The following is a 54,358-nucleotide window of genomic DNA, read 5'->3' as shown; positions in this document are numbered from 1 at the left end:
AGGCGCCGCCGGCGGACACCACCCCGCCCACCGCCTCGGCCAGCGTGACCGGGCAGCGGGACGACGCCGGGGCGTACGTCGGGTCGGCGACGGTGACGCTGTCGGCGACCGACGCGGGCTCGGGCGTGGACCGGATCGAGTTCTCCCTGGACGGGCAGCCGTACGCCGCCTACTCGGCGCCGGTCACCGTCAACCAGCCGGGGCAGCACACAGTGAACTACCGGGCCACGGACAGGGCGGGCAACACCTCGACGCCGCAGAGCGTGTCGTTCACCGTCGTCGAGCCACCGACGCCCGACACCACCCCGCCCACCGCCACGGCCGCCGTGACCGGCCAGCTCGACGACGACGGCGCGTACGTCGGCAGCGCCACCGTCATCCTCTCCGCCGCCGACGCCGGCTCGGGCGTGGACCGGATCGAGTACGCCCTCGACGGCGCCGCGTACGCCCGCTACACCATGCCGGTCACCGTCGACCGGCCCGGCCAGCACACGCTCAGCTACCGGGCCACCGACCGCGCCGGCAACACCTCGGGCACCGCGTCGGTCACCTTCACCGTCGTGGCCAGCGGGCCGGCGCCGGCCTGCCCGGTGCCGGACACCCGGCCGACGGTGTGGCTCGGCACGGTGGACAGCGGCGTGCCCAACCGGGTCGTCGCGGATGGCTGCACGATCAACAACGCCATCGAGGACGAGAAGCCGTGGCCCAACCACGGCCAGTTCGTCAAGCACGTCAACGAGGTGGCGGAGCACCTGCACCACCTGGGCGTGATCAGCCACGCCGAGCACGGGCGCCTGGCCAGCGCGGCCGGCCGTTCGGGCGTCGGCAAGCCCGACGAGAAGAACGGGTACCAGCCGCTGCTGGACTCCTCGGCGGCGTCGTTCCAGCGCTGGGAGCACGTCGGGGCGGGCGGCTTCACCCGCAACGCCGACGGGTCCGTCACCAGCCGCGCCGTCCCCGGCCTCGGCATGCTGTGGTTCCCCGTCAAGGAGTACGGCGACTTCTCGCTCAAGCTCCAGTGGCGCGACGACGCGCCCGGCGACGGCCGGGCCAACAGCGGCGTCTTCGTCCGCTTCCCCGACGTGCACGGGCACCCCGCCGAGCCCCGCCCCGAGTGGGTGGCCATCAAGTACGGCCACGAGCTGCAGATCTACGACCGGACCGACGGCGACCAGTACAAGAGCGGATCCGTGTACGGCTTCGACCGGGTCGACCTGGCCGGCGCGCACGTCGCGCCGAAGGGCACCTGGAACGACTACGAGATCCGGGTGGTGGGGCAGCACTACTCGGTCTTCCGCAACGGCGAGCTGATCAACGAGTACGTCAACCGGCCGGACGCGGTGTTCACGCCGCCCCGGGCGGACGACCCGGGCGGCGCCGGCCGGCAGGCCGCCCGCGGCTACGTCGGCCTGCAGAACCACGGCACGGGCGACGTCGTCAGCTTCCGCGACGTCCGCATCGCGCCGCTGTCCCCGTGCTGCCCGAACGGGACCCCGTCCGCCTCCTCCAGCAGCTGCTGCTGAAACCCCCCTGGAAAGGAACCACCACCATGGCGAAGAACAGGATCGACCGCCGGGCGCTGTTACGCGCGCTCGCCGGGTCCACCGTCGCGGTCGGCGCCGCGAGCCTCACCGGCGCGCTGCCGGCCGCGGCGGCGGGCGACTCCAACGGTCGGCTCATCCCGCGCGGGCACATGGGCATCCAGCTCTACAGCGTGCGCGACAAGATCGCGCAGCTCGGCTTCGCGCGGGTCTTCGAGGAGCTGTCCCGCATCGGCTACCGGGAGGTGGAGTTCGCCGGCTACACCCAGGGCGCCGTCGGCCCGATCACCCCGGCCGAGATCCGGCGGCTGCTCGACGACAACGGGCTGAAGGCGGCGGGCAGCCACCGCGGGCTGGGCGACTTCCGCAACAACCTGGAGTGGGAGCTGGACGTCGCCGAGACCCTCGGCATGCCGGCCCTCGGCACCGCGCAGGCCCCGACCGGCGACCGCACCATCGCCGGGTACCAGGCCGCCGCCGCGGAGTTCAACGCCTGGGGCGCCGCCGCCGCGGCCCGCGGGATCAAGCTCTACCAGCACAACCACACGATCGAGTTCAGCTTCGCGGTCGACCGGCCGGACGTGCGGCTGTACGACCTGTTCCTGGAGCTCACCGACCCCCGGTACGTGTTCCTGGAGATGGACATCCTGTGGGCGTACGGCGGGGCCCGCAAGTACCCCGGCTTCCGCCCGGTCGACTACGTCAACGCCCAGCCGCACCGCTACCCGCTGTTCCACGTCAAGGACGGCGTCCCGTTCGAGAACCCCCAGCAGGGCAACTCGTACGCCGACGTCGAGTTCGGCGCCGGGGTGATCCCGTTCGCCGAGTTCTTCACCGAGCTCGACGGCGGCGGCCGGTTCACCTACCTGTGGGAGCAGGACAGCGGGCCGAACGCCCGGCCCAACCCGCCCGGCTCGCTGGGTGCCGCCGAGCGCAGCTACCGGCGCATGGTCGACCTGCGGGGCAACCGGTGAGCGCCTGGCGGCTGCGCGAGGACGACGCGCCGGCCGAGCCGACCCCCACGGCCGGGCCCGAGCGCCGCCGGTCGGGCGCGCGCCGGCTGCTGGTGGTGGCCGCCACCGTCGCGCTGACCCTCGTCGGGGCCGGTGGGCTGGCCGCCGCGCGCACGGGCGTGTTCTCGGCGGAACGGCCGGACGGCTGCGCCAAGCCGGACCGCAGCACGCAGCTGTACGCGGTGGAGCTGCCGAAGGACGGCACGCAGATCCGCCTCGGCTACGGCACCACCCCGCAGAACGCCTCCTACCCGGGGCCCACCATCGAGATGACCGAGGGGGAGTGCCTCGCCATCACGCTGACCAACATGGTGCCCGCCGCGACCCTCGAACAGCTGCGGACCGACCCGGCGCACCCGCTGGGCGTCTCGCTGCACGTGCACGGGGTCAAGTACACCCAGCTCTCCGACGGCACCGTGCAGAGCGGGTCGTTCGTCCCGCCGGGCCAGTCGCGCACATACACCTGGTACGCGCAGCCGCGCAACAACAGGACCGGGGCGTTGGGCACCGCCGGCTACTGGTGGTACCACGACCACGTCGTCGGCGGCCCGCACGGCACGCAGGGCCTGGGCGCGGGCCTGTTCGGCGGGCTCGTGGTGCGGCGGCCCGGTGACCCGAAGCCGGACCGCACGTACACGGTGGTGTTCGGCGACCGGCAGAGCATCAACCTGCGCCGTGGCGCGGCCACCGACACGTGCGACCAGCAGAACCCGCAGCCCGGGCCGACCTGCCTGGTCGCCCGCAAGGGGGAGCAGGTGGAGTTCGTCGTCGTCGGCATCGGCAACGACATGCACACCTTCCACCTGCACGGCCACTCCTGGGCGGACACCCGCACCGGGCTGCTGGGCAAGAGCAACGGCCAGCCCTTCGTCGACGACACCAAGATCATCGACAACAAGCCGCTCGGGCCCGGCGACTCGTTCGGCTTCCAGGTGACGGCCGGCGACTCGGTCGGGCCGGGGCACTGGATGCTGCACTGCCACATGCAGTTCCACTCCGACGGCGGCATGTCGACGATGCTGCACGTCCTCGACGAGTCCGGGGCGATGCCCCCGGGCCACGACCACTCCCATCCGACGGCCGCCGGCACGGCCGGCACGGCCGGTGCCGCCGGTACCGACGGCGCGACGGCGCGACGGCGCAGCTGAGCGGGCCCCCGGGCGGGGCCGCGTCGCGACCCCGCCCACGGCCGATCCCACCACGCCGCCCCCGGGCGGCCGGCCGAACCACGCACCTCCACCACACCCACCTGTGAAGGAGTCGAGATGGCTCAACCACCTCCCATCCGGTTGGCCCGCCGGGGCCGCGCCGGGCTGCCGAGACGCGCCGGCGCCCTCGCGTCGAGCGCCGTGCTGGCGCTCGGCCTGCTGGCCATGCCCGCCCAGGCCGCAAGCCCGACGCAGGAGCGCGCCCCGTCCGCCGAGGCGGCAGCCGACGTGCGGGTCCTGGTCTTCCACGGCCCCGTCGACCAGCAGGACGACCCCGTCGCCCGGGCGGTCGCCAAGATCAGGGACTTGGGCGCCAGCAACGGATTCGCCGTCGACGCGTCCGCCGACCCGGGCGTGTTCACGTTCGGCAACCTCGCCCGCTACCGGGGCGTGGTGTTCCTCTCCGCCAACGGGGTGACGCTGGACGACGCCCAGGAGGCCGCGTTCCAGGCGTACGTCAAGGGTGGCGGCGGGTTCGTCGGCGTCCACGACGCCGCCCGCGCCCAGCCCAGTTCCGCCTGGTTCACCGGCCTGATCGGCACCCGCCCGGCGGCCGGCCTGCCGAACGCCGAGAAGCCCGTCTCGGCCGCGGCGAGCGGCGAGAACCCGCCGAACGAGACCGCCGCGAAGGCGATCGACGGGTCGACGAGCACCAAGTGGCTGACGTTCGCCCCGACCGGCTGGCTGTCGGCGCGGCTGGCCAAGCCGGTCGCGGTGCGCCAGTACGCGCTGACCTCGGCCAACGACTCTCCGGGCCGGGACCCGAAGAACTGGACCCTGCAGGGCTCCGAGGACGGCAGCACCTGGACCGACCTGGACACCCGCTCCGGGGAGACCTTCCCCCAGCGGTTCCAGACCCGGCAGTTCACCATCGACAACCCCAGGGCGTTCCAGCACTACCGGCTGAACGTCACCGCCAACAGCGGGGAGCCGCTGGTCCAGCTCGCCGAGCTGTGGCTGATCGGCCCCGACGCGGGCCCGCCGCCGGAGAACACCGTGCAGCAGGCCACGGTCGACCTCACCGACCGGCAGCACCCGGCCAACGCGGGGATGCCGCTGACCTGGACCCGCTCCGACCAGTGGATCAACTGGGACCCGAGCCCCGTCGGCCGGGTGCACACGGTGGCCCAGGTCGAGGAGCGGACGTACAACGCGGGCCTGAGCGGCAACGGGGCGTTCCACCCGGTCTCCTGGTGCCAGGACTACGACGGCGGCCGGTCGTTCTACACCGGCATGGGCCGCACCGAGGCCAGTTGGACCAGCGACACCCGGTTCCAGAGCCACCTGCTCGGCGCCATCAGGTGGGCCACCGGCATGGTGCGCGGCGACTGCCAGGCCACCATCGCCGCAAACTACCGCATCGAGCGGCTGACCGCCGCCAACCAGCCCGGCCAGCTCGACCAGATCGGCGAGCCGCACGGCCTGACCATCGCCCCCGACGGCAAGGTCTTCTACATCGGCAAGGCGGCGTGCCCGTCCGGGCCGGTCGTCAGCTGGGACGACCCGAAGGTCGGCCTCGGCTGCGGCACGATCCACCAGTGGGACCCGAAGACCAAGCAGGTCAAGCTGCTCACCACCCTCGCCGTGATGGGCAACCGGGGCAGCGGCAGCGAGCTGGTCAAGAACGAGGAGGGCCTGGTCGGCATCACCCTCGACCCGAAGTTCGCGCAGAACGGCTGGGTCTACGTCTACTGGATGCCGCACGAGTCGATCGACCGGGACCGGCGCATCGGCCGGCGGACCGTCTCCCGGTTCACCTACGACGCCGCGCGGCAGACGATCGACCAGGGCACCCGCAAGGACCTGCTGCACTGGGACACCCAGATCCACAGCTGCTGCCACGCCGGCGGCGGCATGACCTTCGACGAGTCCGGCAACCTGTACATCGGCAGCGGGGACAGCAACTCCTCCGGCGGCTCGAACGGGTACGCCGGCAACAACTGGACGCAGGACTACAAGGGCGTCTCGTTCCAGGACGCCCGGCGCACCTCCGGCAACACCAACGACCTCAACGGCAAGATCCTGCGCATCCACCCGGAGCCCGACGGCACGTACACGATCCCGCAGGGCAACCTGTTCACCGGGCGTGAGGAGGGCGGGGGCAAGACCCGCCCGGAGATCTACGTGATGGGCGTACGCAACATCGCCCGCATCGCCTGGGACCCGGTCAACGACTGGCTCACCGCCGCGTGGGTCGGCCCGGACGCCGGCGCCCCCAGCCCGGACCTCGGCCCGGCGAAGTACGAGACGGCGACGATCATCACCTCTGCCGGCAACCAGGGCTGGCCGTACTGCATGGGCAACCGGCAGCCCTACCGGGACCGCAGCAACACCGACGCCACCGTGCTCGCCGGCTGGTACGACTGCGACAACCTGAAGAACACCTCGCCGCGCAACACCGGCCTGGTGGACATCCCGCCCGCGCGGGACAACATGATCTGGTACTCGCCCCAGGGCGGCGGTCCGGTCTTCCCGAAGCGCGCCGACGGCAGCAACCTGCCGACGTACCAGCTCGGGGGCGAGACGTTCACCCAGCCGTACCTCAAGGGTGGCGGCCAGGCCATCATGGACGGCCCGACGTACCAGCGGGAGAACGTCGACGTCGACAGCGGCGTGGCGTGGCCGGAGTACTGGGACGACAAGTGGTTCATCGGTGACCAGTCCAACGCCAACAACCGCGTCGCCGTGACCGTCGACAAGAGCAGGGTCGCCGACAGCGGTCCCCCGGCCTTCGCCGAGGACCTGCGCAGCATCATCCGCTCCGGCAGCGGCGCCACCCAGCTCCAGTCGTGGATGGACGCCAAGTTCGGCCCGGACGGGGCGCTGTACCTGCTCGACTACGCCGGCGGCTTCTTCAGCCTGCACGCCAACCAGAAGCTGATCCGGGTCGCGTACATCGGCGGGCCCGCGACGCCGAACCCGAACGACGCCGCCGCCCGCGCGGTGGCGCAGAGCAGCCCGAAGAGCATCGCGTTCTCCAGCGCGAAGGCCGGCGGCGTGGCGTGGGAGTGGAACTTCGGCGACGGCAGCGCGCCGTCGCGGGAGGCCAACCCCACCCACACGTACGCCGACTACGGCACCTACCAGGCGACGGTGAAGGTCACCTACGCCGACGGCGAGGTCGCCACGGGCAAGGTGCAGGTCGTCGTCGGGTGCGCCGCGCCGGACAGCCGGCAGACGGTGCGGCTGCTCGACACCGACACGGGCGTGGCCAACCACGTCGCCGGCGGAAACTGCACGATCAACGACCTGATCGACGACGAGCGCTCGTGGTCCAACCACGGCCAGTTCGTCAGCCACGTCGCGCAGGTGGTGACCGAACTGCGGGCTGACGGCGTGGTCGACAGGGGCGAGGCGCAGACGCTGCAGAAGGCGGCGGCCCAGTCGGAGATCGGCAAGGTCGCCGGCTACCGGGCCATCTTCGACGGGACGGCCGGTTCGCTCGCCGACTGGCGGCAGGCGCCGGGCGGCTCGTTCGCGCTGCGGTCCGACGGGTCGATGCGCACCTCGGGCGGGCTGGGCATGCTCTGGTACGCCAAGGACGAGTTCGCGGACTTCTCCCTGCGGCTGCAGTTCCGCGACGTCTCGCCGGAGGGCACCTACGCCAACAGCGGCGCGTTCATCCGGTTCCCCGACCCGCGTACGCCGCTGGACGACCGGCCGGCCGGCAGCTGCGGGACGGTCGGGTCGGCGCGCAGCTCGCAGGCGTGGGTGGCGATCTACTGCGGCCACGAGATCCAGCTCTACGACGGCCCCACGGGCGAGCCGCAGAAGACCGGCTCGGTCTACAACTTCGACCCGAACTCACTGGACCAGGCCGGGGTGACCCCGAAGGGCCGGTGGAACGACTACGAGATCCGCGCCGTCGGGCAGCACTACACGATCATCCGCAACGGTGTGGTGATCAACGAGTTCGACAACACCCCGGGCAAGTCGTCGTCCCGCGCGGGCGACCCGCCCACGGACCTGCGCCAGTTCCTCAGCGGGTTCATCGGGTTGCAGAACCACGGCACCAACGACCTGATGGAGTTCCGTAACGTTCGGGTCCGGAGCCTCTAGTGACTAGCACCACCACCGGACGCCGGGTACGTGGGCGCGGCCCGCGTACCCGGCACGTCCGTGCCACCGGGTCGTCAGGCCTTGCGGGCCGTGCGCCGGTTGCCGAACGACTCCATGGTCGTCGCCTTCCTCGCCGGGGCCGGGGCCGCCGACGTGGTGCGGGCCCGGGCGGGGGCGGCCTTCTTCGCGGTCGCCTTCCGCACGCCGGCCCGCGTGGCCGTCGGGGGCTTCGGCGGGGCGTTCTTGGCGGCGGCCGCCTTCGCCGTCGGCCTGCGGGTGGGCGTCGCGGTGGTGCCGGCGGTGTCCTTCTTCCGGGCGACGCGGGCGGTGGTCGCCGTCGGCTTCTCACCGGAGGCCTTGGCCAGGCTCGCACCGGTCGCCCGCTTCGTGGCCGCCGCGACCTTCTTCGCCGCCGCAGTCCGGTTCGTCGGGGCCTTCCTCGCCCCGGTGGCCTTCCGGGCCCCGGTCGACCTGCTGCCTGCGGTCATCCTGTTCCTCCTCGCGCCGAACCCGTCCGCCGCGTCTTCCCCGGGCCCGGGGGGGCCAAACCCGTCCGCCGGAGCGACCACCCGCGCCGGTCAACGCCGATCGTGCCCGACCGTGGGGAACCAGGCACGTTGCGTCAGCTCTGGCGCGGCCGTAGCTTTGAGGGCCACGGCCTCCCCGACACTCCGACGAAGCCGCCTGTGCGCTGTTCTCGGCGGTTCGTCGCCCTGTCGACGGGGGCCCGGCGTAGCGCCCGGACGCTACCCTTCCGTACGCACTGGCTACCGACACCGGAGGCGCTTCGTGGACGATGGCACCGTCCTCATGGATGAGTACGGCGTTTCGCTCTCAACGGCGATCGAACTGCTGCGATCAGAGTTGCAGGAAGCGTTGGCTGACGGCGTCGACTCCCAGATTCGGTTCACGGTCGATTCGATCGAGCTGGAACTGGAACTGGTGGTGGATGCCTCGCGCGACGCATCGGGCAAGCTGAGCCTGTGGCGGGTGCTGTCGGTCGGCGGTGAGCGAAAGAACAACAACTCGGCGACCCATCGGATGACTCTCACCCTCAAGCCGAGGGACATGTCGCTACCGGTTTCGACAGAAACGCTCATCGGCGACGACTATTGAGCCGGCCGGAGGAGCTGGCATGCACCCGGTCGCTCCCCACATCTCCCGCCTGGCCGAGATCCGGGGTTCCCGCCGGGGGTCCGGGTACGCGGTAGGGAAGGCCCTCGTGCTCACCGCCGGCCATGTCGTCGGCCCGTTGGGCGCATCGTGCCGGGTACGACCGTTCGGGGCCGACGAACGCGACGGCGTGGTCGTGTGGCGGGCGGACCACCTGGGGCTGGATGCCGCGCTCGTGCAGATCCGGGTCGACTGGCCCGCGAGCACGCTTGCCACGGAGTACGCGGAACTCCATGGCGCGGACCCGGTCACCTGTCTCACGGTCGGCTACCCCCTGTCCAACGTGGACGCTACGGGAGAAAGCGCCGTCGAGGAGCACGCCTGGCTGGTGGCGCCCGGGACCGGAATCGAGCGGGGGCGCTACGCGCTCAACAGCCGGCTCACCCCGCCGCGGAGCGTGCTGTCGACGCCCTCCGGGCCGCGTTCGGGGTGGGCCGGCCAGTCGGGTGCCGCGCTGCTCAGCAGCGACGGGCGGTACGTGCTCGGCGTGGTGATCGCCGAACCGGGGAAGTTCGAAGCGGGACGTCTCGAGGCGGTGCGGGTCAGTTCCCTCGTCAAGGACGGGTTGTTCCTGAGCTGGGTGGGGGCTGACCCGGAACGCATCGTGCGGCTCGGCGCGAAGGGTCAGGTCGATGATCTCCGGTTGCCGCCAGGGATCGTCCCGCACGGCGACGAGGTGGCCGGCCTGGACGGACTCATGCGCAACCTGCGGGAGGAGTGCCTGCCCTTCGTGCCGCCGGATGCGGAGGCACCCGCCCATCCCGACCAGCTGCTCGCGCGGCTGACCGAGTCGGCCGGCCGGTCGGGCGTGCTCCTGGTCGGGCCCGCCGGCGCGGGGAAGACCCGGACCTGTTTCGAGGTCGGCGCCCGGGCGATCCGCGACAACTGGACCGTCCTGCACGTCAAGGGCGGTGAGCCGCTGGTGACCAACGCGGACGTGGCGGAGGCACTGCGCTCCTTCGGCACGGAGCAAACCCTGTTGATCCTCGACTACCTCAACGAGTGTCGGGGCCTCGACCTGTCCGGGCTGCGCCAACAGGTGTTGCCGGAGGCCAGGCGCAACGGAGTGCGGGTGGCCCTGCTGGCCTCCGCCCGGCCTGGTTGGGAGCTGCAGACGGAAGTCCCGCTCAGACCGTTGTTGGACACTGTCCGACTCGCGCCCGACGACGAGCAGGCGAGCCGGATCCGCCGCCAGGTGGTGACCTCGCTGGCGCCGACCGCACTCCACCTCGTCGGCGAGCAGCGTCTGCTCGAGCTGTGCGGTACCCGCGCGATCATCGCGATGCTCGTCGCGCTGGAGGCAGAGGCGCGTGCCAAAGCTGGCACCCTGAGCCGTGCCCTTCCCAGTATCCGTTCAGGTGAGCTTGCCGACTGGCTGAACAAGCGCCTGCGTGAGGACGACCTGTTGCCGCCGGCGGGGAGCCTCATCAATGACCCGGAGCCGAGCGTCAAGCTGCAGGCGTGCGCCGCCATGCTGGCCGCCAGCCCGCAGGAGCGAACGAGCCTCGTAGCGTGCGGGGGACGTGTCTCGGGTGGGGACACGGAGTTGGCCGACCATCTGTTCGGCATTCTGCTCGCCATGGGCTGGGTCGTAGCCAGTTCGGGCGGTTACGTGGCAGTGCACGACATCGTCACCGACCAGTTGATCGATCGCACCCTCCATCGGCCGGGCAGCGGAAAGGTGCGCTCCCTGGCCGCCGGGCGGATACTGTCCGGATGCCTGACCAGGGGTCGGACGATCGGCAGGTACGCCATGAACCTGGGCCGACTGATGCGCGACCTCGTGCTGGAGGAGCGGACCGGTCCCCTGCAGGAGTACTGCCGGTGCTGGCTGGCGGAGCACGCGCAGGAGGTGGGCGGCCTGCTCGCCGAGCAACAGGACGAGGGCGCGTACGCACTTGGCGCTGTCATGGAGAACCCCTCGTGGTCGTCCGTCGCGGTCGAGCAGTGGGACACCGTCGTGGCGCCCTGGCTGTCGGCACACGGACGTTCGATGCCTGCCCGTCATCTGCTTTACAAGGGCCTGAAGGAAGCGACGCGGGACGACCGTCTGGTCCAGAGTTCGATGGACTGGCTCGCAATCCATCATCGCCGGGTAGAGGCCAGCTACGTGCTGCGCTCGCTGTTGCAGCATCCGCTGCCGCAGGGCTTGAGCACCACCGTGAAACAGTATGCGCTGATCTGGCTCATCTACCACCGCACCACCACGGTGGCGCAGTTCGTACTGCAGCCGCTCCTCTATGGTGAACTACCTGGGGAGCAGGCCTTCACCGTGACCCGACATGCGCTGGCTTGGCTGTCGAGCCACGGCTCGTCCATCGAGGCCCGGTTCATACTGCGGCCGCTGTTGGGGCGTGAGTTGTCGGCGGAGCACGCCGGTGCGGCGGTCCGGCATGCGCTCGCCTGGCTCGCAGATCATGCCGTGCTCACGGACACACAGTTTGTGCTGCGGTCGTTGTTGGAGCGTGAGTTGTCGGCGGAGGAGGCCGATGCGGCGGTGCGGCTGGCGTTGGCCTGGCTTGCTGACCACTCCGCCGTCCCGGACGCGCAGTTCGTGCTGCGGCCGCTGTTGCGCGATCGGCGGTTGCCTGGGGACAGCGCCGCCGCGGTGGTGCGGCTGGCACTGGCGTGGCTCGCGGATCATGCCGCGGTCCCGGACGCGGGGTTCGTGCTGCGGTCGTTGTTGGAGCGTGAGTTGTCGGCGGGGGAGGCCGGCGCGGCGGTGCGGCTGGCACTGGCGTGGCTCGCGGATCATGCCGCGGTCCCGGACGCGGGGTTCGTGCTGCGGTCGTTGTTGGAGCGTGAGTTGTCGGCGGAGGAGGCCGATGCGGCGGTGCGGCTGGCGTTGGCCTGGCTTGCTGACCACTCCGCCGTCCCGGACGGCCAGTTCGTGCTGCGGCCGCTGTTGCGCGATCGGCGGTTGCCTGGGGACAGCGCCGCCGCGGTGGTGCGGCTGGCACTGGCCTGGCTCGCGGATCATGCCGCGCTTGCCGACGCGCAGTTTGTGCTGCGGCCGTTGTTGGAGCGTGAGTTGTCGGCGGGGGAGGCCGGCGCGGCGGTCCGGCACGCGTTGGCCTGGCTTGGCGAGCACGCCGTGATCCCGGACGCGGGGTTCGTGCTGCGGCCGTTGTTGGAGCGTGAGTTGTCGGCGGGGGAGGCCGGCGCGGCGGTGCGGCATGCGTTGGCCTGGCTTGGCGAGCACGCCACGATCCTGGACGCGGGGTTCGTGCTGCGGTCGTTGTTGGAGCGTGAGTTGTCGGCGGGGGAGGCCGGCGCGGCGGTGCGGCATGCGTTGGCCTGGCTTGGCGAGCACGCCGTGATCCCGGACGCGGGGTTCGTGCTGCGGCCGTTGCTCCGCGACTGGCGGTTGCCTGCGGAGAGCGCCGCCGCGGTGGTGCGGCTGGCACTGGCCTGGCTTGCGGATCATGCCGCGCTTGCCGACGCGCAGTTTGTGCTGCGGCCGTTGTTGGAGCGTGAGTTGTCGGCGGGGGAGGCCGGCGCGGCGGTCCGGCACGCGTTGGCCTGGCTTGGCGAGCACGCCACGATCCTGGACGCGGGGTTCGTGCTGCAGCCGTTGTTGGAGCGTGATTTGTCGGCGGAGGAGGCCGGCGCGGCGGTGCGGCATGCGTTGGCCTGGCTCGCGGATCATGCCGAGGTCGCGGACGCGAGCTTCGTGCTGCGGCCGTTGCTCCGCAGCCGGCAGCCGACCGCGGAGCAGGCTCACGCGGTGGTGCTGCACACGTTGGCCTGGCTTGGCGAACACTCCGCCACTCGTAGCGCGGGATTTGTGCTGCAGCCGTTGTTGAAGTGCGAGTTGTCGGCGGTGCAAGCCGACGGGGTTGTGCGGCATGCGCTGGCCTGGCTCGCGGACCATGCTGAGGTCTCGGAGGCAAGGTTCGTGCTCCAGCCCCTGTTGAAAAGTGACTTGCCGGTCGAGCGATCCGACGCGGCAGCGCGGTACGCGCTGGCCTGGCTCGCTCGACACACCACCAGCCCCGGCATGGGCCTCGTGCTGCAGCCCCTGTTGGAGCGTGAGTTGGCGGGGCAGGCCAGTGGGGTCGTGCCGTACGTCCTGGACTGGCTTGCGGAGTGTGCTACCGGTCCCGCGGCCCGGTTCGTGCTCCGGGCGTTGTTGCACCACCGGCGTCTGCCCGCGGAGCAGGCGGATGCGGTCGTTCTGCACGCGCTGGCCTGGCTTGGCGAGCACGCCGCCACCCCCGAGGCGGCGTTTGTGCTGTCGCCACTGTTGGAGCGTGAGTTGCCGGCGGAGCAGGCCGGGCTGGCGGTACGGCACGCGCTGGCCTGGCTTGGCGAGCACGCCGCCACCCCCGAGGCGACGCTTGTGCTGTCGCCACTGTTGGAGCGTGAGTTGCCGGCGGAGCAGGCCGGGCTGGCGGTACGGTACACGCTGGCCTGGCTTGCTGAACACCGCACCGTCCGCGAGGCTCGATATGTGCTGCGGGCGCTCCTACGCCACCGGCAGTTGGCCACGGAGCAAGCTCGCGTCGCCGTGCCGCACGCGCTCGCGTGGCTCTCTGAACACGTCGCCACCGCCAACGCTCGGCTTGTGCTACGTCCGTTGCTGGCCAGGCGGGAGCTGCCCGCCGAACAGGCTCGCCTCGTCGTCCGGTACGCGCTGTCCTGGCTGGCCAAGCACCCCACCGGCGCCAGGACTCCGTTCGTGCTGACACCGCTGCTGATGCGGGAGCTGCCCGCCGAACAGGCGCGCCCCGCCGTGCGGCACACCCTGATCTGGCTGGCGAAGTATCCCACCACCGCCAACGCTCGGTTCGTGCTGAGGCCGCTGCTGATGCGGGAGTTGCCCGCCGAGCAGGCGGCCTCCGCCGTGGAGTGCGCCCTCGCCTGGCTTGGCAAACACGCCGCCGCCCTCAACGCGGGCTCGGTCCTGGAGCCGCTGCTGATGCGGGAGCTGCCCGACGAGCAGATGAGGACGGTCGTCCAGCATGCCGTTGCCTGGCTCAGTGATCATGCCGATGTCGAGTCTGCGGACGCACTGCGCGCCGTGCTGAGTCGTCGGCTGTACTAGCCGACGTGCCGCCGCCTCGGCGGACCTGCGGCGTCCGCGGTCAGCCCTTGCGCCACTTCTGGTTCGCCGTGCCGGCGCAGTCCCACAGCTGCAGCCGCGCGCCGTCGCCGCCGTTCCAGTCCTTGATGTCCACGCACTTGTTGGCCTGGAGGTTGACCAGGTCGCCGGTGGCGTTGAGGGTGAACTGCTGCGCGCCCGTGCCGTTGCAGGTGTAGAGCTGCACCACCGCGCCGTTGGCGGTCGACCCGCCGTCGACGTCCATGCACTTGTTGTTCTGGCTCTGCAGGGCCGTGCCGATGAACGTCCACTTCTGCGCGTTGGTGCCGTTGCAGGTCCACATCTGCAGCTGGGCGCGGTCGACGAAGTTGGAGCTCGGCACGCCGATGCACTTGTTGTTCCAGTTGCTCACCACCGGCACCGCGCCGCCCGGGTTCGGCGAGCCGCCGCCGAACGGGCTCAGCACCAGGCCCGCGGCGCGCGGGTCGCCGTCGTGGACCAGCGACTCGAAGGCCCCGACGTCGTCGAAGGCGAACGCGTACGCCTTGCCGTCGACCATGTTGGCGTCCTCGTCGTGTACGCGTTCCACGCCGACGCGATGTAGGAGTCCAGGTAGGTGGGGCTGAACAGGCCCGCGCCGGCCGCCTTGCCCGGCGCCAGCACGCGCAGCACCGTCCCGTCCGACCGGGTGTACACCGTGTTCGCCGAGCCGGGCTGCGAGCGGATGCCCTCGATGATGGCGTTGCGGCCGCCCGCCACGACGTCGCCGGTGCGCCTGGTGACGCCGCTGGCGCCGGTCACGGTCACCGCGTGCGGCACCGCGAACATGTCGACCTGTGAGCTGTTCAGCCACAGCCCGGCGTCGTTGTAGGTGAACTCGCTCCAGTCGAACAGGATGTCGCGGTTGGCGTGCCGCCGGCCCAGGGCGCGGGCTGCACCAGGCCGTCCGGGGTCAGGAAGAACCTGAGCTTGTCGCCGAACGAGTAGTAGACGCGGCCGGAGAAGCCGCGGGGGAAGCGGATGGTCGTGCTGCCGCCGTTGCCGGAGCCCGGGATCGAGGCGTCCGGCGCGGGCGCCGGCGGGATCTGCCCGCCCGACCACGGGACGAACGTGCCGTCCTGCCTGACGTAGCCGAGGTGGCCGGTGGACAGCTGCACGTCGATCACGTAGAGGTGGACGGCCTCGCCGCGGCCGGTGCTGTTGGTGACCGTGACGGGCAGCAGCGTCGGGCCGACGGCCTGGGCGGGGGAGGCGACGACGGCCACCGGTACGGCGGCGAGCAGGGCCGCGACGGCGGTGAAGATCTTTCTGCGGATACCCACGGGAACTCCTCGAATAGTGGGGAAACGGTGGAGAGAGCGCTCTCCGAGCGTCCGACTTGTTACCGGCGTGTGTCAATGTCGATGGATGTCGACCCGCCAGCGGCCGCACCGCCGCAGGTGCCGCGCGCGCCCGTTTGCCCGTCCGGGCACCGGGAAGGCGATCGGTACCAGCGAGGCGCCGCCAGGAAAGGCGCCGCGAAGGAGGCCGCATCCATGGCTGACAAGCAGCAGCCGCTGAACGGCAAGAAGGTCGCGTTCCTCGCCGCCGACGGCGTGGAGGACATCGAGTACACCCAGTCCCGGGCCGCCGCGGAGCAGGCGGGGGCGCAGTGCCACCTGATCTCCATCAGGCCAGGTGAGATCCAGTCCATGAACCACGACATCACCCCGGCCAACCGCCACCGGGTGGACCGGACGGTCGACCAGGCGAACCCGGCCGACTACGACGCCCTGGTGCTGCCCGGCGGGACGGTGAACCCGGACCGGCTGCGGATGAACGCCGAGGCGATGGACTTCGTCAAGGCGTTCTTCCAGCAACAGAAGCCGGTGGCGGCGATCTGCCACGGCCCCTGGTCCCTGGTGGAGACCGGGATGGTCAAGGGGCGCACGGTCACCTCGTACCCCAGCCTGCGCACCGACATCCGCAACGCCGGCGGGAACTGGGTCGACCAGCAGGTCCAGGTCGACCAGGGGCTGGTCACCAGCCGTGCCCCGAGTGACCTGCCGGCGTTCTGCGCGAAGCTGGTCGAGGAGATCGCCGAGGGCAGGCACGCCCGCCAGGTGGCCCCGGCCTGACCGCGCGTCACGTCCGGGCCGGGTCCCGCCCGGCCCGGACATGACGCGGCTTCCGGGCCGGCCGGGTTCAGCGGGCGGTCAGCGTGGCCAGCATTCCCTCGCAGCTGCGCACCACCACCCGGGCGGCCCGGCGCTGCGGCAGCCGCAGCCGCGGGTCCTCGGCCCGACCCTGCCACCGCCGCAGCGCCTCGACGGCGAGTCGCCACAGCTGGTCCGAGGTGGTGTCGTGCTCCACGCCCAGCCGGGCCGCCAGCGCCGTGCCGTTGCCGCCGAGCAGCCGCTGCGCCTCCGGCAGCAGCTCGGCGTCGACCTCGCCCCCGGCCTCCTGCAGCGACGCCAGCAGCCGCAGCTCCCGGAAGTCGTGCGTGCTGGTCAGGATCCGCTCGATCCGGGCGAGCAGCTCGGCGCCGCCGGGCCGAGACTCGGCCCGCAGCAGGGCCTCCAGGGCCGCCAGCGCCGAGCGGGCCTTGAGCACGTCGCACCGGTCCACGAAGCACCGGTTCATCGACTCCCGCAGCTCGGTGAAGCCGCTGCGGCGGATCAGCTCGGCGGAGAGCCGCACCCGGCTGTCGCAGCCGGTCCGGATCAGGGTGGTGGCCAGCCGTATCCCGAACAGGCCGAACCGGTCCAGCAGCGCCGCGCGGGTCGCGGCGTCGAGCTGTACCGGCGGGGCGGTGGTGAGGAAGCGCTCCGCCGACAGCAGCGACTGCTCCAGCTCGCCGCGGGGCGCGCCGGCCAGCGCCGCCAGGGCGGCGAAGTCCGACTCGGCCATCATCCGTCCGGCCAGGCTCACCAGGCCGCTCAGCGCGACCACGTTGACGCAGAGCGCGTCGACCCGGGGATCCCGGCGCAGCCGGCGGGCGAGCTGACGGGCGGTCAGCAGCGCGTCGACCCGGCCGCCGCCCACCTCGTCGGCCCGGGAGAGCACCAGGATCACGTTGACCGGCGCGGCCTGGTCCACCACGCCCGTCCGGGTGGCCTGCAGGATCTGCAGGTCGCTGTCGCGCGCGTCGCGGGTCAGGTACAGCACCGCGTCCGCGTCCCGCAGGATCCGGTCCATCACCGGCGTCCGGCCGCCCTCGCCGGCCGGCGCGACGGCGGGCGTGTCGATCAGGGTCGCCTGCCGCAGCGCCCGGGTCGGCCACCGCACGACGATGTCGTCGACCTCGCCCGGGCGCAACCCGACGAGGTCGACCCGCATCCCCGTGGGCGACTTGGTGACGGCCAGCTCCTGAGGCGGTCCCACGGACGAGTACGCCGTGGCGCGGGGGTGCGGCGCGTCCTCGTACCAGGTGAGGACGCAGCCGCCCGCGGGCACCTCGACCGGCGCGACCTCCTCGCCCATGATCGCGTTGAGCGCGGTCGACTTGCCCGACTGCCAGGGGCCGGCGATGGCGATGTGCAGCGGCGCCTCCAGCCGGTCGAGTTGGTGCCGCAGGTGGCCGACGGCTCGGGGATCGTCCCGGAGCCGGTCCAGGGCGTCGTGCAGCAGGTCGTAGACCGTCTCGTCGAGCCGCCCGCCGCCGCTCACGGTGCCTCCTCGGTTTCGCGACTGCGGGGCTCGCAAACCCGGCTCGCTCCTCGCGCTCACGGTGCCTCCTCGGTTTCGCGACTGCGGGGCTCGCAAACCCGGCTCGCTCCTCGCGCTCACGGTCGGGGCTCCAGCGAGACCGCCGCCGGCCGCGCCGAGGTGAGCCCCTGCGCCTGCTCGTAGAGGGCGGACAGCCGCCGTATCCGCTGCTGGATCTCGCGTCGCCGCTGCTCGCGTACGGCCGCGTCGGCGTCCGCCGCCTGCTTGGCGCTGCGGAACGACTGCACGATCGCCTCCTGCAGCTCCTCGGTGAGCACCGTGAAGTGGTCCCGGATCACCCGCTGCACCTGCCGTGCGGTGTCCCGGCAGTCCTTGGTCATCCGGATGAAGAAGTCGTCGACGTGCCGCTGGACGGCCGACTTGACCGTCGCCTGGCGCCGCCGCAGCAGCGACTTGCCCTCGTCCCGGATGCTCTTGCCGCCGAACAGCACGCCGGCCCCGATCGACACGGGATTGATCATCGGCATCCCGGCCAGGGTCATCGCCAGGCCGAACATGAGCAGCCCCCCGTACGAGCCGCGCATGCCGCTGACCAGCTTCTGGCTTGCCGTGAAGCGGTCGGCGTCGGGGCGTTCCAGGACCGGCAGCCGGTCGACCACGTCGTCCGGCTCCGGCACCTGCCAGCGGGGCGGGATGTCGTAGCCGTACCGCGTGAAGTGGCCCGCCACCTGCGCCGCGACCCACTCGCACCGCTGGCCGAGCCACCGGTGGTTCGCCTCGGCCGCCTCGACGAGGCTGCCGTCCAACCACTCCTGGAACGTCTCCCAGCCCACCAGCGGGTCGGCCCGGTCGAACGCCTCGTCGACCTCGCGCAGGATCGTCCGGGTCCGGTCGCGCAGGTCGTACTCGAGGTCGGACAGCAGGTGCGCCATCTCGTCGGAGAGCGTGTTCTGCCACCGGGTGGTGCAGCGGCGCAACTCGTCGACCTCGCGCTGCGCGGCGTGCAGCCGCGAGATCGGCCCGGTCTGCTCCGCCGCGTCCTGACCGGACAGTTCGGCGCGCAGCGGGGCGGCCAGCTGTTCGAGCACCGTCCGTGCGATCAGGCCCACCGACGTACGCGCGAGCCGGTCGGCCTTGTCGCCGTGGTCGCGCATGATCCGCGCGATCAGCGGCGGGAAGCCGGACTCGTCGTTGAGCGCCCGGTCGTCGCCGGCGGCGGCCCGCAGCCGCAGCAGCGCCGAGACCGGGATCAGCGGCGCCGGAATCCCGGCCCCGGCCAGGTGCTGCCGGTTGCGGTCGGCCACCGTCCGCCAGTTCGCCACCAGGTCGGTCTTGGTCTGCACGACGGCCACGTTCGCGTGCGACCGCGCGACGTGCAGCAGGATGTTCAGCTCGGCGACGGAGAGCTCCCGGGTCGAGTCCGACACCATCAGCACCGTGTCGGCCCGGGCGAGTGCGGCCGACGCGGCCGGTCCGCGGATCCCGTCCAGCTCGTCGATGCCCGGCGTGTCGACCAGCACGATCCCGGCGCCGAGCAGGCCCCGGGGCAGTCCGATCTCGACGTGCACCGCCTCGACGGCGGGGTGGCGCGGCGCCCGTCCGGCGATCTCGGCCGCGACCCGGGCGATCGGCAGCGGGGTCCGGTCGGCGGCCGGCGCGGCCGGGCCGGCGGGCCGGCCGGCGGCCGGCAGGGGCGTCCGGATCAGGGCGGCGGTCGGGGTCTCGGCGTGCTGGACGACGGTCGGCAGCACCGTGGTGCGGCCGTCGCCGACCGGGCAGGCGGGCGCGTTGACGAGGGCGTTGACGAGCTGGCTCTTGCCCTGCTTCGGCTCCCCGACGACCAGGACCCGCAGGGTGGGATCGAGGAGTTGGGCGCGCCGCTGACGCAGCCAGGTAAGCAGGTCGTCGCGACCGTGCGCCACGCACGTCCGGGCGATCTCGTCAAGCACGTCCAGCCACATCGGCGCAATCACCGCACCAAGTGTGCGGATTTCGGCTCAATTATCAAGAGGGGAACGGATGTGCACGCGCGACGGGCCGGACCGTACGACGTACGGTCCGGCCCGCGTGCCGCGGCGGCACCCCTCTTCTCAGAGCAGCCCGTCCGTGAAGCCGAGCAGTCCGCCCCCGGTGGAGGCCTGTGCGCCGCCGTGGACCTCGGCGTCGCCGCCCACACTGCCGCTCACGCTGCCGCTCGTACCGCCGCTGACACCCCCGGTGATGTCCGTTCCGGTCACTCCACCGAGCACACCGTCGACCTGGTCCGTGACGCCGCCCACCGTGCCCGGCACGTCCGGCGCGATCCCCGATCCGCCGAGCGAGTCGCCGACGCCGCCCAACTGGTCGCCGAGACCGCCGACCGCGCCCAGCGGGTCGTCGGCCCCGACGGAGCCGACCAGGCCGCCCGTGATGCCGAGGGCCGGGTCGAGGACGCCGGTGACCGGGTCGAGGCCGCCCCCGAGCACCCCGTCGACCGCGCCGTCGACCGGGACGACCACCGGGTCCGTGACGCCGGGGCCGACGAGACCGTCCACCGCGGAGCCGTCGACGAGGCCCGCGTCCAGGGTGTGCGCCACGTCGTACCCCGCCGACAGGTCCGCGCCGACGACCGTCGGGCTGGCGCCCACGGCGACACCGAACGGCAGCGCCGCCGCGGCGCCGAGCCCGGTCGGGTCGACGCTGATGGCGCCGAGCACGCCCGCGTTGACGTCCACGTTCGTGGTCGCCGTGGGGAGGGTGATCTGCTGCGCGACGCTCTGCAGCTGGCCGATGACGTCGGTCGGGTCGACCGCGGGCACGGTCGAGCCGAGCTGGTCGCCCAGCGGCGCCAGCGAGGTGACGCCCTGGACCGGCGCGTAGTCCACCACGAGCGGAACCACGTCCTGCACGTCCGCGGCCGTGATGTCCGTGAGGCCGGCCGCGCGCAGCGCACCCTCCGGATCCAGGTCGAACGCCGACCGGGCGTCGGGGTCGGTGAGCAGGTTGAGCACGAAGTCGTGCAGGGTCTGGCTGTCGTGCATCGACGGGTTCTCCTCGGACCTATTGCGTGGCTCGTCTGACACGATCGACAGTAGGCGCGGCCGTACGAACCGGACATCGGGGACGGGCCCCGTATCCGGCGGGGCCGGTCACTAGGGTCATGGCCCATCCTTCGTTAGGGGATTAGGGACGCCTGATCGGCTTGGTTAGGGAGCCGATAATGTACGAGCCCTGGTACGAACAGCGGCCGGTTCCGGTCCGACAGGGTGGGTTGCCGTTCGATGCCGGCGTGTTCGACACCGGCGTGCCACGTCACGGCGGAGGTGGGAGCGCATGCCGTACGTCCTCGGGATCGACCTCGGTCGCACCAGCACCGTCGCCGCCCTCGCCCGGCGACAGGGTGCCACCTGGGCGCGGCCCGAGGTGCAGCGGCTGCACGGGCAGTCGGCGGCCGTGCCGTCCGTGCTGCGGCTCGCCCCGGACGGGTCGTTCACCGTCGGCGAACCCGCGGGGCCGCCCGACGGCGCCGAGAACGGCCGCACCGCCCGGGACTTCGTCGCCCGCGTCGGCGACGACGTGCCGCTGATCGTGGGCGGCGAGACGTGCACGGCGCAGGCACTCGCCGCGGTGCTGGTCGCCTGGGTGGTCGAACAGGTGACCACGCGGGAACGGGCGCGCCCGGAGTCCGTCGTGCTCAGCCACCCGGCCGGCTGGGGGCCGTACCGCAGGGACCTGCTGCACCGGGCGCTGTGGGAGATCGGCCTGGCCGACGTGACCCTGCTGCCCCAGCCGATCACCGCCGCCGAGGCCCACGCCGCGCGCGGCTTCACGGGCGCCACGGCGGCCGTCTACTGCCTCGGCGGCACCGGATTCGAGGCCGGGCTGGTGCGTCGGGCCCCGCACGGCGGCTTCGAGGTGCTCGGCGTGCCGGCCGCCCTCGAACCGCTCGGCGGCGCGGACTTCGACGAGGCCCTGGCCGAGCACGTCCGGGACGCCCTCGGCCGGCCGGCCGCCGCCCGCGACCGGCGCCACGGGTTCGCGCCCGCGGACCTGCTCGTCCGCTGCGCGCGGGCCAGGCACGACCTGACCGTGGCGACGGACACGGACGTCGCCCTGCGGCTGCCGCACGGGCCGATCCGCGTCCCCGTGAGCCGTGCCGAGTTCGAGGAGCTGATCCGGCCGGCCGTGCGGACGACGGTGGAGCTGACCGCGCAGGCGATCCGGTCCGCCGGCCGGACGGCCGCCGACCTCGACGGCATCCTGCTGACCGGGGGCTGCGCGCGGATCCCGCTGGTCGCCGAGCTGCTCGCCGCCCGGTTCGCCCGCCCCGTGGAGGTGGAGGCCGACCCGCAGGCCACCTCCGCCGTCGGGGCGGCGCTGGCGGCCGGCCACGTCGTCGCGCCGCGTCCGATCAGGCCGCAGCCGCGACCCGGGCGCGACCGGGACGCCCGGGCCGGCCGCGCCGAGCCGGCCCGCCGCGCCGACCGGGCGCCGCAGCGGTACGCCGACGACCGGCCGGAGCCGCCGCCGCGGCCTCCCGTTCGGGTCGCGCCCCTGGAGCTGCCGAGCGCCTCCCGGCTGGCCGTCCTGCGCGGCCGGGGACGGGGCCGCCGATGACGACCGCGGCCGTCCTGCGCGCCCCGCACGACCTGCCTCTGCTGCTCGACGGGCCGAGCCGCGCGCTGCTCGCCGCGGTGGCCGCCGATCCGGACGCGCCGCTGGCCGTGGCGCTGGTCGGGCCCGGCGGCCACGGCAAGAGCACCCTCCTGCGGGAGCTGGCTCGCGCCTACGAGGCCGCGGGCGCGCGCGTGCTGCCGGTCGGGCCGGACACGGCGTCGCTCGACCCGGACGGCGTGCTCCTCGTCGACGACGCGCAGGCGCTCGACGGGGCGCGCCTGCGCGAGCTGCGCGCCCTGGTCGACACACGCCGCTGCCGGGTAGTGGCCGCCTACCGGCCCTGGCCCCGCCCGGCCGGGCTGGCCGAGCTGGCCGACGCGCTGGGCCGCAACGGGCGGTCGCTGCCGCTGTGCCCGTTCACCCGGCAGCAGACGGCCGCTCTCCTCACCCGCGTACCCGGGCTGCCCGCGCAGCCCGCGCTGGCGGACTTCGTGCAGGCGCAGACCGGCGGGGTGCCCCGCGACGTCGACCGCCTGGTCCGCGCACTGCGCGACCTGGCCGCCGCCGCGCCGGACGGCCCGCTGCGGCTGGAGGTGCCCGAGGCGGTCGTGCTGGGGTACGGCCCGGACCTGGCGGGCCTGGACCCCGACGTAAGGCAGCTGCTGCTGGCCGTGGCCGGCGGCGTGCCGCTGCCGGCGGACCTGCTCGGCGTCCTGTTGCGCCGTTCCCCGGACGCCGTCGACGAGCTGTCCGACCGGGCCAGGGCGGCGGGGCTGCTGGGCCCGGAGGACCGGCTCGCGCCGGTCGTGCGGCGCGCGGTCGCCGCCCTGAGCCCGGCCGCCCAGCGGGGCGAGGTCTGGCAGCGGCTGACCGAACTGCAACTGGCGCGCGGTGGGCCGCTGCTGCCGTTGGTGCGCTCGCTGCGCGGCGCCGGCGTGACCGGCGGCTGCCCGGCCGGCGCCGCCGAGGCGGCGGCCGAGGAGGCGCTGCCCGACGAGCCGGGCCTGGCGGCCGAGCTGTTCGCCGTGGCCGCCGCCGCCGGACGGCCGGTGACCGGCCGGCAGGCGCGGGCCGTCGCGCTCGCCGGTGACCTCGGCTCCGCCCTCCGGCTGGCGGACCGGCTGGTCGCCGTCGCCGACGCGGACCCCGCGGACCGGGCCGAGGCGGCGGCCGTGGCGGCGACCGCCCTGGTCCACTGCGGGCACCTCGGCCGCGCCGTGGAGCTGTACCGCTGGTCGGGCACGGCCTCGTCGGCGGCGTTCGCGGAGATCGGCGCCGTGGGCGTCGGGCAGCCGGTCGCGCCGGCCGCGCCGCCGGACGGTCCGCCCACCCTGCTCGCCAGCGCCGCGCTGTTGATGGCCCGCGGGACCAGGGAGAGCCTCACCGCCCCGGCCGCCGCGCTCTCCACGTTCGTGCAGGCGTCCGCCCTGCTGGAGCCGGCGGGCCGGGCGGTGCTGCTGCCGGACAGCCCGGCCGCCCTCGCGGCCCTGGTCGCGCTCGGCGGCGGCGAGCTGGACATCGGGGAACGGGTGCTGGAGCGGGCCGTGGCCCACCGGGTCGGCGGCCACCTGCTGGCCCGGCGGCACCGGCTGCTGCTGGCCTGGATCCTGATGGTGCGCGGCCGCACGGCGGCGGCGGCCGAGGCGCTGGCGGCGGCCGGCGGCGGCCCCATGGAGTTGCGGGACCTGCTCTTCGCCACCGCCCTGGAGGTCGGCATCGCGCGGCGGGAGAGCGACCTGCCGGCCCTGCGGCGCAGGTGGGAGCGCGCCGTCGAGGTGATTGTCCGGCACGCCGTGGACCTGTTCACGCTCCTGCCGCTGGGCGAGTTCGCCGTCGCGGCGGCGCGGCTGGGCGATCTGGACCGGCTCAACCCGTACCTGTCCGAGGCGCGCCTGCTGCTGGACCGGCTCGGCAACCCGGCGCTGTGGGCCGCGCCGCTGCACTGGAGCGGGCTGCACGCCGCGATCCTCGCCGAGGAGGCGGAGACCGCCGACGCCCACGTCGCGGCGCTGGCCCGGATGGCCGAGCGGAGCCGGTACGCCGCCGTCGTGTCGGCGGCCGCCGGATGCTGGGTGGAGGTGCTGCGCGGCGTCGTGGACCGGGAACGGGTGGAGGCCGCCGCCCGGGGCCTGCACGGCGCCGGGCTCTGCTGGGACGCGGCCAGGCTCGCCGGGCAGGCCGCGATCCGGACCGCCGACCGGCGGGCGATGACGGCGTTGCTGGACTGCGCGCGGATGCTGCAGGGCCGGTCGGCGGGGCCGGCCGGCGGCGGCCCGGGCCGGGGGGCCGCCGCGGAGGCGGTCGGCGGGGCCGACGAGGGCCGGCTCAGCGGGCGCGAGCAGGAGGTGGCGGAGCTGGTGCTCGCCGGCCTGACCTACAAGCAGATCGGCGACCGGCTGTTCATCTCGGCGAAGACGGTCGAGCACCACGTGGCCCGCATGCGCGCCCGGCTGAACTGCGCGAGCCGCGGCGAGCTGCTGGCGAGGCTGCGGGCCATCGTGCCCGACCGGGGTGCGGGCGGACCGGGCCGGGGCTGAGCCGGGCCGGGCCGGGGCTGAGCCGGGCCGGGGCTGGGACCCCGGCCCGGCTCAGGCGGTGCGGTGGCGGTTCAGCAGCGCGGCACGCCCGGGATGAAGCCGCTGTACCCGGTGTTGACGTACGCGTCGGAGACGTAGCGGTTGGTGCCGATCCGGTTCCAGATGCTCGTGGTGCCGTACGGGCCGGTGACGCTGGTGCCGGTGGCCTGGCAGTAGATGCTGACCGCGGCGCCCCCGTTCAGGGAGCCGACGACCGAGTAGCTGGTGCCCGGGCCGGAGCGCACGTTGAGGCTGGTGGTCCCGCTGTCGACCGTGCCGGAGCCGATGCCGGTGACGCCGTTGACCAGCTGCATGTAGTAGGTCCAGTTCCAGTACGGGCCGGGGTCGGTGTGGGTCGCCCCGGGCACCTCCTTGTGACCGATGATGTGGGCTCGATCCTTAGGGATGCCGTACTTGTTGGCGAGGTTGCGGGTCAGCGCGGCGGACGCCCGGTACATCGCGTCGGTGTACCAGGCCGGGTTGTCGACGTAGCCCTCGTGCTCGATGCCGATCGACTGGGTGTTGTACGTCCAGTTGCCGGCGTGCCAGGCGATGTCCTTCTCACGGACGGACTGGGTGACCGCCCCGTCGGAGGAGCGGAACGTGTAGTGCGCGCTGACCTGGGCCGCCGGGTTCTGGAACCAGCTGATGGAGCCGGCGTAGGAGCCCTGCGTGATGTGGATGACCACGTAGTTGATCCGGTGGCTGCTCGGCCGGCTGGCCACGGTGTAGTTGCTGGTGCTGGCCGGGGCCCACGCCGCCGGCCCGTAGTCGGTGCTCAGCGTGCCCACGCCGCCGGGCTGCTGGCGTACGCCGGCGTCCGCCGCGCTCACCGCGTCGGGCGAGACACCGGGGCCGGCGGGGGTGGCGGCGGCCGGCGTGGCGGCGCCGAGGGCGACGGCCAGGGCCAGCGGGGCAACCGCCCATCGTGTGACTCGCATCGATCATCGCCTCCATGCATAGATCTCGATGTAAGGCGAGACGATAGGCCCCCGAAGGAAAGATGTCTACGGTCCCGAGCGGGATGATCGAAGGAATGTTGCGTGGGCGCGCGGACCGCGCCATCGTGATGTCACAAACTTCGATCTGTCAATGACCCGCCCGGGCGTGCCGACCGGCCCGCCTGCGGCACCCTCCGGGCAGACGCCCGTCGGCGCCGCCGCAGAGTGCGTGACGGGCGCGGTCGACCGACCCGACCCTGTCAGTCGAGCAGGCCGCCGCTGGGCAGCGGCAGGCCGGGCAGCCCGGGCAGCGACGGAAGGAGCGGTGACGTCGGGAGCAGCCCGGGCAGCAACGGCAGGGGCGAGGGCCCGGAGGTGGCCGAGGGCGCCGGGGCCGGGGTCGCCGACGGCCGCGGCAGGGGCGCCGTCGCGCCCGGCGACGCTTCGTGGCTGGCGCCGCCCGGGCCGCCGGTCGTCGGGGCGGCGGGCACCGGCGCGGGGCCCGCCGGCGAAGGCTGCGCCGGGGCGGCCGCGTCGAGGTCGCGCAGCACGCTGTCCAGTTCCGCCCGCAGCCGGGCCGCGACGGCCGGATCGGTCACGCGGGCCAGGTCCCGCCGGGCCCGCCCGACCAGCTCCCGGGCCGCGTCGAGCCGCCCCGCCGCGAGGGCCTCGCGGGCCCGTCCGATGGTGTGCTCGACGGCGCGGACCTCGGCCTGCTCGGGGTACAGGACCTTGGTCAGCGACCACAGCGGACTGCTCGGCCCGGACTGCCGGCTGGCGGCCCCGAGCCCTGCGGCCAGCACGAGCGCGGCGGCCGCGGCGGCGGCGAGCCGCACGCCCCACCGCCCGGGCCGTCGTGACCGGGCTGGCCGGGACGCCCGCCGTCGCCCGCCGGCGACCGTCGGGCCGCCGCCGCTGGCGGGCGTGGCGTCAGCGCCGGGCCCGAACATGTCCTCGTGGGGAAGGCCGGCCCCGTCGGCGGCGGGCTCGAACAGGTCCGCGTCGGGAAGGTCGGCTCCGTCGGCGAGGAGGTCGGCGCGCCAGGCGGCCAGCATCGCGGCGAGCGCGTCGCCGTCGGTCGGCTCCTCGCCCCGGCCGAGCGCGTCGAGAAGCAGGTCGTCGCGGGCGACCGTGGCCAGTTCCGGCTGCCCACCGCCGTCCGACCCATGCTCCGTCATGCCGCCACCTCGCCCAACCGCTCGCCGGCAAGCGTACGGAGCCGGGCGAGGGCCCGGGACTGGGCCACCCGGACGGCCGCCGCGGACATGCCGAGAATCGTGCCGACCTCCTCCGCGGTGAGGCCGACCGCCACGCGGAGGGTGACGATCTCCCGTTGGGTGGCGGGGAGGCGGTCCAGCAGCACCGAGATGCGGCGGGCCAGGTCCGTGGCGAGGGCCTGCTGCTCGGGCCCGGGCGCCGCGTCCGGCCGGTCCGGCAGGGCGTCGGTGGCGGTGACGGCGGAGTCGCGCACCGCCGCCCGCTGCGCGTCGGCCACCTTGTGCGCGGCGACGGCGAAGACGAACGCGGCGAACGGCTTGCCCTGCTCCCGGTAACGGGGCAGGGCCCGCATCACCGCCAGGCACACCTCCTGGGCGATGTCGTCGGCCGTGGTGTACGCCCCGCCGACGCGCCCGAGCCGGGCCCGGCAGTAGCGCACCACGCGGGGGTGGAACTCCGCGAGCAGGTCACCCATCGCTGCCCGGTCGCCCTCGGCGGCCCGACGGACGAGCGCTGGCTCGATGGTTGTGGTCATTGGGTGCGAGACACTTTCGTTGCCGACCGGTCAACGGCACCGTATCGATACCGTGAGCGATTTGCATAGCCGCGAAGAATTCTGTTACACGCCATCGGCCCGGCGCGATGTCCCAGGTGTCGGAAGGGGGAGGACGCATGGGCGTCGAGGTGGCCGTGCAGGGGCTGACCAAGTCCTTCGGTGGCCAGCCGGTCTGGTCGGACATCAGCCTCACCCTGCCCGCCGGGGAGATCTCGGTGCTGCTGGGCCCGTCCGGCACCGGCAAGTCCGTGTTCCTGAAGACCCTGGTGGGGCTGCTGCGGCCCGACCGGGGCTCGATCTGGATCGAGGGCAGGGACCTGCCCCGGCTCGCCGAGCGCGAGCTGTACGAGGTGCGCAAGCTGTTCGGCGTGCTGTTCCAGGACGGCGCCCTGTTCGGCTCGATGAACATCTACGACAACGTGGCCTTTCCCCTGCGTGAGCACACCCGCAAATCGGAGTCCCAGGTCCGCGCCGTCGTCGCGGAGAAGCTGGAGATGGTCGGCCTGACGGGCGCGGAGAAGAAGCTGCCCGGCGAGATCTCCGGCGGGATGCGCAAGCGGGCGGGCCTGGCCCGGGCGCTCGTGCTCGACCCCCGCATCATCCTGTTCGACGAGCCGGACTCCGGCCTGGACCCGGTGCGCACCGCGTACCTGAACCAGCTCATCATCGACCTCAACCAGCAGACCGGGGCGACGTTCCTGATCGTCACGCACGACATCAACACGGCCCGCACGGTCCCGGACAACATCGGGCTGATCTACCACGGGCACCTGGCCATGTTCGGGCCGCGCGAGATGCTGCTGTCCAGCACCGAGCCGGTGGTGCGGCAGTTCCTCAACGCCCAGCGCATCGGCCCGATCGGGATGGCCGAGGAGAAGGACGCCGACGAGCTGCGCGCCGAGGCCGACTCGGGGGTGGAGCTGCCGCCGCTGCCGCCCATCCCACCGCAGCTGCCGCCATCGAACGGCCTGCCCCGCCGGGCCGAGCGGCCACCGGGGCAGTGGTGCCGGGACAACGGCGTCACCCCACCGCCGGGCTCGTTCGCCGACGCGGGGAACGCCGCCGGGCCGGGCCGGCACCGCGGCGAGCTGGGGCAGGTGGCCGGATGAGCCGCCCCACCGCCACCCTGCGCCGTTCCGGCGAGTTCTTCGCGTTCTGCCTGGACGCGCTGCGCGGCCTGTTCCGCCGGCCGGTGCAGGTGCGCGAGTTCGTCCAGCAGGCGTGGTTCATCAGCTCGGTGTCGATCCTGCCGGCCGCGCTCGTCTCCATCCCCTTCGGCGCGGTCATCGCCCTGCAGCTCGGCTCGCTGGTCCGCCAGCTCGGGGCGCAGTCGTTCACCGGGGCCGCCTCCGTGCTCGCGGTGGTCCGCGAGGCCGGCCCGATCGTCACCGCGCTGATCATCGCCGGCGCGGGCGGCTCGGCGATCTGCGCCGACCTCGGCTCCCGCAAGATCCGCGAGGAGTTGGACGCGATGCAGGTGCTGGGCATCGACCCGATCCAGCGCCTCGTGGTGCCCCGGGTGCTCGCCTCGATGCTGGTGGCCGTGCTGCTCAACGGGCTGGTCAGCGTGGTCGGCGTCAGCGGCGGCTACCTGTTCAACGTGGTCCTGCAGGGCGGCACGCCCGGGGCGTACCTGGCCAGCTTCCAGGCCCTGGGGCAGCTGCCCGACCTGCTCGTCGGCGAGGTCAAGGCGCTGCTGTTCGGCGCCGCCGCCGCGCTGGTCGCCTGCTACAAGGGGATGACCGCGCGCGGCGGCCCGAAGGGCGTCGGCGACGCCGTCAACCAGAGCGTGGTGATCACCTTCATGCTGCTGTTCGCGCTGAACTTCGTCGTCACGGCCGCGTACTTCCAGCTCGTGCCGCAGAAGGGGAGCTGACGTGCTGCGTGTCCTCGACGACCTGGGCGGCCAGCTCGCCTTCTACCTGCGGGCGTTCGCCTGGGCGCCGCGCACCGTGCGGCGGTACAAGCGCGAGGTGATCCGGCTGCTGGCCGAGGTGAGCTTCGGCACCGGCGCGCTCGCCGTGCTCGGCGGCACCGTCGGCGTCATCTGCTTCCTGACGTTCTTCACCGGCACCGAGGTGGGACTGCAGGGCTACCAGGCCCTCAACCAGATCGGCAGCAGCGCCTTCACCGGCTTCGTCTCGGCGTACTTCAACACCCGGGAGATCTCCCCGCTGGTGGCGGCGCTGGCGCTGTCGGCCACCGTCGGCTGCGGGTTCACCGCCCAGCTCGGCGCGATGCGGATCTCCGAGGAGGTGGACGCCCTCGAGGTGATGGGCGTGCCGTCGCTGCCGTTCCTCGTCACCACCCGCATGATCGCCGGGTTCGTCGCGGTCGTCCCGCTGTACGTGATCGGGCTGCTCTCCAGCTACCTGGCCACCCGCACCATCGCGGTCTTCTACTTCGACCAGTCCGCCGGCACCTACGACTACTACTTCCACCTGTTCCTGCCCCCCGGCGACGTGCTCTGGTCCTTCGCCAAGGTGCTGGTGTTCAGCGTGATCGTGGTGCTGGTGCACTGCTACTACGGCTACACCGCCAGCGGCGGCCCCGCCGGCGTCGGCGTCGCGGTCGGCCGGGCCGTCCGGCTGGCGATCGTGGCGGTCAACATTGTGGACTTCTTCCTGTCGCTGGCCATCTGGGGCGCGACCACCACCGTCCGGATCGCGGGGTGACCATGAAGGATCGCATCCTCGGCATCGTCTTCGTCGCCGTCCTGGTCGCGGCGCTCAGCGCGTCCGTGCTGCACTACAACAAGGCGTTCACCCCCGTCGACCGGGTCACCCTGCGCGCCGACCGGGCCGGCCTGCAGCTGAGCGAGGGCGCCGACGTCAAGCTGCGCGGCGTCGTCGTCGGCGAGGTGCGCTCGGTCGGCAGCGACGGCGCCGGCGCCACCATCGGGCTGGCCCTGGACCCGGCCGCCACGCCCCGGATCCCCGCCGCCGTCACCGCGCGGCTGCTGCCCAAGACGCTCTTCGGCGAGCGGTACGTCGAGCTGGTCCCGCCCGCCGGCGACGCCGGCCCGGCCATCGCCGCCGGCGCGGTCATTCCCCAGGACCGCAGCCGTACCGCCGTGGAGCTGGAACGCGTCATCGACGAGGCGCTGCCCCTGCTCCAGGCGATCCGGCCCGACCAGCTCGCGGCGACCCTCGGCGCCATCGCCACCGCCCTGGAGGGCCGCGGCGAGCAGCTCGGCGCGAACATCGCCCGGCTCGACGCCTACCTGCGGCAGCTCAACCCGGCGATGCCGGTCATCGCCGAGGACGTCCGCAAGCTCGCGGCCGTGCTGGACAGCTACGACGCGGCGCTGCCCGACCTGCTCGCCCTGCTGCGCGACGTGACCGTCACCGCCCGCACCGTCAGCGACCAGCGCGACGAGCTGGCGGCGTTCCTGGCCGACGCCACCGGCACCGCCGACGTGGCCCGCGGGTTCCTCGACCGGCACGACGGCCAGCTCATCGCCCTCGGCCGGGTGAGCCGGCCGGTGCTGGAACTGCTCGCCACGTACGCCCCCGAGTACCCGTGCCTGATGGACGGCCTGGTCGCCCTGCAACCCCGCGTCGAGGAGGTCTTCGCGAACGGCCGGATGCACATCACGCTGGAGGTCACCCGCGACGGCGGCCGGTACGAGAAGGGCCGCGACGAGCCGGTCTACGGCGCCCGCAACGGCCCGCAGTGCCACGGGCTGCCCCGGCCGAAGCAGCCCGCACCCGAGGTGCCGATCAACGACGGCTACGACTACGGCCCCCGCAAGCCTTCGCTCCTCCCCGTCGGCCCGCTGCCCGGCCTGTCCACCCCCGCGAAGCCGGCCACCCCGCCCGCCGCCGGCTCGCCCGAGATGGGCCAGGCCGGCACCGAGGAGGAGCGCGCCCTGGTCAAGCCCCTCGTCGGGGCCGTCACCGGCACCCTGCCGGCGGAGGTCCCGGACATCGCGGTCCTGCTGTGGGGGCCGCTGCTGCGCGGAGCGGTGGTGAACGCCCGATGACCTCGAAGACGACCGCGCCGCTGGTGAAGCTGCTGGTCTTCGCCGCGGTGACGGTGCTGCTGACCGCGCTGCTCGCCCAGACCCTCGGCGCGTTCCCGAACTCCGGCGTCACCTACCGGGCCCGGTTCACCGACGTCACCGGCCTGCTGGCCGGCGACGACGTGCGCATCGCCGGGGTCAGGGTCGGCCGGGTCAGCGGGATCCGGGTGGTCGAGGACACCGTCGCCGAGGTGGCCTTCACCGTCGAGCGGGACATTCCCCTCGCCACCAGCGTCCGCGCCAAGATCCGCTACCGCAACCTGGTGGGCCAGCGGTACGTCGCGCTGAGCGAGGGGGCCGGGGACGGCCGGCCGCTGCGACCGGACGGGCTCATCCCGCTCGCCCAGACGTCCCCGGCGCTGGACCTGACCGCGCTGTTCAACGGCTTCCGGCCCCTGTTCACCGCCCTGAACCCCGACGACGTCAACAAGCTCGCGTACGAGATCATCCAGGTGCTCCAGGGCGAGGGCGGCACCGTGTCCAGCCTGCTGCGGCACGTCGCGTCGCTGACCAACACCCTCGCCGACCGGGACGCCGTCATCGGGCGGGTCGTCACCAACCTCAACAGCGTGCTCACCACGCTGGCCCGCCGGGACCGCGACCTCGACCAGACCATCGGCCAGCTCCAGCAGTTCGTCTCCGGGCTCGCCGCCGACCGCAGGGCCATCGGCGAGTCGCTGGTCAGCATCGGTGAGCTGACCACCGTCACCGCCGACCTGCTCGACGACGTACGACCGCCGCTCGCCGCCGACGTCCGGCACCTCGGCGAGCTCGCCGACACGCTCGACCGCAACGCCGCCGTCATCGAGGGCACCCTCGGGCGGCTGCCCGACCGGTACCGGTCGCTGACCCGCGTCGCCTCCTACGGCTCCTGGTTCAACTTCTACCTCTGCGACTTCGACGGCACCGTCGCGGTCGCCGGCCGTTCGCCGCTGGACGTGCCGACCCTCAGCGCCCCCGCCGCCCGCTGCAGCACCGGAGGCAGCCGGTGACACCGTTCCGGGAACGCAACCCCGTCGTGGTCGGCGCGGGCGGGCTGACCCTGCTCCTCGCCGTCCTGCTCGGCGCGTTCCAGCTCGACCGGCTGGCCGCGCTGACCGGCCGCGACTACCAGGCGGCCTTCCGCGACGCCAGCGGCCTCGCCGCCGGCAACGAGGTACGCGTCGCCGGTGTCCGGGTCGGCGAGGTGACGGCCGTGGAGCTGGCCCGCGACGCCGGCCTCTACGTCCGGGTCCGGTTCCGGGTGGACGACGACAGCGTCCACTTCGGCGCGCAGACCGGCGCCACGATCCGGATCAAGACGGTGCTCGGCCAGAAGTACCTCGCCCTGTCCCCGGCCGGGCCGGGCGAACTGCCCGAGGGCGCGCGGATCCCGCTGGCCCGCACCGCCGCCCCGTTCGACGTGGTGCAGGCCGTCACCGGGCTCGCCGACACCCTCGACCGGGTCGACACCGACCAGCTCGCCGCCGCCTTCGCCACCCTGTCCGAGACGTTCGCCGACACCCCCGCCAGCGTCGACGCCTCGCTGGTGGGGCTGTCCCGGCTCTCCCGCACCGTCGCCAGCCGCGACGCCGAGCTGCGCTCCCTGCTGGCCCGCGCCCGGGAGGTCACCGCCGTGCTCGCCACCCGCGACGAGGAGTTCCGCCGGCTCGTCGCCGACGGCGAGGCGCTGCTGACCGAGGTGAGCCGCCGGCGCGACGCCATCCACAAGCTGCTCGTCGGCACCGACGAGCTCGCCACCCAGCTCTCCGGGCTGGTCCGCGACAACCGCACCCAGCTCGAACCGGCGCTGCGCAAGCTGCGCGAGGTGGTCGCCGTCCTGGAACGCAACCGGGACGACCTGGAGCGGACCATCCGGAGCATGGCCCCGTTCGTCACCGCCTTCGCCAACGTGGTCGGCAACGGCCGCTGGTTCGACTCGTACGTGGCGGGGCTGGTCCAGGTGTACCAACCGACGGGAGGCCGATGATGTCCCGATCCCCGCGGCGCTGGCGGCCCGTCGCCGCCGCCACCGTCCTGCTGGTCGCCGTCGCCGCCGGGTACGTCGTGCTGCGTCAGGGCCCGCCGCCGAAGCGCGTGGTCGCGTACTTCACCCGCGCCGTCGGCGTGTACCCCGGCTCGGACGTGCGGGTGCTGGGCGTACGCGTCGGCGAGGTGGTCGCCGTGACCCCGCAGGGCCGCACGGTCAAGGTGACGATGGAGTACGACCCGGAGTTCGACGTCCCCGCCGACGCGCAGGCGGTCATCGTGCCGCCCAGCGTCGTCAGCGACCGGTACGTGCAGCTCACCCCCGCGTACGCCGGCGGCGCCGCGCTGCCCGACGGGGCCGAGATCACCGTCGACCGGACCGCCGCGCCGATGGAGATCGACGACATCTACCAGGCCCTCGACGAGTTCAACCGGGCGCTGGGCCCCGAGGGCGCCAACCGCGACGGCGCCCTGTCCGACCTGCTCGCCACCGGCCGCGCCAACCTGGAGGGCAACGGACAGGACCTGCACGACACCCTCGACGGGCTGTCCAGGGCCCTGACGACCCTCGCCGACGGCCGGCAGGACCTGTTCGGTTCCGTCGCGAATCTGCAACGGTTCACCACCGCGCTGGCCCGCAGCGACCAGCAGGTGCGCGCGTTCAACCAGCAGTTGGCCGACGTCGCCGAGCAGCTGTCCGGGGAGCGCGAGGAGTTGGCCGCCGCGCTGCGCAACCTCGCCACCGCGCTCGCCGACGTCACCGCGTTCGTCAAGCAGAACCGGTCCGCCCTGACCTCCAACGTCGAGGGGCTGGCCAACGTCACCGGCGCGCTGGTGCGCCAGCAGCGGGCGGTCATCGAGATCCTCGACGTCGCGCCGCTGGCCATGAACAACCTGGCCCTGGCCTACAACCCGCGCTCCGGCACCCTGGACACCCGCGACAACGTGACCGGCCCGTACGACCCCGTCGGGTTCGTCTGCTCGCTGATCGCCGACCAGCTCCCGGCCGCCCAGGTCCCCCAGAAGTGCCTGGCGCTGGCGCGGACCCTGCACTCACTGGGACTGCCCATGACCGACCAGCTGCGCAAGCTCGCCAAGCTGCCGGCCGCGCCCCCGGCCGCCGACGCCCCGAAGCCGGGCGGCGAGCCGCCGGCCGCGCCCGCGGCCCCGGCCCCCGACCCGCTCCCGGCCGACACCGGCGGCAGCGACCCCACCCTCGGCGGCATCCTGCGGGGGCTGTCGTGACCGCCCGGGCCGCGCGCGCCCTGGCCTGCGCCCTCGCGGTGGCCCTGCTCCCGGCCGGCTGCGGCCTGCCGGACCTGGCCGACGTGCCGCTGCCCGGCGGCGCCCCGAAGGGCGACGGATACTCGGTAACCGCCGAGTTCAGCGACGTGCTCGACCTGGTCCCGCAGGCCGCCGTCAAGGTCGACGACGTGACCGTCGGCAGCGTCGAGCGGATCTCCCTGTCCGGCTGGACCGCCCGGGTCACCCTGCGCCTCGGCAGGGACGTGCGCCTGCCCGCGAACGCCACCGCCGCCGTGCGGCAGAGCAGCCTGCTGGGGGAGAAGTACGTGGCCGTGGCGGCGCCGTCCGGCGGGGCGGCCACCGCCCGGCTCGCCGACGGGGACGTCATCCCGCTGTCGCGCACCAGCCGGGGCACCGAGGTGGAGGAGGTCCTCGCGGCGCTCGGCCTGCTGCTCAACGGCGGCGGCCTGGCCCAGCTGCGGACCATCAACCGGGAACTCGCCGCCGCCCTCGACGGCCGCGAGCCCGCCGTCCGGGACGCGCTCGGCCAGCTCGACACGTTCATCGGCGGGTTGGAGAAGCAGAAGGCCGATCTGGTCCGCGCCATCGACGCGCTGGACCGGCTCACCGGCCGGCTCGACCGGCAGAAGCAGGTGCTCGGCGACGCGGTGGACTCCCTGGCGCCCGGCCTGACCGTCCTGGCCCGCCAGCGCGCCCAGCTGACCGACGCGCTGACCGCCCTCGGCGAGCTGGGCGAGGTCGGCACCCGGGTCGTCAACCGCAGCCGCGACGACACCCTGGCCAGCGTCAAGGCGCTGCAGCCGATCCTGGAGCAGCTGGTCCGCGCCGGGGACGACCTGCCGAAGTCCATGGAGTTCATGCTGTCGTTCCCGTTCCCGCCGAACGTCGACGGCGCGATCGTCGGCGACTTCGTCAACCTGTCGATCACCGCCGACCTCGACGCGTCCTCGATCCTGGCCAACCTGCTCGCCGCGGCGCCCCCGCCCGCGGCGGCGGGGAATCCGTCGACCGGCGCCGGCCCGCCCCGACCCCCGGCGGCCGGCGGTGGCGCCACGCCCGCGCCGAGCCGTCCCGGGGACAAGCCGGGCAAACCAGGCTCCGGCTCCGACCTGCCCATCCTCGACTGCCTGCCCGACCTGGACGACTTCCCGTCGGTGTGGACGCCGCCGGAGGACTGCCTGTTCCCGGAGGGCTGCGTCCTGCTCAAGCCCGGCTCGAAGATCCCGCTCGGCGGGCTGATCCTGCCGAAGGGACTGGTGCCGCTGGGCACGGTCTTCCCGGTCGGCACCGAACTGCCGGCGGGGACGATCATGTCGGCCCAGTGCGTGCTGCCGGTCACCGGCGCGATCGACGGGGTGATCGGCGGCCTGACGGACGTCCTGGGGGGAGGGCTGCTGCCGTGATCAGACGCACCGCGAAGCTGCAGGTCCTGGCGTTCGTCCTGGTGAGCCTGCTCGGCATCGGCTACGTCGGGGTCCGCTACGTCGGGCTCGGCGACCGGCTGCTCGGCGGGGCGTACGTCGTCCACGTCGACCTCGCCCGCGCCGGCGGCATCTTCCCCAACGCCCCCGTCACCTACCGGGGGGTGCCCGTCGGCCGGGTCACCGCGGTCAACCTGCACGGCGCCGGCGTGCGCGCCGACCTTCGGCTGCGCCGCGACGTCCAGGTGCCGGACGACCTGCGTGCCGTGGTGACCCAGCGCTCCGCCGTCGGCGAGCAGTACGTGGACCTGCGGCCCGAGCGCGACACCGGCCCCTATCTCGCCGACGGGGCGGTGATCCCCGCCGACCGCACCGGCGTTCCGCTCGCCCCGGAGACGCTGCTGGCCAACCTCGACGCCCTGGTGCGCTCCGTCGACCCGGACGACCTCGGCGTGCTGATCACCGAGCTGGGCACCGCGTTCGAGGGCAACGAGGCGGCGCTGGCCCGGATCCTCGACGCCGGGGACGCGCTGCTCACCGACGCGACCGACCGGCTGCCGGAGACGCTCGCGTTGATCCACGACGGGCGTACGGTGCTGACCACCCAGGCGGAGTCGTCCGAGGCGCTGCGCCGCTGGGCGAAGGGCCTGGCCGAGCTGGCCGCGACCGTCCGGGCGAGCGACCCGGATCTGCGTCGACTGCTCGCCGCCGGCCCGCCGGCCGGGGCCGAACTGGTCGCGCTGCTGCGCGGGCTCGAACCGACCGTCGGCACCCTGCTCGGGAACCTGGTGACTGTCAACGGCATCGCCGTCCGGCGACTGCCCGGCATCGAGCAGCTCCTGGTGGCGTACCCGATCGCGGTCGCCGGCGGCTTCACGGTCACCCCCGGCGACGGCACCGCCCACCTCGGCCTGGTCGTGAACCTCAACCACCCGCCGTCCTGCGTGTACCGCGGCGGCGGCACGCGGTGCTCCGCCGCCGACCAGGCGGCCGGTGCCAGCGTCCGGGGCGCCGACAACGCGCCTCGGCCGGGCGGCCGGGAGCCGACCTCCGCGTCGCCCGCCCCGCCGCCCGCCGCTGGACCCGGCGGGTACGACCCCGGCACCGGCCTGGTAATCGGCGCGGACGGCCGGCCGCTGCAGCTCGGCGGGACCGGCGGGCAGGCCCGCGTGACGGGGGACCAGTCGTGGAAACAGTTGCTGCTGGCGGGGGTGACGCCGTGACCGGAAACGAGGAGGCGAGGGCATCGATGCAGGGCCCCAAGGACCGCCCGCTGCGGGTCATCAAGGGTGCCAAGCCCGCCACGCCCGGCCGGGCCTCGCCGCGCCGGCTGGTCGCCCGGCGGGTGCCCCGGCAGGCGGGGCCGATCGAGGAGATCCTGGAGCGGCTCGACCGGGAACCCGTCGAGGACCCGGCCGGGGCGGGCGACCTCACGCCCGACGGTGAGCCGGCGCCGGCCGGGAAGCTCACGCTGGCCGAGGCCCCGACGCCGGACGCGGACCGGGCCGACGGGGACGACCGGGCCGACCGGGCCGACGGGGAGGCGGGCGCCGACGACGCCCCGCAGCGGGCGCACCGGGGCCGCGACGTCGCCCGCCCCGCGCCGGTCCTGCCGCCGCGACCCGGCCGGCTGCGCGTCGGCCTGCTGCTGGTGCTGCTGGCCGCCGCCCTCGCCGGGGCCGGCGTGACGGGCCACCGGTGGTACGTCGACCGGGCGACCGACCAGGCCCGGCAGGGCGCCCTCGCCGCCGCCAAGCAGGCCAGCGTCAACTTCGTCTCGGTCAGCGCGGCCAGCGTCGACCGGGATCTGCAACGGGTCACGGCCGGGGCGACCGGCGAGTTCAAGGAGGAGTTCACCCGGGGGCAGGCGCAGGTCCGCGCCGCCGTGGTGGAGAACCGGGTGGACTCGCGGGGCTCGGTGCTGCGGGCCGGCCTGGTCTCCGGGGACCGCAGGCGAGCTGTCGTGCTGGTGGCGGTCGACGCCACCGTGAAGAACGTCAAGGCGCCCGAGGGGCGGCCGTCGCACTACCGGATCCAGCTGGACATGGTCCGCGACGCCGACTCCGGCCGCTGGCTCGTGGCCCGCCTGCAGTTCGTGGGTTGACATCCCCGGCCCTGATGGGTCGGGATTCCCCCGGTTGCCCGTGGGGTTTCCTGCTTCGTCACCGACTGCCCGCCCGGAGGAACTCCGTTGAGGTCTTACACCAGCTCCACAGGCGTTTTACCTGTCCGCCAGCCCGGCGGCCAGAAGGTTTCTCGCTGCGTTGACGTCCCGGTCATGGGTCGCACCGCACGGGCATTCCCACGATCGGATGTGCAACGGCAGGGATTCGATCAGTCGCCCGCAGTCGGAGCACAGCTTGGACGACGGGAACCAGCGGCCCACCGCCACCAGGGTGCGCCCGTACCAGGCGGCCTTGTACTCCAACATGGCCCGCAGTTCCGACCAGGCCGCGTCCGAGATGGCGCGGGCCAGCCGATGGTTGCGCAGCATGTTGCGCACCGTCAGGTCCTCGACCACGACCGTTTGGTTCTCACGGACGAGTCGAGTCGACAGCTTGTGCAGGTGGTCCCGCCGCCGGTCGGCGATGCGGGCGTGAATCCTGGCAACCCTCACGCGGGCTTTGGCGCCGTTGCGGGAGCCTTTCTCCTTGCGGGCCAAGTCCCGCTGGGCCCTGGAGAGTTTCCGCCGGTCGGCCTGCTCGTGTCGAGGGTTGGTAATCTTCTCCCCGGTGGACAGGGTCACCAGACTGGTCAGTCCCGCGTCGACGCCGACCGCCGCGTCAACCGGCGGGAGTGGTTGGACGGTCGGGTCCTCGACGAGCAGCGACACGAACCAGCGGCCGGCCGCGTCCAGGGACACGGTGACCGTAGATGGTGCCGCGCCGTCGGGCAGCGGACGCGACCACACAATGCGCAGCGGCCGCGCCTGCTTGGCCAGAGTAAGACGCCCGTTACGCCACGCGAATGCCGACCGGGTGTACTCGGCGCTGGCCCGGGACTTCCTCTTGGACTTGAACCGGGGGTATCGGGCGCGCTTGGCGTAGAACGCCGTGTAGGCGGCGTGCAGATGCCGCAACGCTTGTTGCAGCGGAACGCTGGACACCTCGTTGAGGAATGCCAACTCCTCCGTGCGTTTCCATTCGGTCAGGGCCGCCGACGATTCCGCGTAGCTGATCGTACGGCGTTAGCGGCGTTTCCTTCCGGCCCTGAACGGCCGGGTTTCCACGCCGCAACTCCGATGAGAAGGGGGAGACTCGTGCGTACCCTGGTCGAGTTCGCGCGGCGGCTGCGCGTGCCGCGGCGCCGCTTCCGCCGGATCGGCGCCGTCCCCGCGCTGGTCGCCGCGACGGTCCTCGCGGCCGCCGTCGCCGGCCTCGCCTGGTGGGGTCACCACCGCACCGAGCAGCGGGACGCGGCGGTACGGCAGGCGCTGGCCACCGCCCCGGCCGCCGCCAAGGCGATCTTCTCCTACGACTACCGGACGTTCGACGACAGCATCGCCAACGGCCGGACCTTCGCCACCGGCGCGTTCGCGCAGGAGTACGCGCAGACGACGGCGGCGCTGAAGGAGACGGCCGCCAAGCAGCAGGCGGTGGTGGCCGCCGAGGTGTCCGCGACGGGCGTGGTGACCGCCAGCGCCGACCGGGTGGAGCTGCTGGTGTACCTGAACCAGTACCGGCGCAACGTGAACACCGCGGGGGAGAAGGTCGACCAGAACCGGGTGGTGCTCACCCTGGTCCCGATCGACGGTGAGTGGAAGGTCTCCCGGGCGACGGCGATCTGACGATCACCCCGTGGTTGCCCCGCCGGCCTGCCGAGTCCTTGCCCCCGACGTGCCGCTCGCCGTCACGCTTCGTAGATCTCCGGTTGGCAGGCTGGCGTACGCATGGGCTCCTTTGCTCTGCACCCACCGACGCGACGGTAACCCAGGGCCACCGCCTCCTGCGTGGGTCGGGCCGGTGCGGTGGCCGTACGCCCTGCTCAAGCGGGTGCTGCGGATGCGGGTGCAGAGCAAAGGGCGGACGGGGTCGGGTCGGGGTCGGGTTGGTCGTCACGTACCGTGTCCGTGACGCGAGGCGTGACGACGCGTGATCGGCGACGGGACGTCAGGCCCGGCCGGCGCGGCGCGTCGGTCACCCGGCGTCGGTCTGCTCCCACATGGACTTCATCTCGTCGAACGCCTGTTCCATGATGCGCACCATGGCCTCGCGGGCCCGTTCCCCGTCGCGGCGCTGGATCGCCTGCGCCACGTCGGCGTGCAGCTGGAGGGCCTGCTCGTCGGGGTAGTGCGGCATGAGGTGGTAGTGGTGCCGGCCGGTGAGCACCTCGGCGACCAGCTCCTGCAGCTTGACGAACATCTCGTTGCCGGACGCGGCCAGCACCCGCCGGTGGAACTCGATGTCCAGGCTGAGGAAGCGCTCCTCGTCGCCGGCCTTGCCGGCGGCCCACATCTTCGCCGCGAGCCCGACCAGGTCGCTCGCCTCGTCGTGGTCGACCCGGCCGGCGGCCAGCCAGGCGGCGTGCGGCTCGACGGCGGTACGCAGTTCGGTGATCGAGCGCAGCTGCGCCATCCGGCCGGCGGAGGCGAGCCGCCAGCGGATCACCTGCGGATCGAAGACGTTCCACGCCTCCCGCGGCCGGATCATGACGCCGACCCGGCGCCGGGTCTCGACGAAGCCCATCGAGGCGAGCACCCGCAGGACCTCCCGGACGACCGACCGGGAGACCGCGTACCGGTCGACCAGGTCGTCGATGTTCAGGACGGCCCCGGCGGGCACCTCGCCGCCGCAGATGGCGGTGCCGAGGTGGTCGAGCACGCGGGCGTGCAGCCCGACGTCGGCGGGGGCGTGCTGGGCGGGCGCGACGCCTGGGGAGGGCTGACTCACGCGTTGGAGCATATCAGTTGGAGATCACCCCTTGAATAAGTCAGCTTTTTCGGCCTAGCATCCGGTCGTTAAGCAGACGTTACGACGAGGTGGCGCTCTCTCCCCAGGACAGGTGGCCACGACAGAAGGAGTGAGACGTGCGGCGTAGATCCCTGATCGGTACCTCTCTGGCCGTGGTGGCCGCCATGGGCCTGTCCGCCTGCGGCGGCGGTGGCGACGACAGCGGCTCGTCCAAGACCGTCCGCGTCACGCTGGCGAACCACGTCTGGACGGAGAACATCAAGAACGCCCTGCCCGAGTTCGAGAAGCAGACCGGGCTCAAGGTCGAGATCACCCAGCTCGGCGAGGACCAGCTCTCCGACCAGTACAACGTCAAGCTGAACGCCGGCTCGTCCGACATCGACGTGATGATGTACCGGCCCCTGCAGGAGGGGAAGCTCTTCGCCAAGAACAAGTACCTCGCCGACCTGTCGGACCAGGTCAAGTCCAGCAAGGACTGGGACTTCAGCGACTTCCAGGCCGGCCCGGTGGAGGCCACCTCGTACGAGGGCAAGCCGGTCGGCGTCCCGATCATCACCGAGCAGGAGGTCCTCTACTACCGCAAGGACCTGCTCGCCATGGCCGGACTGAGCGCCCCGCCGAAGACCCTCGACGAGCTCAAGGCCGCCGCAGCCAAGATCAAGGCCGCCGAGCCGGGCGTGGCCGGCTTCGTCGCCCGCACCGGCAAGTCGCCGGCGGTCACCCAGTTCTCCAGCTTCCTCTACAGCTTCGGCGGTGACTTCGTCGACGGCAGCGGCAAGGCGACCGTCAACACCGACGCCGCCAAGCAGGCGTACGCCTTCTACGGCGGGCTGATCAAGGACTCCGGCCCGGCCAACGTCAGCACCGACATGAGCTGGCCCGAGGCGATGGCCATCTTCACCCAGGGCAAGGCCGCCTTCTACACCGAGGCCAACTCGCTCTACAAGAACGCCACCGACCCGGCCAAGTCCAAGGTCGCCGACACCGTCGGCTTCGCGCCGTTCCCGGCCGGCCCGGCCGGTTCGAAGCCGTACAACATCCCGTCCTGGGCGCTGGGCATCAACGACAGCTCGGAGAACAAGAGCAACGCCTGGAAGTTCATCGAGTGGGCCACCGGCAAGGAGCAGACGCTCGCCCAGCAGAAGTCCGGCGTGCCGAGCGCCCGTACCTCCGTCTGGGCCAACCCGGAGGGCACCGCGAGCTACCCGAAGGACCTGGTCGAGGCCATCGCCGCGAGCACCACGAACGGCGTGGGCCACGACCGGCCGCTGGTCGTGAAGGTCGCCGAGGCCCGCGAGATCGTCGGCCAGCCGATCGTCGACGCGATCGCCGGCAAGGACGCCGCCGCGGCGGCGGACGCGGCCAACGGCGCGTTCCAGAAGTTCCTGGACGACGAGGCCAGGTAAGCCGCGCGCGGGTGGTGGGGTCGGCCGGCCCCACCACCCGCGTCCCCCGCAGGCCCGCCCACCCCCGGAGATCCCCATGGCAACAGTCACCACCCCCGCCCGAGCGCCCGGCGGCGCCAGGGCCATGCCCGACACGCCCGCCTGGGCGCGCTGGGCCAACGACCACCGCAAGTGGCTCTTCGCCGCCCCGGCGATGGCCTTCGTCGCGGCGCTGATCGTCTTCCCGCTGGCCTGGACCGGCTACCTCAGCCTCACCGACGCCGAGGGGTCGGTCCGCGCCGAGAGCGAGTTCGTGGGCTTCCGCAACTACGTGGACGTGCTCACCGACACCGACCGCTTCTGGCCCGCCGTGGGGCGGACCGCCGCCTTCACCGTCGCGGCGCTGCTGTTCGAGGTGGTCCTCGGCATGGCGATCGCGCTGCTGCTGTGGCGGCCGTTCCGGGGCCAGAAGTGGGTCCGCGTCGCCATCCTGATGCCGCTGGTCGCCACCCCGGTCGCCGTCGGCATGATGTGGCGGCTCATCTTCGACCCGAACATCGGCCTGGCCAACCAGGCGCTCGGCTGGGTCGGCATCGGCCCGCAGCCGTGGCTCGCCGGCCAGCACTCCGCGCTGCCCACCACGATCTTCATCGACGTGTGGCAGTGGACGCCGATGGTCGTGCTGATCCTGCTCGCCGGGCTCACCGCGCTGTCGGAGGAGCCGCAGGAGGCGGCGCGGATCGACGGCGCCAGCGGCTGGCAGCGCTTCCGGCACGTCACCCTGCCGCTGCTGATGCCCACGGTCATCGTGGCGATCCTGCTGCGCGGCATCGACGCGCTCAAGACGTTCGACATCCTGTACGCCACCAAGGGGCGCGGCGGGGGCTCGTTCCACGAGGTGGAGACGCTCAACGTGTACGCCTACGGGCTGAGCTTCGACTACAACGAGTACGGCGTCTCCTCGACCGTCCTCATCATCTTCTTCCTGATCATCATCGGGTCGATGTGGGCCCTGACCGCGCGGCGCAAGGAGGCCAAGCGATGAAGCCCCGTCCCGCGTACCGGGTGTTCCGGGTGGTGGCCCTGGCCGTCGTGGTGCTGGCGCTGATCGCGCCGCTGCTGTGGATGGTCGCCGCGTCGCTGAAGACCAACGTCGACATCTACGACACCGACAAGGCGCTGGTCTTCTCGCCCACCCTGGACAACTACGCCACCGTGCTCCAGCAGGCGAACTACGTCCAGTTCATCGGCAACAGCCTCTGGGTGGCGTTCGCAGCCACCGTGGCGTCGCTGATCCTCGGGGTGCCGGCCGCGTACTCGATGAGCCGGTTCAACATGAAGAAGTCGGCCCTGGTGGTGCTGATGGCCCGGGTCATCCCCGGCGTCTCGCTGCTGGTGCCCTGGTACTACGTCTTCTCGAACCTGAAGATGGTCGGCGGGTTCGGCGTGCTGATCCTCAGCCACATGTTCGTCTCGCTGCCGCTCGTCGTCTACATCATGATGGGCTACTTCGACGGCCTGCCGGAGGAGCTGGAGGAGGCGGCGCTGGTCGACGGGCTGACCCACATCGGCGCGTTCCGGCGGATCACCCTGCCGCTGTCGGTGCCGGGCATCGCCACCGCCGGCATCCTGTCGTTCATCTTCTCCTGGAACAACTTCATGTTCGCCCTGGTGCTCTCCGGGGCCGACACCAAGACCCTGCCCGTGGCGATCTTCGACTTCGTCGGCTACGCGAGCATCGACTGGGGCGGCCTGATGGCGGCGGCCACCGTGGTCACCCTGCCGATCATGCTGATCGCCCTGTTCGTGCAGAAGTACGTGGTCTCCGGACTCACCGCCGGCGCGACGAAGGGCTGAACCATGACGACCATCGCACGCATCGAAACCTTCCTCGTCGCCCCCCGGTGGCTCTTCGTCCGGGTGGAGACCGACAGCGGCATCGTCGGCTGGGGCGAGGCCACCTGCGAGGGACGCTCCGAGACCGTCCGCACCGCCGTCGAGCAGCTCGCCGAGCTGCTCGTCGGGCGGGACGCGCTGCGGATCGAGGACCACTGGCAGGTCATGACCAAGGGCGCGTTCTACCGGGGCGGCCCGATCCTCGCCAGCGCCGTGGCCGGGCTCGACCAGGCGCTGTGGGACATCGCCGGCAAGCACTACGGCGCCCCGGTGCACCAGCTGCTCGGCGGCCCGGTCCGGGACCGGATCCGGGTCTACGGCTGGGTCGGCGGCGACGAGCCCAGCGAGGTCCGCGACCACATCGCCGCCCAGGTCGAGGCCGGCCTGACCGCCGTCAAGATGAACGCCTCCGGGCGGATGAGCCCGATCGCCTCCGTCGCGGAACTCGACGGCGTCGTGGCCCGGGTCGCCGCCGCCCGCGAGGTGCTCGGCGAGCACCGGGACGTGGCCGTGGACTTCCACGGCCGGTTCACCCTGGCCAACGCCCGCCGGGTGGCACCGCTGCTGGAGCCGTACCGGCCGCTGTTCCTGGAGGAGCCGGTCGTGCCGGAGAACTCCCACCTCATCGGCGAGTTCGTCCGGTCCACGACCACGCCGGTGTCCACCGGGGAGCGGCTCTACAGCCGGCAGGAGTTCCTGCCCGTCCTGCAGGCCGGCATCGCGGTCGCCCAGCCGGACCTCTCGCACGCCGGCGGCATCACCGAGGTACGCAGGATCGCCGCGCTCGCCGAGGTGTACGACGTGCAGCTCGCCCCGCACTGCCCGCTCGGCCCGATCGCCCTCGCGGCCTGCCTCCAGGTCGGCTTCGCCACGCCGAACTACCTGATCCAGGAGCAGAGCATCGGCATCCACTACAACCTCGGCGCCGAGGTGCTGGACTACTGCCTCGACAAGGCCCCGCTGACCTTCGTCGACGGGTACGTGGAGCGGCTCACCGCTCCCGGCCTCGGCATCGAGATCGACGAGCAGGCCGTCCGGTCGGCCGACAAGAGCGGCCACGCCTGGCGCAGCCCGATGTTCCGGCACCCCGACGGCTCCTACGCGGAATGGTGACCATGACCCTCGACCTCACCGCCGACCTCACCGCCGCCCGCCTGCTGGCGGTCATCCGCGGCACCGACACCGCCGCCGCCGTCGCCGCCGGCACCGCCCTGCTGGCCGAGGGCGTACGCGTGGTGGAGGTGGCCCTGACCACGCCCGGCGCGTGCGACGCCATCGCCGCGATCCGGGCCGTCGCGCCGCCCGGGTCGCTGGTCGGCGCGGGCACGGTGCTCACCCCGGCCGCGGTCGCCGACGTGGCCGCGGCGGGCGCGCAGTTCGTCGTCACCCCGGCCGTCGTCGACTCCATCGGCGCGGCGGTCAGCCGGGGCCTGCCGGTGGCCGCCGGGGCGTTCACCCCGACGGAGGCGTACGCCGCCGTCCGGGCCGGCGCCGCCGCCGTGAAGCTGTTCCCGGCGTCGGCGGGCGGCCCGGCGTACCTGAAGGCGCTGCGCGACCCGTTCCCGGACATCCCGTTCGTGGCGGTCGGCGGGGTCGGCCTGGCCGACCTGCCCGGCTACCTCGGCGCCGGCGCGATCGCCGTCGGCGTGGGCGGCCCGCTGGTCGGCGACGCCGCCTCCGGCGGCGACCTCGACGCGCTGCGCGCCCGGGCCCGCGACTACCTGGCCGCGCTTCGGGCCGTGGCGCCGTGACCGCGTACGACCTGCTCACCTTCGGCGAGGCCCTGGTCTCGCTGCGCGCGGCCGGCCCCCTCGCGGCCGGCGGGCCGCTCACCATGCACCTGGCCGGCGCCGAGTCCAACGTGGCGATCGCGGCGGCCCGGCTCGGCCACCGCGCCGCGTGGGCCGGCCGGGTCAGCGACGACGAGCTGGGCGGGTTCCTGCTGCGCCAACTGCGCGCCGAGGGCGTCGCCGTCGAGCACGTCACCCGGGACCCCGGGCGGCCCGCCGGGCTGATGTTCCTGGAGCGGCGCACCGCCGACCTGACCCGCGTGACCTACCAGCGGGCCGGTTCGGCCGGCTCCGCGCTGGGCGTCGACGACCTGCGCCCGGCGCTCGCCGCCGGCGCCCGCGTGCTGCACCTGACCGGCATCACCCCGGCGCTGTCCGACCGCGCCCGCGCGGCCGCCGCCTGGGCCGCCGAGGCGGCGTCCCGGGCCGGGGCGCTGGTCTGCCTCGACGTCAACCACCGCGCCCGGCTGTGGAGCCGGGACGCCGCCCGCGCCGCGCTCACCCCGCTGGCCGGGCACGCCTCGGTCGTCGTCGCCTCCGCCGACGAGCTGGACCTCGTCGGCGAGCCGGGCGCCGGCGAGGAGACCCTGGTCGCCGGCCTGCTCGACCGGGGCGTGTCGACCGTGCTGGTGAAGCTCGGCGCGGACGGCGCCCGGGCGTACACCCGCGACGGCGTCCGGCACGCGGCGGCGCTGCCCGTCACCGCCGTGGACACCGTCGGCGCCGGCGACGCCTTCACCGCCGGCTACCTCTCCGGCCACCTGGACGGGCTCGACCTGGCCGGGCGGCTGCGCCGCGCGGTCACCCTCGGGGCCTTCGCCGTCGCCGGCCACGGCGACTGGGAGGCCCTGCCGCGCCGCGACGAGCTGTCCCTCCTGGACGACCTGCAGCCCGGCAGCACCCTGCGCTGAGCACCATCCCGCAAGAGAGAAAGGCACCTCGTGTGAAGATCGTCGCCGCCGACGTGATCGTCTCCAGCCCCGACCGCAACTTCGTCACCTTGAAGATCACCACGGACGAGGGGATCACCGGGCTCGGCGACGGCACCCTCAACGGCCGGGAGCTGTCCGTCGCCTCCTACCTGGCCGACCACGTCGTCCCCCTGCTGATCGGGCGGGACCCGCACCGCATCGAGGACACCTGGCAGTTCCTCTACCGGTCGGCGTACTGGCGGCGTGGGCCGGTGACCATGGCCGCCATCGCGGCCGTGGACGTGGCCCTGTGGGACATCAAGGCCAAGGCGGCCGGGATGCCCCTGTACCAGCTGCTCGGCGGCGCGTCCCGCACCGGGATCATGGCGTACGGGCACGCCTCCGGGCGGGACGTGCCGGAGCTGTTCGACTCGATCCGCCGGCACCTGGAGCTCGGCTACCGGTCGATCCGGGTGCAGACCTCGGTGCCCGGCATCAACGCCGTGTACGGCGTCGCCGCCCAGCCCAGCGTCGACGGCAAACGGTACGACTACGAGCCGGCCCAGCGCACCGCGCTGCCCGCCGAGGAGGACTGGGACACCCGCGCCTACCTGCGCCACCTGCCCGGCGTCTTCGAGGCGGTGCGCAACGAGTTCGGCCCGGAGCTGCCCCTGCTGCACGACGGGCACCACCGGATGACCCCCATCCAGGCGGCCAGGCTCGGCAAGGCCCTGGAGCCGTACGACCTGTTCTGGCTGGAGGACTGCACCCCCGCGGAGAACCAGGACGCGCTGCGCCTGGTCCGCCAGCACACCACCACGCCGCTGGCCATCGGCGAGGTCTTCAACACCGTCTGGGACTACCAGACCCTCATCCGGGAACAGCTGATCGACTACGTCCGGTCCGCCGTCACCCACACCGGCGGCATCACGGCCATGCGCAAGCTGCTCGACTACGCCGCGCAGTACCAGATCAAGTCCGGCATCCACGGCCCCACCGACATCTCGCCGGTCGGCATGGCCGCCGCGCTGCACCTCGACCTGGCCATCCACAACTTCGGCATCCAGGAGTACATGCAGCACGGGCCGCTGACCAACGAGGTGTTCCGGCAGTCGTTCACCTTCACCGACGGCTACCTGCACCCCGGCGAGCAGCCGGGCCTCGGGGTCGAGCTGGACGAGGGGGCGGCCGCGCGGTTCCCGTACCAGCCGGCGTACCTGCCGTTCAACCGCCTCAAGGACGGAACGGTCCATGACTGGTGAACGCCCGACCCGGCACGTCGTGGTCATGGGCGTCTCCGGCGCCGGCAAGACGACGGTCGCCCGGGAGATCAGCGAGCTGACCGGGATGACGTTCGCCGACGCGGACGCCTTCCACACCGAGGAGCACGTGGCGCTGATGCGGGCCGGCATCCCACTGGACGACGAGGCCCGCTGGCCGTGGTTGCGTAGGCTGTCCGCCTGGATGGCCGACCGCTGCGCGGAGGGGGTGTCGACGGTGCTGGCCTGCTCGGCGCTGAAACGGTCGTACCGGGACGTGCTGCGCCAGGGGCCCCCGTCGCTGGACTTCGTGCACCTCGACGGGCCGGTGGAGGTCATCCGGGAGCGGATGGCCGCCCGCGCCGGGCACTACATGCCGGCGAGCCTGCTGGAGTCGCAGCTCGCGACGCTGGAGCCGCACGGGCCGGACGAGTCGGTGGTGGTGCTCGGCGTCTCGGGTACCCCCGGCGAGCTCGCGGCGGCGGCCGTCGCCCGGCTCGGCCTGCGCCCGGCGATGTCGCGGCCGCCCGGGTCGACGCGACCGTGACCGCGGAGGCCGGGACCGGCGTCCGGGGCGGGTCGGCGGGCCCGCCCGCGCGGCGGCGACGGGGCGAGGGCCCGCCGCCCCGGCGGGTCGAGGCCGCCGCCACTCTCACCCTCGCGGCCGTCGCGTTCGTGATCGTCACCGGCGAGATCCTGCCGGTCGGGCTGCTCGGCGACATCGCGCGCGGCGTGGGCGCCACCGAGGGCCAGGTCGGCCTCACGGTCAGCTGGTACGCCCTCATCGCCGCCGGCACGGCGGTGCCGCTCACCCGGTGGTCGGCGCGGCTTGACCGCCGGCACGTGCTGCTGGCCAGCGCGGCGGTGTTCGGCGCCGGGCACCTGCTCGCGGCGCTGGCGCCGAACGTCGCCGTCCTCGGGGCCGGCCGCGGCCTCGCCGCGCTCGGCCACGGCGTGTTCTTCGCCGTCGCCGCGCCCACCGCCGTCCGGCTCGCCGTGGGCAGCCCGAACCGCGCCGGCGGCCGGGTGATGGTCGGCGGGGCGATGGCCCTGGTCGTCGGGGCGCCCGTGGCGACCTTCCTCGGCCAGGCGGCGGGCTGGCGGGCGGGGATGCTCGCCGTGACGGCCGTCGCCCTGCTCCTCACCCTCGCGGTCGCCCGGCTCGTGCCATCCCTGCCCGGCCTCGCCCCGCGGGCCGGGGAGCCCGGCCACGGCCTGCTCGACACGCTGCGCACGCCGCGGCTCGGCACCGTCATGGTCGTGACGCTCCTGCTGGTCGCCGGGCACTTCGCGATGTTCACCTACGTCGCGCCGTACGCCGACGAGCGCCTCGGCCTGCGGGGTGCGGCGTTCACGGCCGTCCTGCTGGCCTACGGGTGCGCCGCCGTCGTCGGCAGCAACCTGGGCGGCCGCCTGGCGGACCGGCGACCCGTCGGGGGCGTACGGGCCGCCGCGGCGACCTTCGCGGCGGCCCTGCTCGGCGTGGGGCTGGCCGGGTGGTTGCGGCTGCCCGTCGCGGCGGTGCCGCTGCTGCTCGTGTGGGGCGGCGCGTTCTCCGTGCTCGTCGTGTCGTTCGCGCTGGCGGTGCTGCGCAGGGCGCCCGGCCCGCGGGCGGAGACCGCCAACGCCGCGCACGGCATCGTGTTCCAGGTCGGCATCGTCACCGGCTCCGCGCTGGGCACCGCCTGGTACGAGGCCGGGGCGCTGCCGGCCCTGCCCCTGTTCGCGGCGGCGGCGGGCCTCGCCGGCTTCGCCCTGACCGTCCGCTCCGGCGCGGCGTTCGCGGGGGAGCGGGCCGGCTGAGCCCGCCGTACCGGCCGCCGGAGCACCCGGTACGGGGCAAAGCATCCGGTCCGGCGGCGAAATGTCGATAACCTGCCGTGGTGACGAGGTTGCGGCCAGGGGTTCTGCTGGGGGTTGCCCTGCTTGCCGTGACCGCCTGCACGGCCACCGAGGCGGACCGGCGGCGCCCCGAGGCCGCGCCGTCGCCGCGCGTGTCGTCCGGGTCGCCGTTCGGCCCGCTGGTCGCCGGGATGCCGGGGTACCCGAGGGCCGGCGACGTCTACGCGGCGGCGGGGGCGAACATGCTCGCCGAGGCGGTACGGGCGGACAGGTCACTGGTCTACGTGCCCAACACGAAGAGCAACGACGTGTCGGTGATCGACCCGGCGACGTACCAGGTCGTCGACACCTTCCCCGGCGGCCCCGAGCCGCAGCACGTCGTGCCCTCGTACGACCTGCGGACGCTGTACGTGGCCTCCAGCAAGATCCCCGACGGCGGGCTGGTGCCCGTCGACCCGCGCACCGGCGAGCCGGGCGCGTTCCGCAAGCTGGAGGACGTCTACAACCTCTACTTCACCCCCGACGGCAAACAGGCGATCGTGGTCGCCGAGGCGTACCAGCGGCTCGACTTCTACGACGTGGGCACCGGGCGGCGGGTACGTTCCGTGCGCTTCCCCTCCTGCGGCGGCATCAACCACATGGACTACTCCGCCGACGGCAGGATCATGCTGTTCAGCTGCGAGTTCGCCAACCGGATGCTCGTCCTGGACACCGTCACCCTCGACAAGCTGCGGGAGTTCACGCTGACCGAGACACCCGACGGGATGCCCCAGGACACCCGGCTCACCCCCGACGGGCGGCACTTCCTGGTCGCGGACATGCGCGCCCACGGCGTGTACGTCTTCGACGCGCAGGCCACCCGGCAGGAACGGTTCATCCCCACCGGCCGGGGCGCGCACGGCATCTACTTCAGCCGCGACAGCCGGCTCGCCTACGTCACCAACCGCGACGCCGGCAGCGTCACCGTGCTCGACCTGGCCACCCTGAAGCCCGCCACCACCTGGAAGCTCCCCGGCGGGGGCAGCCCCGACATGGGCGGCCTGTCCGCCGACGGCAGCACCCTGTGGCTGTCCGGCCGCTACCACGACGAGGTCTACGTCATCCGCACCAGCGACGGCAAGCTGCTCAAGCGCATCCCGGTCGGCACCGGTCCGCACGGCCTGACCATCTGGCCCCAGCCCGGCCGCTACTCCCTGGGCCACACCGGCAACATCCGCTGACGTGTCCTGCGGACGTGGTCGGTCAAGACCCTTGTCACCCGTCCCCCCGAACTGGTCCCTGACAACCGTGATCACCCGGCCGCTGCCGGCGGTTCGCCATGTCACACTCAACGTCCACATGAGACGAGAGGTTGGCTGCGGTGGCCAGGTTGGGAGGGCACTGGAGGATCGTTGTCGCGGTCAGCGGCGCGCAATTCTCGGAGCTGCCGTTCAGGAGTTGCTCGACACCAGCCTGCGGATGGCGGCGGCAATTGTCGTCGTTGTCGGCCTGGGGGCGGTCGCATCGTTCGCCGCGCTCGCGGCGATCGTCGAGGCGAGGAACGCCGCGGACGCGGAGCTGCTGACCGAGGTGCGCGCCGGGACCGCCCATCAGCAGAGCCTGGCCCGGTCGCTGGCAAACGAGGTCCACGTGTTGTCGCAACACATCGGGCAGTGGCCTGGCGAAGCCATGCCAGAAACGCATCAGAACAACGCGTTCGACGAGGACGGTCACCGCTGCCGACCTGCCCCCGATGGGGCGTGCCGTAACAGGGACCTCACCGGACGCTGTTGATCCTCGTTCGCCGGCTCCCGATCGCAGTGACCGTCTTGAAGGCGCTGCCTGACGCCGCCGCCCCGTGGCCGGCCAGCGCCGCCTGTGGCGACCGCCGGCCGGCCCCGAGCCTTACAGGCCGTCGCACGGATTGCCGTCCACCGTGCAGCTCTCGGGCGCCTTGGTGCGCGGGGCGGCGTCGCGTACCTCGAACTCGAACGTCCGCGACCGCCCGGCCGGTAGGGGCGGCCCGGTGAAGGTGACGGTTTCCCCGTCCTGCCGCCACTCGGCCCCGCTCACGTCGGCGAGCGTGCTGCCCGGGGCCAGCGTCACCACCACCGTCCAGTCCTGCGCCACGCCGGCCGGGTTGTCGACCACCACCGCGCCGGTGTACCGGAGCAGGCGCGTCGACACGTTCGTGTAGCGGGCGGTCAGGGGCGGGACCGCCGACGGGGTGGGGGCGGGGGTGCCGCGCGAGGGGGCGGTGGTGGGGGTCCGGCTCGGGGAGGCGGAGCTCGCGCTGGGGGTCGCCGTGGGCCGGGCGGCGGTCCCCCGGGGCGCGCGGCTCGTGGCGGCGGCGGGATCCGCGGTGGCGGTCGGCGACGCCGCCGGCACCGGGCCGGCGGCGGGTTCCGGCTCGGCCGGCAGCATCGTCCACGCCAGCAGCCCGGCGACCAGCAGGACGCCGGCCAGCGCCGCGACGAGCGCGAGCCGGCGTCGGCCGGCCGCCCGTCCGCCGTCGCCCGTGACCACCGGCAGGACGGCCGTCGCGTCGGCGTCGCCGCGTCGCAGGTCGACCTCCTGGAACGCCAGCCAGTCCAGGATGGCCGGCAGCCGTCCGGTGAGCGCCTGCTCGTAGCTGTCCTGGCGGCGGCCGCGGTCCTCGTCCGGCCAGTCGCCGTCCTCCAGGGACTCCCGCAGCGCCAGCCGGCAGCCCTCGGTGATGGGGGTGACGGTGCAGGTCAGCAGGGTGCGTCGGTCCACCTCGACGCACCGCAGCACGAGCAGTTCCGGTGCCCGCAGCTCCGTCACCTGCGCGTCGACCGTGGCGTCGAAGCCGGGCATTCCGACCGTGTGCAGCAGCAGCCGTCCAGAGGCGCCCGCCACCACGTCGACGTCGGTGAACCACCGGGCGAGCAGCCCGGGATCTGTCAATGCGTGCCAGACCCGGTCGGAAGGGTGGGCCAGGTCGACCTGAGTGACGATCTCGATCACGGCGAGACTCTACGGCTGCCGCGCCTCGCGCGCACCCGGCACCCGTCCCGTCGGCACGGGTGCGGGCCGCTCACGGGGCGAATCGGGAGAGGTTTCCCGTCCGGGCTCGGCCCGCAGGCCGCGGATCGCCGGCAGCGCCAGGACCACCGAGTTCGCGACGATCTGCCACCCCACGCCGACGGCGAGCACGGCGGAGATGCTCGTGGCGTCCGAGAGGGGACCGGCGAGCGCCAGGCCGACCGGGCCGATCGAGAAGGCGCCGAACGCGATGTACGACATGACCCGGGAGAGCGCGTCGGCCGGAACGTGCTGTTGCACCGTGGTCATCCAGACGGTGCCGAAGACCGAACTGGAGATCCCCGCGGCCAGGGCGCCGAGGCACACCAGAGCGAGTGGCGCGCGCAGCGCCAGGGCCGCCGACGGCGCTGCCCAGGCGAACGTCACCAGGGTGGTGAGCACGAGCGGCCGCCGCGGCCGGCGTCCCATGATGAGCAGTCCGCCCAGTACCGATCCGCCGCCGTAGCCGGCCACGACCAGGCCCCAGGCGCTCGCGCCGCCGTAGAACCGGTCCGCGGACGCCGGGCCGAGCACCAGGTACGGCGCCCAGACCAGCAGGTTGAAGAAGGTGAACTGCAGCGTCACGGTCCACACCCAGGGATAGGACCAGAAGATCCGCCAGCCCGAGCGCAGGTCGGCCAGGACCGAGGAGCCGCGCTGGGCCGGGGAGTCGGCGACGCGCAGGAGGAACAGCACCAGGATGCTCGGCAGGAAGGTGATCGCGTCGATGAGCAGGATCATTGCCGGCGAGAGGAAGACCACGAGAACGCCGGCGAGGGCGGGCCCCCCCACCGCGGCGGCGGACTGGGCCATGCCGAGGACCGCGTTGGCCTCGGCCAGGCGGGACGGCGGCACCAGGGAGGGTGCCAGAGCGTCGAACGACGGGCGGAAGACGGCCTCGCCGAGCCCGCTGAGCGCGGCGAGGGCCAGAATCAGCCACAGGTCGGGCGTGCCGAGCAGGATGTTCCGCACCGGGTTTGATGGAGACATCGAAACCTGGGAGGAACACCAGCGATGCCCGCACCGAAGAAGTACAACGATGAGCTGCGTGAGCGTGCGACCCGGTTGGCCGTGGAGGCCCGCCGGGAT

General features: G+C 73.3%; 42 protein-coding genes and 1 pseudogene. 31 read left to right on the top strand and 12 right to left on the bottom strand.

Going from position 1 to position 54,358, the window contains the following annotated elements; genetic code table 11:
- The 4 genes from ABGB16_RS21760 to ABGB16_RS21745 all read left to right on the top strand — a co-directional run.
- Positions 1-1,523 (top strand): family 16 glycoside hydrolase (locus ABGB16_RS21760; RefSeq protein WP_347669937.1); only part of this gene is annotated, 1,523 nt, incomplete at its 5' end.
- A 26-nt stretch (positions 1,524-1,549) separates the two neighbouring features.
- The gene (locus tag ABGB16_RS21755; RefSeq protein WP_347669936.1) at positions 1,550-2,515 is read left to right on the top strand and encodes a sugar phosphate isomerase/epimerase; all 966 of its coding nucleotides are present in this window, start codon (positions 1,550-1,552) and stop codon (positions 2,513-2,515) included.
- Complete coding sequence (locus tag ABGB16_RS21750) at positions 2,512-3,702, top strand: multicopper oxidase domain-containing protein (RefSeq protein WP_347669935.1); 1,191 nt, start codon at positions 2,512-2,514, stop codon at positions 3,700-3,702. The genes ABGB16_RS21755 and ABGB16_RS21750 overlap by 4 nt, the downstream gene beginning before the upstream one ends.
- Positions 3,703-3,819: 117 nt before the next feature.
- On the top strand, positions 3,820-7,821 hold the full coding sequence (locus tag ABGB16_RS21745) for a ThuA domain-containing protein (protein WP_347669934.1): 4,002 nt from the start codon (positions 3,820-3,822) through the stop codon (positions 7,819-7,821).
- Between the two features lie 74 nt (positions 7,822-7,895).
- On the opposite strand, the gene ABGB16_RS21740 is transcribed toward ABGB16_RS21745, so the two are convergent.
- The gene (locus ABGB16_RS21740; protein ID WP_347669933.1) at positions 7,896-8,309 is read right to left on the bottom strand and encodes a hypothetical protein; all 414 of its coding nucleotides are present in this window, start codon (positions 8,307-8,309) and stop codon (positions 7,896-7,898) included.
- 301 nt (positions 8,310-8,610) lie between these two features.
- On the opposite strand from ABGB16_RS21740, the gene ABGB16_RS21735 reads away from it, so the two are divergent.
- The gene (locus ABGB16_RS21735; RefSeq protein WP_347669932.1) at positions 8,611-8,937 is read left to right on the top strand and encodes a trypco2 family protein; all 327 of its coding nucleotides are present in this window, start codon (positions 8,611-8,613) and stop codon (positions 8,935-8,937) included.
- Between the two features lie 19 nt (positions 8,938-8,956).
- Positions 8,957-14,041, top strand: coding sequence for a serine protease (locus ABGB16_RS21730; RefSeq protein ID WP_347669931.1), 5,085 nt, complete (start codon positions 8,957-8,959; stop codon positions 14,039-14,041).
- 40 nt (positions 14,042-14,081) lie between these two features.
- Here the strand turns inward: ABGB16_RS21730 and ABGB16_RS21725 are convergent.
- Positions 14,082-15,360, bottom strand: a pseudogene (locus ABGB16_RS21725) (beta-1,3-glucanase family protein).
- A gap of 213 nt (positions 15,361-15,573) precedes the next feature.
- Between ABGB16_RS21725 and ABGB16_RS21720 the strand changes: the two are divergent.
- Positions 15,574-16,155, top strand: coding sequence for a type 1 glutamine amidotransferase domain-containing protein (locus tag ABGB16_RS21720; RefSeq protein ID WP_347669930.1), 582 nt, complete (start codon positions 15,574-15,576; stop codon positions 16,153-16,155).
- A gap of 67 nt (positions 16,156-16,222) precedes the next feature.
- Here the strand turns inward: ABGB16_RS21720 and ABGB16_RS21715 are convergent, their stop codons facing one another.
- The 3 genes from ABGB16_RS21715 to ABGB16_RS21705 form a co-directional block, all read right to left on the bottom strand.
- A complete protein-coding gene (locus ABGB16_RS21715; protein WP_347669929.1) occupies positions 16,223-17,686 on the bottom strand; it encodes a hypothetical protein in 1,464 nt (487 codons plus the stop codon).
- A gap of 116 nt (positions 17,687-17,802) precedes the next feature.
- The gene (locus ABGB16_RS21710; protein ID WP_347669928.1) at positions 17,803-19,659 is read right to left on the bottom strand and encodes a dynamin family protein; all 1,857 of its coding nucleotides are present in this window, start codon (positions 19,657-19,659) and stop codon (positions 17,803-17,805) included.
- A 117-nt stretch (positions 19,660-19,776) separates the two neighbouring features.
- Positions 19,777-20,706, bottom strand: coding sequence for an IniB N-terminal domain-containing protein (locus tag ABGB16_RS21705; protein WP_347669927.1), 930 nt, complete (start codon positions 20,704-20,706; stop codon positions 19,777-19,779).
- A 292-nt stretch (positions 20,707-20,998) separates the two neighbouring features.
- Between ABGB16_RS21705 and ABGB16_RS21700 the strand changes: the two genes are divergently transcribed.
- Both ABGB16_RS21700 and ABGB16_RS21695 read left to right on the top strand, forming a co-directional pair.
- Entirely contained in the window at positions 20,999-22,282 is a 1,284-nt protein-coding gene (locus ABGB16_RS21700; RefSeq protein ID WP_347669926.1) for an Hsp70 family protein, read from the top strand.
- Positions 22,279-24,819, top strand: a complete 2,541-nt coding sequence (locus tag ABGB16_RS21695) for a LuxR C-terminal-related transcriptional regulator (RefSeq protein ID WP_347669925.1) — start codon at positions 22,279-22,281, stop codon at positions 24,817-24,819. The genes ABGB16_RS21700 and ABGB16_RS21695 overlap by 4 nt, the downstream gene beginning before the upstream one ends.
- A 71-nt stretch (positions 24,820-24,890) precedes the next feature.
- On the opposite strand, the gene ABGB16_RS21690 is transcribed toward ABGB16_RS21695, so the two are convergent.
- The 3 genes from ABGB16_RS21690 to shbA all read right to left on the bottom strand — a co-directional run bounded on the left by ABGB16_RS21690 (position 24,891) and on the right by shbA (position 27,552).
- Complete coding sequence (locus tag ABGB16_RS21690; RefSeq protein ID WP_347669924.1) at positions 24,891-25,799, bottom strand: N-acetylmuramoyl-L-alanine amidase; 909 nt, start codon at positions 25,797-25,799, stop codon at positions 24,891-24,893.
- A gap of 260 nt (positions 25,800-26,059) precedes the next feature.
- Positions 26,060-26,977 (bottom strand): anti-sigma-D factor RsdA, encoded by a 918-nt coding sequence (locus ABGB16_RS21685; RefSeq protein ID WP_347669923.1) that lies wholly within the window; start codon positions 26,975-26,977, stop codon positions 26,060-26,062.
- Positions 26,974-27,552, bottom strand: a complete 579-nt coding sequence (gene shbA / locus ABGB16_RS21680; protein ID WP_347669922.1) for an RNA polymerase sigma factor ShbA — start codon at positions 27,550-27,552, stop codon at positions 26,974-26,976. Before shbA ends, ABGB16_RS21685 begins: the two co-directional genes overlap by 4 nt.
- A 137-nt stretch (positions 27,553-27,689) precedes the next feature.
- Here shbA and ABGB16_RS21675 point away from each other — a divergent pair, with 137 nt between their 5' ends.
- The 10 genes from ABGB16_RS21675 to ABGB16_RS21630 are packed head-to-tail and all read left to right on the top strand — an operon-like array spanning position 27,690 to position 38,356.
- On the top strand, positions 27,690-28,682 hold the full coding sequence (locus ABGB16_RS21675) for an ABC transporter ATP-binding protein (protein ID WP_347669921.1): 993 nt from the start codon (positions 27,690-27,692) through the stop codon (positions 28,680-28,682).
- Entirely contained in the window at positions 28,679-29,449 is a 771-nt protein-coding gene (locus tag ABGB16_RS21670) for an ABC transporter permease (protein WP_347669920.1), read from the top strand. Before ABGB16_RS21675 ends, ABGB16_RS21670 begins: the two co-directional genes overlap by 4 nt.
- 1 nt (position 29,450) lies before the next feature.
- Positions 29,451-30,248, top strand: a complete 798-nt coding sequence (locus ABGB16_RS21665) for an ABC transporter permease (protein ID WP_347669919.1) — start codon at positions 29,451-29,453, stop codon at positions 30,246-30,248.
- A 2-nt stretch (positions 30,249-30,250) separates the two neighbouring features.
- Positions 30,251-31,558, top strand: coding sequence for an MCE family protein (locus ABGB16_RS21660; RefSeq protein ID WP_347669918.1), 1,308 nt, complete (start codon positions 30,251-30,253; stop codon positions 31,556-31,558).
- Positions 31,555-32,589 (top strand): MCE family protein, encoded by a 1,035-nt coding sequence (locus ABGB16_RS21655; RefSeq protein WP_347669917.1) that lies wholly within the window; start codon positions 31,555-31,557, stop codon positions 32,587-32,589. Before ABGB16_RS21660 ends, ABGB16_RS21655 begins: the two co-directional genes overlap by 4 nt.
- A complete protein-coding gene (locus tag ABGB16_RS21650; protein ID WP_347669916.1) occupies positions 32,586-33,566 on the top strand; it encodes an MCE family protein in 981 nt (326 codons plus the stop codon). Before ABGB16_RS21655 ends, ABGB16_RS21650 begins: the two co-directional genes overlap by 4 nt.
- Positions 33,563-34,810, top strand: a complete 1,248-nt coding sequence (locus tag ABGB16_RS21645; RefSeq protein ID WP_347669915.1) for an MCE family protein — start codon at positions 33,563-33,565, stop codon at positions 34,808-34,810. Before ABGB16_RS21650 ends, ABGB16_RS21645 begins: the two co-directional genes overlap by 4 nt.
- A complete protein-coding gene (locus ABGB16_RS21640) occupies positions 34,807-36,234 on the top strand; it encodes an MCE family protein (protein ID WP_347669914.1) in 1,428 nt (475 codons plus the stop codon). Before ABGB16_RS21645 ends, ABGB16_RS21640 begins: the two co-directional genes overlap by 4 nt.
- Positions 36,231-37,475 (top strand): MCE family protein, encoded by a 1,245-nt coding sequence (locus ABGB16_RS21635; protein ID WP_347669913.1) that lies wholly within the window; start codon positions 36,231-36,233, stop codon positions 37,473-37,475. The genes ABGB16_RS21640 and ABGB16_RS21635 overlap by 4 nt, the downstream gene beginning before the upstream one ends.
- Positions 37,472-38,356, top strand: coding sequence for a hypothetical protein (locus ABGB16_RS21630; protein ID WP_347669912.1), 885 nt, complete (start codon positions 37,472-37,474; stop codon positions 38,354-38,356). Before ABGB16_RS21635 ends, ABGB16_RS21630 begins: the two co-directional genes overlap by 4 nt.
- Before the next feature lie 117 nt (positions 38,357-38,473).
- Here the strand turns inward: ABGB16_RS21630 and ABGB16_RS21625 are convergent, their stop codons facing one another.
- On the bottom strand, positions 38,474-39,430 hold the full coding sequence (locus ABGB16_RS21625) for an RNA-guided endonuclease TnpB family protein (RefSeq protein WP_347669938.1): 957 nt from the start codon (positions 39,428-39,430) through the stop codon (positions 38,474-38,476).
- Between the two features lie 81 nt (positions 39,431-39,511).
- On the opposite strand from ABGB16_RS21625, the gene ABGB16_RS21620 reads away from it, so the two are divergent.
- Complete coding sequence (locus ABGB16_RS21620; RefSeq protein ID WP_347669911.1) at positions 39,512-40,039, top strand: hypothetical protein; 528 nt, start codon at positions 39,512-39,514, stop codon at positions 40,037-40,039.
- Positions 40,040-40,388: 349 nt separating this feature from the next.
- Here ABGB16_RS21620 and ABGB16_RS21615 read toward each other — a convergent pair whose 3' ends face one another.
- On the bottom strand, positions 40,389-41,141 hold the full coding sequence (locus ABGB16_RS21615; RefSeq protein WP_347669910.1) for a FadR/GntR family transcriptional regulator: 753 nt from the start codon (positions 41,139-41,141) through the stop codon (positions 40,389-40,391).
- A 137-nt stretch (positions 41,142-41,278) separates the two neighbouring features.
- Here ABGB16_RS21615 and ABGB16_RS21610 point away from each other — a divergent pair, with 137 nt between their 5' ends.
- The 11 genes from ABGB16_RS21610 to ABGB16_RS21560 all read left to right on the top strand — a co-directional run bounded on the left by ABGB16_RS21610 (position 41,279) and on the right by ABGB16_RS21560 (position 52,018).
- A complete protein-coding gene (locus ABGB16_RS21610) occupies positions 41,279-42,568 on the top strand; it encodes a sugar ABC transporter substrate-binding protein (RefSeq protein WP_347669909.1) in 1,290 nt (429 codons plus the stop codon).
- Between the two features lie 76 nt (positions 42,569-42,644).
- A complete protein-coding gene (locus tag ABGB16_RS21605) occupies positions 42,645-43,592 on the top strand; it encodes a sugar ABC transporter permease (protein WP_347669908.1) in 948 nt (315 codons plus the stop codon).
- On the top strand, positions 43,589-44,404 hold the full coding sequence (locus ABGB16_RS21600; protein ID WP_347669907.1) for a carbohydrate ABC transporter permease: 816 nt from the start codon (positions 43,589-43,591) through the stop codon (positions 44,402-44,404). Before ABGB16_RS21605 ends, ABGB16_RS21600 begins: the two co-directional genes overlap by 4 nt.
- 3 nt (positions 44,405-44,407) lie before the next feature.
- Positions 44,408-45,556: a galactonate dehydratase gene (gene dgoD / locus ABGB16_RS21595; protein WP_347669906.1), complete on the top strand. Its 1,149-nt coding sequence runs from the start codon at positions 44,408-44,410 to the stop codon at positions 45,554-45,556.
- Between the two features lie 2 nt (positions 45,557-45,558).
- Complete coding sequence (locus ABGB16_RS21590; RefSeq protein ID WP_347669905.1) at positions 45,559-46,194, top strand: bifunctional 4-hydroxy-2-oxoglutarate aldolase/2-dehydro-3-deoxy-phosphogluconate aldolase; 636 nt, start codon at positions 45,559-45,561, stop codon at positions 46,192-46,194.
- Positions 46,191-47,144, top strand: coding sequence for a sugar kinase (locus ABGB16_RS21585; RefSeq protein WP_347669904.1), 954 nt, complete (start codon positions 46,191-46,193; stop codon positions 47,142-47,144). The genes ABGB16_RS21590 and ABGB16_RS21585 overlap by 4 nt, the downstream gene beginning before the upstream one ends.
- 32 nt (positions 47,145-47,176) lie before the next feature.
- Positions 47,177-48,406 (top strand): D-mannonate dehydratase ManD, encoded by a 1,230-nt coding sequence (manD, locus tag ABGB16_RS21580; protein ID WP_347669903.1) that lies wholly within the window; start codon positions 47,177-47,179, stop codon positions 48,404-48,406.
- The gene (locus tag ABGB16_RS21575; protein WP_347669902.1) at positions 48,396-48,950 is read left to right on the top strand and encodes a gluconokinase; all 555 of its coding nucleotides are present in this window, start codon (positions 48,396-48,398) and stop codon (positions 48,948-48,950) included. Before manD ends, ABGB16_RS21575 begins: the two co-directional genes overlap by 11 nt.
- Positions 48,947-50,206: an MFS transporter gene (locus ABGB16_RS21570; RefSeq protein WP_347669901.1), complete on the top strand. Its 1,260-nt coding sequence runs from the start codon at positions 48,947-48,949 to the stop codon at positions 50,204-50,206. Before ABGB16_RS21575 ends, ABGB16_RS21570 begins: the two co-directional genes overlap by 4 nt.
- A gap of 128 nt (positions 50,207-50,334) precedes the next feature.
- Positions 50,335-51,465 carry a beta-propeller fold lactonase family protein gene (locus tag ABGB16_RS21565; RefSeq protein WP_347669900.1) on the top strand — a complete coding sequence of 377 codons (1,131 nt, stop codon included), beginning with the start codon at positions 50,335-50,337 and terminating at the stop codon, positions 51,463-51,465.
- A gap of 217 nt (positions 51,466-51,682) precedes the next feature.
- Positions 51,683-52,018, top strand: coding sequence for a hypothetical protein (locus tag ABGB16_RS21560; protein WP_347669899.1), 336 nt, complete (start codon positions 51,683-51,685; stop codon positions 52,016-52,018).
- A gap of 111 nt (positions 52,019-52,129) precedes the next feature.
- On the opposite strand, the gene ABGB16_RS21555 is transcribed toward ABGB16_RS21560, so the two are convergent.
- Both ABGB16_RS21555 and ABGB16_RS21550 read right to left on the bottom strand, forming a co-directional pair.
- On the bottom strand, positions 52,130-53,212 hold the full coding sequence (locus ABGB16_RS21555; protein WP_347669898.1) for an SRPBCC family protein: 1,083 nt from the start codon (positions 53,210-53,212) through the stop codon (positions 52,130-52,132).
- Positions 53,213-53,221: 9 nt separating this feature from the next.
- Positions 53,222-54,241 carry an MFS transporter gene (locus ABGB16_RS21550; RefSeq protein ID WP_347669897.1) on the bottom strand — a complete coding sequence of 340 codons (1,020 nt, stop codon included), beginning with the start codon at positions 54,239-54,241 and terminating at the stop codon, positions 53,222-53,224.
- Positions 54,242-54,358 lie beyond the last annotated feature (117 nt).

The sequence above is a fragment of the Micromonospora sp. B11E3 genome (genome assembly GCF_039871625.1).
Taxonomy (GTDB): domain Bacteria; phylum Actinomycetota; class Actinomycetes; order Mycobacteriales; family Micromonosporaceae; genus Micromonospora.
Note: the sequence above shows the minus strand (reverse complement) of the source record. Positions and strands in the feature narration are given on the sequence as shown.

Excerpts from the sequence above, each read along its gene's own strand:
- ABGB16_RS21755 (WP_347669936.1), top strand. The coding sequence starts at position 1,550 with ATGGCGAAGAACAGGATCGACCGCCGGGCGCTGTTACGCGCGCTCGCC.
- ABGB16_RS21745 (WP_347669934.1), top strand. The coding sequence starts at position 3,820 with ATGGCTCAACCACCTCCCATCCGGTTGGCCCGCCGGGGCCGCGCCGGG.
- ABGB16_RS21740 (WP_347669933.1), bottom strand. The coding sequence starts at position 8,309 with ATGACCGCAGGCAGCAGGTCGACCGGGGCCCGGAAGGCCACCGGGGCG.
- ABGB16_RS21730 (WP_347669931.1), top strand. The coding sequence starts at position 8,957 with ATGCACCCGGTCGCTCCCCACATCTCCCGCCTGGCCGAGATCCGGGGT.
- ABGB16_RS21720 (WP_347669930.1), top strand. The coding sequence starts at position 15,574 with ATGGCTGACAAGCAGCAGCCGCTGAACGGCAAGAAGGTCGCGTTCCTC.
- ABGB16_RS21705 (WP_347669927.1), bottom strand. The coding sequence starts at position 20,706 with ATGCACGACAGCCAGACCCTGCACGACTTCGTGCTCAACCTGCTCACC.
- ABGB16_RS21700 (WP_347669926.1), top strand. The coding sequence starts at position 20,999 with ATGCCGTACGTCCTCGGGATCGACCTCGGTCGCACCAGCACCGTCGCC.
- ABGB16_RS21695 (WP_347669925.1), top strand. The coding sequence starts at position 22,279 with ATGACGACCGCGGCCGTCCTGCGCGCCCCGCACGACCTGCCTCTGCTG.
- ABGB16_RS21690 (WP_347669924.1), bottom strand. The coding sequence starts at position 25,799 with ATGCGAGTCACACGATGGGCGGTTGCCCCGCTGGCCCTGGCCGTCGCC.
- ABGB16_RS21685 (WP_347669923.1), bottom strand. The coding sequence starts at position 26,977 with ATGACGGAGCATGGGTCGGACGGCGGTGGGCAGCCGGAACTGGCCACG.
- shbA (WP_347669922.1), bottom strand. The coding sequence starts at position 27,552 with ATGACCACAACCATCGAGCCAGCGCTCGTCCGTCGGGCCGCCGAGGGC.
- ABGB16_RS21675 (WP_347669921.1), top strand. The coding sequence starts at position 27,690 with ATGGGCGTCGAGGTGGCCGTGCAGGGGCTGACCAAGTCCTTCGGTGGC.
- ABGB16_RS21670 (WP_347669920.1), top strand. The coding sequence starts at position 28,679 with ATGAGCCGCCCCACCGCCACCCTGCGCCGTTCCGGCGAGTTCTTCGCG.
- ABGB16_RS21660 (WP_347669918.1), top strand. The coding sequence starts at position 30,251 with ATGAAGGATCGCATCCTCGGCATCGTCTTCGTCGCCGTCCTGGTCGCG.
- ABGB16_RS21655 (WP_347669917.1), top strand. The coding sequence starts at position 31,555 with ATGACCTCGAAGACGACCGCGCCGCTGGTGAAGCTGCTGGTCTTCGCC.
- ABGB16_RS21645 (WP_347669915.1), top strand. The coding sequence starts at position 33,563 with ATGATGTCCCGATCCCCGCGGCGCTGGCGGCCCGTCGCCGCCGCCACC.
- ABGB16_RS21605 (WP_347669908.1), top strand. The coding sequence starts at position 42,645 with ATGGCAACAGTCACCACCCCCGCCCGAGCGCCCGGCGGCGCCAGGGCC.
- ABGB16_RS21600 (WP_347669907.1), top strand. The coding sequence starts at position 43,589 with ATGAAGCCCCGTCCCGCGTACCGGGTGTTCCGGGTGGTGGCCCTGGCC.
- dgoD (WP_347669906.1), top strand. The coding sequence starts at position 44,408 with ATGACGACCATCGCACGCATCGAAACCTTCCTCGTCGCCCCCCGGTGG.
- ABGB16_RS21590 (WP_347669905.1), top strand. The coding sequence starts at position 45,559 with ATGACCCTCGACCTCACCGCCGACCTCACCGCCGCCCGCCTGCTGGCG.
- ABGB16_RS21575 (WP_347669902.1), top strand. The coding sequence starts at position 48,396 with ATGACTGGTGAACGCCCGACCCGGCACGTCGTGGTCATGGGCGTCTCC.